Source organism: Tunturibacter psychrotolerans, from assembly GCF_040359615.1.
In the GTDB taxonomy this organism is placed as follows: Bacteria; Acidobacteriota; Terriglobia; order Terriglobales; family Acidobacteriaceae; genus Edaphobacter; species Edaphobacter psychrotolerans.
The window spans coordinates 863,961-921,631 of the sequence record NZ_CP132942.1 but is presented as its reverse complement, the minus strand read 5'-3'; the positions used below and the strand labels follow the sequence as shown (position 1 = coordinate 921,631).

The 57,671-nt window shown below is 57.9% G+C and carries 48 protein-coding genes (2 of these 48 cut by a window edge); 20 read left to right on the top strand and 28 right to left on the bottom strand.

Annotated features, from left to right (window positions below; translation table 11 throughout):
• A protein-coding gene (locus RBB77_RS03705; protein WP_353064834.1) for a hypothetical protein crosses the window boundary here: on the top strand, positions 1–1,427 show its 3' portion. It extends 418 nt beyond the left edge of the window; only the last 1,427 of its 1,845 coding nucleotides appear in the window; its start codon lies off the left edge, out of view; its stop codon occupies positions 1,425–1,427.
• Positions 1,428–1,452: 25 nt separating this feature from the next.
• A complete protein-coding gene (locus RBB77_RS03700; protein WP_353064833.1) occupies positions 1,453–2,604 on the top strand; it encodes a glycosyltransferase family 2 protein in 1,152 nt (383 codons plus the stop codon).
• Positions 2,605–2,685: 81 nt separating this feature from the next.
• On the opposite strand, the gene RBB77_RS03695 is transcribed toward RBB77_RS03700, so the two are convergent.
• Positions 2,686–2,895 carry a hypothetical protein gene (locus tag RBB77_RS03695; RefSeq protein ID WP_353064832.1) on the bottom strand — a complete coding sequence of 70 codons (210 nt, stop codon included), beginning with the start codon at positions 2,893–2,895 and terminating at the stop codon, positions 2,686–2,688.
• A gap of 210 nt (positions 2,896–3,105) precedes the next feature.
• On the opposite strand from RBB77_RS03695, the gene RBB77_RS03690 reads away from it, so the two are divergent.
• Positions 3,106–3,552 (top strand): NINE protein, encoded by a 447-nt coding sequence (locus RBB77_RS03690; protein ID WP_353064831.1) that lies wholly within the window; start codon positions 3,106–3,108, stop codon positions 3,550–3,552.
• A gap of 76 nt (positions 3,553–3,628) precedes the next feature.
• Here RBB77_RS03690 and RBB77_RS03685 read toward each other — a convergent pair whose 3' ends face one another.
• From RBB77_RS03685 to RBB77_RS03670, 4 genes are all read right to left on the bottom strand, one after another.
• Entirely contained in the window at positions 3,629–3,955 is a 327-nt protein-coding gene (locus RBB77_RS03685) for a hypothetical protein (RefSeq protein ID WP_353064830.1), read from the bottom strand.
• A gap of 119 nt (positions 3,956–4,074) precedes the next feature.
• Entirely contained in the window at positions 4,075–5,007 is a 933-nt protein-coding gene (locus tag RBB77_RS03680; RefSeq protein WP_353064829.1) for a hypothetical protein, read from the bottom strand.
• 159 nt (positions 5,008–5,166) lie between these two features.
• Entirely contained in the window at positions 5,167–5,799 is a 633-nt protein-coding gene (locus RBB77_RS03675; RefSeq protein WP_353064828.1) for a hypothetical protein, read from the bottom strand.
• A 114-nt stretch (positions 5,800–5,913) separates the two neighbouring features.
• The gene (locus tag RBB77_RS03670; protein ID WP_353064827.1) at positions 5,914–6,930 is read right to left on the bottom strand and encodes a methyltransferase; all 1,017 of its coding nucleotides are present in this window, start codon (positions 6,928–6,930) and stop codon (positions 5,914–5,916) included.
• Positions 6,931–7,124: 194 nt separating this feature from the next.
• On the opposite strand from RBB77_RS03670, the gene RBB77_RS03665 reads away from it, so the two are divergent.
• Positions 7,125–8,117, top strand: a complete 993-nt coding sequence (locus tag RBB77_RS03665; protein WP_353064826.1) for a zinc-dependent alcohol dehydrogenase family protein — start codon at positions 7,125–7,127, stop codon at positions 8,115–8,117.
• A gap of 68 nt (positions 8,118–8,185) precedes the next feature.
• A complete protein-coding gene (gene murQ / locus RBB77_RS03660; protein ID WP_353064825.1) occupies positions 8,186–9,091 on the top strand; it encodes an N-acetylmuramic acid 6-phosphate etherase in 906 nt (301 codons plus the stop codon).
• 59 nt (positions 9,092–9,150) lie between these two features.
• Here murQ and RBB77_RS03655 read toward each other — a convergent pair whose 3' ends face one another.
• Positions 9,151–10,746 (bottom strand): ArnT family glycosyltransferase, encoded by a 1,596-nt coding sequence (locus RBB77_RS03655; protein ID WP_353064824.1) that lies wholly within the window; start codon positions 10,744–10,746, stop codon positions 9,151–9,153.
• Positions 10,747–10,905: 159 nt separating this feature from the next.
• Here RBB77_RS03655 and RBB77_RS03650 point away from each other — a divergent pair, with 159 nt between their 5' ends.
• Complete coding sequence (locus RBB77_RS03650; RefSeq protein WP_353064823.1) at positions 10,906–12,174, top strand: glycerophosphodiester phosphodiesterase family protein; 1,269 nt, start codon at positions 10,906–10,908, stop codon at positions 12,172–12,174.
• 373 nt (positions 12,175–12,547) lie between these two features.
• Here RBB77_RS03650 and ruvB read toward each other — a convergent pair whose 3' ends face one another.
• A complete protein-coding gene (ruvB, locus tag RBB77_RS03645; protein WP_353064822.1) occupies positions 12,548–13,597 on the bottom strand; it encodes a Holliday junction branch migration DNA helicase RuvB in 1,050 nt (349 codons plus the stop codon).
• A gap of 319 nt (positions 13,598–13,916) precedes the next feature.
• On the opposite strand from ruvB, the gene RBB77_RS03640 reads away from it, so the two are divergent.
• The gene (locus RBB77_RS03640; RefSeq protein ID WP_353064821.1) at positions 13,917–14,786 is read left to right on the top strand and encodes a CPBP family intramembrane glutamic endopeptidase; all 870 of its coding nucleotides are present in this window, start codon (positions 13,917–13,919) and stop codon (positions 14,784–14,786) included.
• A gap of 56 nt (positions 14,787–14,842) precedes the next feature.
• Here the strand turns inward: RBB77_RS03640 and RBB77_RS03635 are convergent, their stop codons facing one another.
• Positions 14,843–16,339, bottom strand: a complete 1,497-nt coding sequence (locus RBB77_RS03635; protein WP_353064820.1) for a glycoside hydrolase family 27 protein — start codon at positions 16,337–16,339, stop codon at positions 14,843–14,845.
• Positions 16,340–16,346: 7 nt separating this feature from the next.
• On the opposite strand from RBB77_RS03635, the gene RBB77_RS03630 reads away from it, so the two are divergent.
• Together RBB77_RS03630 and RBB77_RS03625 are read left to right on the top strand one after the other, a co-directional pair.
• A complete protein-coding gene (locus tag RBB77_RS03630; protein ID WP_353064819.1) occupies positions 16,347–18,032 on the top strand; it encodes a M28 family peptidase in 1,686 nt (561 codons plus the stop codon).
• A 94-nt stretch (positions 18,033–18,126) separates the two neighbouring features.
• A complete protein-coding gene (locus tag RBB77_RS03625) occupies positions 18,127–18,549 on the top strand; it encodes an OsmC family protein (RefSeq protein WP_353064818.1) in 423 nt (140 codons plus the stop codon).
• Positions 18,550–18,628: 79 nt separating this feature from the next.
• Here RBB77_RS03625 and RBB77_RS03620 read toward each other — a convergent pair whose 3' ends face one another.
• The 3 genes from RBB77_RS03620 to RBB77_RS03610 all read right to left on the bottom strand — a co-directional run bounded on the left by RBB77_RS03620 (position 18,629) and on the right by RBB77_RS03610 (position 21,610).
• Positions 18,629–19,846: a DUF1624 domain-containing protein gene (locus RBB77_RS03620; RefSeq protein WP_353064817.1), complete on the bottom strand. Its 1,218-nt coding sequence runs from the start codon at positions 19,844–19,846 to the stop codon at positions 18,629–18,631.
• A gap of 45 nt (positions 19,847–19,891) precedes the next feature.
• Positions 19,892–20,818, bottom strand: a complete 927-nt coding sequence (locus RBB77_RS03615) for a cation diffusion facilitator family transporter (protein ID WP_353064816.1) — start codon at positions 20,816–20,818, stop codon at positions 19,892–19,894.
• Positions 20,819–21,085: 267 nt separating this feature from the next.
• Positions 21,086–21,610 (bottom strand): hypothetical protein, encoded by a 525-nt coding sequence (locus RBB77_RS03610; RefSeq protein WP_353064815.1) that lies wholly within the window; start codon positions 21,608–21,610, stop codon positions 21,086–21,088.
• 140 nt (positions 21,611–21,750) lie between these two features.
• On the opposite strand from RBB77_RS03610, the gene hslV reads away from it, so the two are divergent.
• The 4 genes from hslV to RBB77_RS03590 all read left to right on the top strand — a co-directional run bounded on the left by hslV (position 21,751) and on the right by RBB77_RS03590 (position 27,454).
• Positions 21,751–22,407: an ATP-dependent protease subunit HslV gene (hslV, locus tag RBB77_RS03605; RefSeq protein WP_434557097.1), complete on the top strand. Its 657-nt coding sequence runs from the start codon at positions 21,751–21,753 to the stop codon at positions 22,405–22,407.
• Positions 22,408–22,470: 63 nt separating this feature from the next.
• Positions 22,471–24,069 (top strand): ATP-dependent protease ATPase subunit HslU, encoded by a 1,599-nt coding sequence (gene hslU, locus RBB77_RS03600; protein WP_353064814.1) that lies wholly within the window; start codon positions 22,471–22,473, stop codon positions 24,067–24,069.
• A gap of 312 nt (positions 24,070–24,381) precedes the next feature.
• A complete protein-coding gene (locus tag RBB77_RS03595) occupies positions 24,382–25,374 on the top strand; it encodes a hypothetical protein (protein ID WP_353064813.1) in 993 nt (330 codons plus the stop codon).
• Between the two features lie 751 nt (positions 25,375–26,125).
• Positions 26,126–27,454 (top strand): GGDEF domain-containing protein, encoded by a 1,329-nt coding sequence (locus tag RBB77_RS03590; RefSeq protein ID WP_353064812.1) that lies wholly within the window; start codon positions 26,126–26,128, stop codon positions 27,452–27,454.
• Positions 27,455–27,649: 195 nt separating this feature from the next.
• On the opposite strand, the gene RBB77_RS03585 is transcribed toward RBB77_RS03590, so the two are convergent.
• The 3 genes from RBB77_RS03585 to RBB77_RS03575 form a co-directional block, all read right to left on the bottom strand.
• Positions 27,650–28,648, bottom strand: coding sequence for a transaldolase (locus RBB77_RS03585; RefSeq protein WP_353064811.1), 999 nt, complete (start codon positions 28,646–28,648; stop codon positions 27,650–27,652).
• A gap of 77 nt (positions 28,649–28,725) precedes the next feature.
• Positions 28,726–29,574 (bottom strand): fumarylacetoacetate hydrolase family protein, encoded by an 849-nt coding sequence (locus RBB77_RS03580; RefSeq protein WP_353064810.1) that lies wholly within the window; start codon positions 29,572–29,574, stop codon positions 28,726–28,728.
• 8 nt (positions 29,575–29,582) lie between these two features.
• Positions 29,583–30,845, bottom strand: coding sequence for a fibronectin type III domain-containing protein (locus tag RBB77_RS03575; RefSeq protein ID WP_353064809.1), 1,263 nt, complete (start codon positions 30,843–30,845; stop codon positions 29,583–29,585).
• 147 nt (positions 30,846–30,992) lie between these two features.
• Between RBB77_RS03575 and RBB77_RS03570 the strand changes: the two genes are divergently transcribed.
• Positions 30,993–31,820, top strand: coding sequence for a helix-turn-helix domain-containing protein (locus tag RBB77_RS03570; RefSeq protein ID WP_353064808.1), 828 nt, complete (start codon positions 30,993–30,995; stop codon positions 31,818–31,820).
• A gap of 42 nt (positions 31,821–31,862) precedes the next feature.
• On the opposite strand, the gene RBB77_RS03565 is transcribed toward RBB77_RS03570, so the two are convergent.
• From RBB77_RS03565 to RBB77_RS03550, 4 genes are all read right to left on the bottom strand, one after another.
• The gene (locus tag RBB77_RS03565) at positions 31,863–32,963 is read right to left on the bottom strand and encodes an A/G-specific adenine glycosylase (protein ID WP_353064807.1); all 1,101 of its coding nucleotides are present in this window, start codon (positions 32,961–32,963) and stop codon (positions 31,863–31,865) included.
• A gap of 187 nt (positions 32,964–33,150) precedes the next feature.
• On the bottom strand, positions 33,151–33,822 hold the full coding sequence (locus RBB77_RS03560; RefSeq protein WP_353064806.1) for a YdeI/OmpD-associated family protein: 672 nt from the start codon (positions 33,820–33,822) through the stop codon (positions 33,151–33,153).
• 5 nt (positions 33,823–33,827) lie between these two features.
• Complete coding sequence (locus tag RBB77_RS03555; protein WP_353064805.1) at positions 33,828–35,591, bottom strand: L,D-transpeptidase family protein; 1,764 nt, start codon at positions 35,589–35,591, stop codon at positions 33,828–33,830.
• A 140-nt stretch (positions 35,592–35,731) separates the two neighbouring features.
• Complete coding sequence (locus tag RBB77_RS03550; protein ID WP_353064804.1) at positions 35,732–36,934, bottom strand: hypothetical protein; 1,203 nt, start codon at positions 36,932–36,934, stop codon at positions 35,732–35,734.
• Between the two features lie 147 nt (positions 36,935–37,081).
• On the opposite strand from RBB77_RS03550, the gene RBB77_RS03545 reads away from it, so the two are divergent.
• Positions 37,082–37,519: a DUF2251 domain-containing protein gene (locus tag RBB77_RS03545; RefSeq protein WP_353064803.1), complete on the top strand. Its 438-nt coding sequence runs from the start codon at positions 37,082–37,084 to the stop codon at positions 37,517–37,519.
• 18 nt (positions 37,520–37,537) lie between these two features.
• On the opposite strand, the gene RBB77_RS03540 is transcribed toward RBB77_RS03545, so the two are convergent.
• From RBB77_RS03540 to RBB77_RS03525, 4 genes are all read right to left on the bottom strand, one after another.
• The gene (locus RBB77_RS03540; protein ID WP_353064802.1) at positions 37,538–38,044 is read right to left on the bottom strand and encodes a 5' nucleotidase, NT5C type; all 507 of its coding nucleotides are present in this window, start codon (positions 38,042–38,044) and stop codon (positions 37,538–37,540) included.
• Positions 38,045–38,094: 50 nt separating this feature from the next.
• The gene (locus RBB77_RS03535; RefSeq protein WP_353064801.1) at positions 38,095–38,874 is read right to left on the bottom strand and encodes a zinc ribbon domain-containing protein; all 780 of its coding nucleotides are present in this window, start codon (positions 38,872–38,874) and stop codon (positions 38,095–38,097) included.
• A gap of 99 nt (positions 38,875–38,973) precedes the next feature.
• Complete coding sequence (locus tag RBB77_RS03530; RefSeq protein ID WP_353064800.1) at positions 38,974–40,644, bottom strand: M1 family metallopeptidase; 1,671 nt, start codon at positions 40,642–40,644, stop codon at positions 38,974–38,976.
• Positions 40,645–40,686: 42 nt separating this feature from the next.
• Positions 40,687–41,319: an FMN-binding negative transcriptional regulator gene (locus tag RBB77_RS03525; RefSeq protein WP_353064799.1), complete on the bottom strand. Its 633-nt coding sequence runs from the start codon at positions 41,317–41,319 to the stop codon at positions 40,687–40,689.
• Between the two features lie 135 nt (positions 41,320–41,454).
• Here RBB77_RS03525 and RBB77_RS03520 point away from each other — a divergent pair, with 135 nt between their 5' ends.
• Positions 41,455–43,125, top strand: a complete 1,671-nt coding sequence (locus RBB77_RS03520; RefSeq protein ID WP_353064798.1) for a DHA2 family efflux MFS transporter permease subunit — start codon at positions 41,455–41,457, stop codon at positions 43,123–43,125.
• 493 nt (positions 43,126–43,618) lie between these two features.
• A complete protein-coding gene (locus RBB77_RS03515) occupies positions 43,619–45,226 on the top strand; it encodes an outer membrane beta-barrel protein (RefSeq protein ID WP_353064797.1) in 1,608 nt (535 codons plus the stop codon).
• A gap of 77 nt (positions 45,227–45,303) precedes the next feature.
• On the opposite strand, the gene RBB77_RS03510 is transcribed toward RBB77_RS03515, so the two are convergent.
• The 6 genes from RBB77_RS03510 to RBB77_RS03485 all read right to left on the bottom strand — a co-directional run bounded on the left by RBB77_RS03510 (position 45,304) and on the right by RBB77_RS03485 (position 54,988).
• Positions 45,304–47,154, bottom strand: coding sequence for a glycoside hydrolase family 35 protein (locus RBB77_RS03510; RefSeq protein ID WP_353064796.1), 1,851 nt, complete (start codon positions 47,152–47,154; stop codon positions 45,304–45,306).
• A gap of 77 nt (positions 47,155–47,231) precedes the next feature.
• Complete coding sequence (locus RBB77_RS03505; protein WP_353064795.1) at positions 47,232–48,266, bottom strand: aldo/keto reductase; 1,035 nt, start codon at positions 48,264–48,266, stop codon at positions 47,232–47,234.
• 87 nt (positions 48,267–48,353) lie between these two features.
• On the bottom strand, positions 48,354–50,222 hold the full coding sequence (locus RBB77_RS03500; protein WP_353064794.1) for a beta-L-arabinofuranosidase domain-containing protein: 1,869 nt from the start codon (positions 50,220–50,222) through the stop codon (positions 48,354–48,356).
• Between the two features lie 65 nt (positions 50,223–50,287).
• Positions 50,288–51,859, bottom strand: a complete 1,572-nt coding sequence (locus RBB77_RS03495) for a hypothetical protein (RefSeq protein ID WP_353064793.1) — start codon at positions 51,857–51,859, stop codon at positions 50,288–50,290.
• A 140-nt stretch (positions 51,860–51,999) separates the two neighbouring features.
• Complete coding sequence (locus RBB77_RS03490; protein ID WP_353064792.1) at positions 52,000–54,069, bottom strand: ATP-dependent DNA ligase; 2,070 nt, start codon at positions 54,067–54,069, stop codon at positions 52,000–52,002.
• Positions 54,070–54,094: 25 nt separating this feature from the next.
• The gene (locus RBB77_RS03485; protein ID WP_353064791.1) at positions 54,095–54,988 is read right to left on the bottom strand and encodes an alpha/beta fold hydrolase; all 894 of its coding nucleotides are present in this window, start codon (positions 54,986–54,988) and stop codon (positions 54,095–54,097) included.
• Between the two features lie 246 nt (positions 54,989–55,234).
• Between RBB77_RS03485 and prfA the strand changes: the two genes are divergently transcribed.
• The 3 genes from prfA to RBB77_RS03470 form a co-directional block, all read left to right on the top strand.
• Complete coding sequence (gene prfA / locus RBB77_RS03480) at positions 55,235–56,311, top strand: peptide chain release factor 1 (protein WP_353064790.1); 1,077 nt, start codon at positions 55,235–55,237, stop codon at positions 56,309–56,311.
• Between the two features lie 91 nt (positions 56,312–56,402).
• The gene (locus tag RBB77_RS03475) at positions 56,403–57,260 is read left to right on the top strand and encodes a VOC family protein (protein ID WP_353064789.1); all 858 of its coding nucleotides are present in this window, start codon (positions 56,403–56,405) and stop codon (positions 57,258–57,260) included.
• Positions 57,261–57,295: 35 nt separating this feature from the next.
• On the top strand, positions 57,296–57,671 hold the beginning of the coding sequence (locus RBB77_RS03470; protein ID WP_353064788.1) for a hypothetical protein. 440 nt of this gene lie beyond the right edge of the window; the window shows 376 of its 816 coding nt (coding positions 1–376); its start codon is at positions 57,296–57,298; its stop codon lies beyond the right edge, outside the window.

The following is a 57,671-nucleotide window of genomic DNA, read 5'->3' as shown; positions in this document are numbered from 1 at the left end:
TCCGCTACCTCGGCGTCGCCATTCTCATCATCTCCACCCAGCGCGAACTCAGCATGGGCAAGGTCCGTCCCGACGCGCTCCTTCAAGCCTTCCTGCTTCTCGGTCTCGCCGCGCTCCTAAAGCATCTCGCCACCAGCCATCTCCGTTACGCCGCGCTCATGGGGATCACCCTCGGCCTCGCCTACCTCACCAAATCCTTTGCCTTCCTCTTCACCCTCCTCTGCATTCTGGCCCTTATTCTCTTCCGCGCCTTCTGGCAACGACACGCCCCTGTCCGCATCGCCGCCGCAGCTGCACTCGCTCTTATCTGCTTCTCCCTCGTCGCCGGTCCCTTCATCGCCGCACTCTCCAAACAAAAAGGCCGCTTCGACTTCGGCGACTCCGGCAACCTTAACTATGCCTGGTTTGTCAGCGGCACCGAAAAAATGCACCTCCAGCCCGACCAGACCTCTTCATTCGGCGCCGCCGAAGTTCACCTGACGCATCCCAACAAAGTTCTCCTGAAATCACCAGTCGTTGTCAGCTACAAACAACTGCCCTACGGTACCTATCCCGACTGGTTTGATGCATCGTTCTGGAACGAACACATCAAAGTCCACATGAACCCTCATCTCCAGGTCTCCGTCACGATCGCGTGCCTGGTGCGCATCCTCCGCTACATCGCAAACCATCCGGAAGCCTGGGTGCTACTTGCCGTCCTCTTCGTCATCGGAGCGCGCCTGCGCCTCGATTGGAGACCGCGCGCCAATGCATTCTGGCTTACCCCCATCCTGCTCGGTGCTGGCGTCTTCTGCATCTACAGTATGGTCAACGTAGAAGATCGATACATCGCATTTGGCTTTCTCGCCGTGCTCCTGCCTGCCTTCGCCGCGCTCCGCCATTCTGCCAAGGTGCCAGCCTCCACGGCCCAAAACATGACCTCTGCCATCGTGCTTTTACTTGCGCTCCTGGCAGTAGGCGAATCGGCTCGAATAGTCGGAGAACTGCGACGCAACTTCAAGGTCGCCCAGACTCCCGCTGGATGGTACGACCCTGACACCTACGGAGCAGCGCACGCGCTCAATGCCCTCGGCGTCGGCCCTGGCGATACCGTCGCTTGTATTGGAGACAAGGCGTGCCTCGACACCCACTACTGGGCAAGATTGGCCGGCGTCCGCATCCTCACCGAGATCTACAAGCCGGCCGAGGACCCTGTTTACTCCGCTCTCGCCAATATGCCGAACCGCGACCAGGCCATTGATACCGTGCGCAGCGAGGGTGGCAAGGTCCTCATCGGCTACTTCACCCCCGGCCTCATGACTGGCACCAATCCCATCTCCGCCGGCTGGCGCGAACTGGACAGTTCCCCCTTCTACGCCCTTCCACTCAACCTTCCTGAGACATCATCTTCTACGGAAAACACACACCCTGGTGCCGCAAGCCACTAAGCATCACTTTGGTAGCATGCAAACAATGAGCGATCTGACTGTAACCATCCTTATGCCATGCCTTAACGAGGCAGAGACACTAGCCTTCTGCGTTCGTCAAGCGGTCACCGCTCTCCGAGACAACAACGTCGCAGGCGAGGTCGTCGTTGCCGACAACGGCAGCACCGACGGCTCCCAAAAGATTGCAACCGACGAGGGAGCCCACGTCGTCAACGTTCCCACGCGCGGCTATGGCGCAGCTCTCATCGCCGGAATCGAAGCAGCCCGCGGCAGATACGTCCTGATGGCCGACGCCGACGCCAGCTACCACTTCGAGCATCTCCCTCGCTTTCTCCCAAAGCTCGACGAAGGCTATGACCTGGTCATGGGCAACCGCTTCTCCGGTTCCATCGAGCCCGGAGCGATGCCGCCACTCCATCGTTATCTCGGCAACCCCGTCCTCTCCTCCATCGGCCGCATCTTCTTCCGTATCCCCGTCCGCGACTTCCACTGCGGACTCCGAGCCTTCCGCCGCGATCCCATCCTCGCGCTCAACCTCCGTACCACCGGAATGGAGTTCGCCTCCGAGATGGTCGTAAAGTCCTCGCTCGCGGGCCTCCGCATGACCGAGGTCCCCACCACGCTCTCGCCCGACGGCCGCAGCCGCCCACCCCACCTCCGATCCTGGCGCGACGGCTGGCGTCACCTCCGCTTCCTTCTACTCTTCAGTCCACGCTGGCTCTTTCTAATTCCCGGCGTCGTCACCTTCTTCGTCGGCGTCCTTCTCTCGCTCTGGCTCATCCCCGGTCCACAAACCGTTGGTCGCTGGACCTTCGATGTCGACACGCTAACCTACGCTCTCGGCCTCGTCCTCATCGGAGCCCACATCTCCGTCTTCGCCGTAAGCGCCCGCGTCTTCGGCACACAAGAAGGCTTCCTCCCGCCCAATCCAAAGTTCGAGCGCATCTTCAACTACATCAATCTCGAAGTAGGTTTGCTGTTCGGAACCGCACTTCTTCTGCTTGGTATCGGCATCCTCGGCTACGCCCTTCACATTTGGCACGGTGCCGGATTCGGAAATCTCTCTCCCCAACGCATGCTTCGCCTCACCCTGCCTTCAGCAACCTGCTTCATGTTGGGGGTAGAGGCCATCTTCGGCAGCTTCTTTCTCAGCCTGCTCGGAATGAACCGCCGCTAAGAAAGCGAAGCCGTATACAAACGCAACACGACGCGGCAAGTCTGCCCGACTCAACCGCGTCGCCTTTCTAATTCAGAAAAATTAGGCCTGCGCCGCCGGTACAAACCCATCGCATCCGCTGATGGGCGAAACCTTCAGGTGCAATGCAGCATGCTTCGGATGACCACACTCATCCAACACGGCCGCATCTGCTTTCTTGCTCGTCAAAATCGTGACCAACACCGAACTCTTCGCGTGATGCTCGCCAAAGTGATTGCAAAGTCCGCACTGTCCGTTATGAACTGCCTGCATACAACCTCCTGCTTTCTTCCATCTGACTCACGATCAAGTCATCACGTTGCCCGTGATTTGTCGCAACTCTACGCCCACTGAAATTTCTTGTAAATTGCGACCATTCGAGTCGGCATAGAGTTGTTGATCAGACGCGAAGCATTGAGAATCGGGAACCGCCGCTCATTTCGCAACGTATTTCTCCTTGCATTCATTAAGGTGAGCAAAATCATGCAGATCATCGATCCTCTCTACACCGCCAGCATGACCGACCAGCAGCGCGCCTGGTTCTATGCCGAGTACGAACGCGCCCGCAAAGACGAGACGACTGGCGTCCTGCTCGCGCTCTTCCTTGGCGCATTCGGTATCCACCACTTTTACCTCCGCCGAAACACCGCAGGCATCGTCTACCTCATCTTCTTCTGGACAGGCATCACTGCAATCCTCGGCGTTATCGAATGCTTCTTTATGCCAGATCGCGTTCGCCAGTACAACACGGCTCAGGCAATCTATATCTCCAGTCAGATCCTTGGCAGTTCGATCCACAACAGCGAAGCTGCCGCTGCACTCTCGTACTGCCCGTCTTGCAGCAGCCCCATCGATCCTTCCGCGTCGTTCTGCACACACTGCGGAGTCGCCATTACCCACAACCAACTCAGCGCCCAGACCGCGATTTAGCCACCCGCAAAAGAAAAGGGCCCCATCGGGAGCCCTCTTCTCGACATCTCACAACTTCATCAAAAACTTACGGCAACTACGCGCCTGAGTTGTGCTTCACCGCAGCCTCATATCCAACAGTGAAGTTCGAACGATACTCGTCGCGAGCTGCTCCCTTCACCGGTGGGTGTAGATACAAGTGAGACGACTTCGCCTCGATCTTTCGCTTCGCCGCCATATCCAGCTGTGCCGCTTCAACTCCATCACGGTATGCCGACTGCGCCTGTTCCGTTCCCGGAGGAGGCGTGTTCCAGCTCCGGCTCTCGGTCGTTGGTGCCTGGTTCGCCTGGGCGCCTGCGAAAAGTGTTGCGCCGCCCATAAGTGCCACTGCCATCAGTGGTGTTGCAATTCGAGTTAGCTTCATCGTGTTTCCTCTTTTCCTTGCAGGCTCAATAGATGCTCCTGAAGGCCAAAGGGAACTTACCATACCCCAGTAATTACTGGCAAATTTCGCGGTTGAAACACTGCTGATCGTTGCCAACATTACATATTTGTATGGCCGCCGCGCATCTCCTCATTAAACGTCGGCTTGATGAACGCCAGCGCATGGGCCAATTCCGCTGCATACTGTGCGCGATGGCCCATCAAGGCCTCAGTCGGAGTTGCATATTCGGTATCCGCCGCAAGATGAATCAGTCCCTCGCCTGCCAGCGCCGCAGCCGTCTTCTTTAGCTCCTCCACCGTCGAGTTCAGATACTGCGCATCCCGAGGATCGAGCAACCAAACCGGGTGTCCGCCACCCAGCACTCCCGACAGCCAGAACACCTTCGCTGCCAGATACTCCTGCCGCTTCCCTTCGGTCGTGTCGTTGAAATTAAACCGCTTCTTCCACGGGCTGTAAAAGCGCGTCGTCACAGGAACCGGCTGCCGGTTACCACTCTTCACCAGCTCCAGCTGCCCCTGATCCATCGTCTTGCGCACGGCGTTGTAGATAAACCCTTCCGCAAACGGCTGCTCCGGAGCCTTCACGATCTCCGCAAACGTTACTGTCATCGAAGCCGCCACCTTGGCATGCAGCGGGTTCTCTTCCCCATCCTGCAGGCGAACCTCGCCATGCACCAGAAACGTATCCGCGCCCGAGGTTGACTCATGGAATGGCCAGGTGAACTTCTCGAAGCTCAACGGCAAACCATGCAGCGTCAGGTAGCAGTCCGGTCGCGGATTCTTCAACCGCTTCGCCGCCTCCGCCAGATAAACCCCAACCTCAGCCAGCATATCCGCGCGGCTGAAATCGAACTTGTCGCTCAGCTCCAGCACCTGCGTCTTCGCCCGGTCCGCAACCAACGCCAGCTTGAATCGCGTCGTCGGATTACCCGAGAAATCCTGCCCCACCTCACTCGAAATCACTACCAGCCCGGCAACCTTCGCCGCCGCATCTACCTGTCCAGCCAAAACCTCTTGCGTTCCCATTGCCATCTGCCTCAATCGTCCTTTGCTTTTTACGTATCTCCTCTATTTTACGGGTTTTTGCTTGCTTGCAGGTCCCCATCGGGCATTATCTCTACCTCAGGCTGTCTTCACAGAAAACGACCTTCAGCTCCGCCAAACAACTCAAAAATAAGAGAAAACACCCAACTACGGATGCTTAGCAGCAGCAGCCTTATCCCCCGCTGCCACAGCCTTCTTAAACTCATCCACGGCAGGAACGTTATGCGAATGAAGCCCATTCTTCGCGATATAACTCCACCCGACCGGGCCATCGAGAGGCTGTTTGCCATCGCCGTTGTAGACAATGAACGTATCCTCCGTCGTTCCGACCTCCGACTGCGGATGTGCGGAGTCGCGGTCTGATGCATCGGGCATTCCCGAGCCGGTCCCGTCCGGTTGCCTGCCATGCTGAGCGCCAATCGACACACCATTCGCCGTAGGGTCAATCATCCCCACCCGATTATTCTGCCGGGGATCGCTGACGGTCTGATCCACCACCCGAGCGTGTCCTTTGCGAACCACGATGATCAGGTCCGCCTGCTGGGTGCTGATCATCGGCTGAAACCTTCCCCAATTCAGCAGTGCGGTTTCAACATCCTTTTGCGCAACCTGATTTGCCCGCGGATCTTCAATATCAATTCCCGCGCCCGGATCGACGATCACCGCTACCGTGTGTGCGTGAAGAATGTAATCCGGCACACTCTTCTCCGCCTTATTCTTCGCCAGTACAGGAACCGCAATCAGCAGGCCCACCGTTAACGTGAAAAGACGTCGCAGCATTCCACCCTCCTACATACTCCGCCGGAGGATTTTACGCCTCCTCGCACAAAAGCCACGCATCCCGGCCCAACGACTCCATCGAACGCTGACTGCGCACTCCGGTACTCACCCAAATCACCGGTAAGCAATGATCAGGCGACCGAGGCCAATCGGCGGCGGCGCTAGCTCCGCTCGCACAAAGCCAGCCTCTCTCGAAAGACTCTCGATCTCTTGGAAGGTATACGCATTGCCTGCGGGAGTAGAAGCCAGCATCACCAGGCTGAAGGCTGCCGCAGTCGGCGGCGTTACCCGATCAGCATTGGGAACAAATTCAACAATGGCAGCCCGTCCTCCCGGCCTAAGCGATGCATATACCTTCCGCATGAATGCCGTACATGTAGGCAGATCGAAATGATGCAGGAAGTTTGTCACCAGCGCCAGATCGTAATCGCCGCCAAAATCCACGTCGAAGGCACTCCCCGGAAGCAGATGGTAGCGATCGGCAACCCCCATCGCCTGCGCATTCTCCCGCGCAACTTCGAGCACATTCTTCCAATCCGACGCGTAGATGTGCGCAGCGGCATTCTGTTTCGCAACGGAGATTCCATAGAGGCCATGCGAAGCAGCGATATCCAGCACCTTGTTCACCGCGCCGCCCTTTGCGAGCTCGCCAGCCATAACCTGGGCCGGCATAAACATCAGCGGCATCATCGCCCGCGCAAACCTCACCCAGTCTGGGTTGTCCGGCTCCAGCGCTCCTTCGCCCAGTGCACTTCCTCCCTGACGCACCGCCTCAGTCAGCCTCGCGTGCCCTTCACGTATCCGCGGATTCAGCAGAAATTCAATGGCCCCGCCAAGGTATGCCCGCGAACCTTTGTTCAGAAAAAAAGCTGAGTCAGGTGCGAGACCGTACTCCGCCCCTTCCTTGGTTAAGAAGCCATGAATCGTTAAGTAATCGCAAAGAATCTCCACGCCGCGTTCGGCACCCTGGCAGCGCTTCGCGATCGTCGCAGCGCAGGTATTGCCTTCGGCGATGGCTGTGAAGATCTCAAGCTCAATGGCAGCCTTCATTGCCTCCGTTTGCTCGTAGGCGTTTATAGCGTTGAAAAAACGCTCGGGCGTAGGTGGCTGCGGTGAAGCCGATGTGGCCATGTATCTCTCCTGACTGTTGGAACCTCAACATTCTAGGGCAATTAATACTTCCGGGAAGACTATTTTCTGCAACCTACAACAGACAAAAAATCTCCCCGGAAAACCCATACTCTTCCGCACCAATCCACTGTCGTTTCTAATCAGAGTCATCCCTGGCGGTCGGCGCAAGCCTCTCGTCGCAAGGAGCCTCTCAGATGAAAGCCGCCGTCCTCCGCCGCGCCAACCAGCCACTTCAGCTAGAAGAGCTTCCAATCCCTACCCTCTCCCCTGGCCATCTCCTCCTCCGCGTCCTCGCCTGCGGGGTCTGCCGCACCGACCTCCACATCTTCGAAGGCGACCTCCCTCTCACCCACGAGCCCCTCATCCTCGGCCACCAGATCGTCGGCAGCGTCGTCGACGGCGCCACACCCGATCGTCCCGTCGGCATGCGCGTCGGCGTCTCATGGATCGGCGGCACCGACGGCACCTGTCCCTTCTGTCTTCGTGGCGAAGAAAACATCTGCGACAACCCTACCTTCACCGGCTACACCATCAACGGCGGCTACGCCGAGCACACCCTCGTCCGCGCCGACTTCACCTACCCCCTCCCCGTCGCCCTCGACGACACCCATGTAGCCCCACTCCTCTGCGCCGGCATCATCGGCTTCCGCAGCCTCCGCGTCGCCGGAACCCAGCCCGGAGAACGCGTCGGCCTCTTCGGCTTCGGCGCCTCCGCTAGCCAGGCCATCGAAGTCCTGCGTCACTGGAACTGCGAAGTCTACGTGTCCACTCGCGGCGAAACTCACCGCCAGCAGGCATCATCGGCAGGAGCCACCTGGGTCGGCACCGAAAATGACAAGCCGCCCGTCGAACTCGACCGCGCCATCACCTTCGCGCCCAGCGGAGCCGTCGTCGTCAGCGCCCTATCCAGTCTTCGCAAAGGCGGCATTGTCGCCATCAACGCAATCCACCTCGACCAGATGCCCGCTTTCGACTACGACAAGCTCCTCTGGGGCGAGCGTCAGATCCGCAGCGTCGCCAACATGACCCGGCAGGACGCACTCGACTTCCTCCAGCTCGCAGGCGAGATCGGCATCAAGCCTCAAGTCCAGGTCTACCCACTCGACCGCGCCAACGAAGCCTTGCAAACCGTAAAACACGAGACCGCCCATGGCCCAGTCGTCATCGTTCCAAACACATCCGCTTAACCATCAAAACCCAGCCAGGAGATGGAAGGCTTTGCACACCTATGGCATGCGTGGGAGAGTAGAGGCAGATGGAAAACACGACGAACCTCGCAGCTCTCGCCACAGAAGCCCGCAATCCGCGCACACAGAACATCGACCAGCTCCCAACTCTCGACATGGTCCGCCTGATCAACGACGAGGACGCCAAGGTCGCCGCCGCCGTTGCCGCCGTCCTTCCCCAAATCGCACAGGCCATCGACGCAATCGCGGAGCGCTTCCAGCGAGGTGGGCGCCTCTTCTACACCGGAGCAGGCACCAGCGGCCGCCTTGGCGTGCTCGATGCCAGCGAGTGCCCTCCAACCTTCTCTGTCTCCCCCGATCTCTTCCATGCCATCATCGCTGGCGGCGACACCGCCCTCCGCAAATCCAGCGAACAATCAGAGGACTCCCCCGAGCAAGGCGCAGCCGACCTCGCCACCGCAGGTATCACGGCACACGACGCGCTCATCGGCATCGCCGCCAGCGGCCGCACCCCTTACGTCCTCGGAGCTCTCGCCCATGCCCGCAAGCAAGGCGCACTCACCATCGCGCTCGCCTGCGTCCCCGACTCCCCAATCGCCGCAGCCTCCGACATCTCCATCGCCGCGGTCACAGGTCCCGAGATCCTCACCGGCAGCACACGCATGAAGGCCGGCACCGCCACCAAGCTCGTCCTCAACATGATCTCTACCGGCGTCATGATCAAAACAGGAGCCGTCTACGGCAACCTCATGGTCAACATGCAAACCACCAACGTCAAACTAGTCGACCGTGCTCAACGCATCATCATGGCCGCCACGGGTGTCGACCAGCTCACCGCAGCAAAGCTGCTCACCGAAGCCGGCAGCATAAAGACCGCAATCGTCATGCAAAAACTCTCGCTCGACCGTTCCACCGCCGAGGCAAAACTAGCCGCCAATAAAGGCAATCTGTCCGCCCTCCTCCGGACATCCTAAGCTACTACTTCGTTGCCGATTTATGAGGACCAGGCGCGTGATTTCGAGCGCATTGCTTGCTAGTCGTAATGCTTTTCGTCGGACCATAGGAACGGAGCATCGGTGCGGCGGTTGCGAAGAAGGTAGATGTTCTTGTGTTCGTAGGGCATCGCGTAAGGATGATTGAGGTGGCCAACCACCGTGACACTGAAGTACTTCAAGCCGATTTCCGAAGGAGTGTCGCCTATGACGGCGATGCTTACGTTGGGGTCGCAATCATGGGGTCCCCATAGATAGTAGGTATTGTGGCCGCTGATCGCCGACGGAAGACCGGCACCCTGCAGACGATTGAAGAAATCGAGGGAGGCAGCCTCGCCGTAGTTGTTGCCGAAGATGCAGACGCGCTGCTGTTCCTGAGGAGAGAGGGAACGGTAGGCGGCAATCACGATACTGGCCTCCTGCTGCCAACCGAAGCGATCGGCAAAGAACTGAGGCAAAGGGCCGGTTGCGGTCGTTTCCGTGTTGTCGTGCGGCAAATGCAGGGCCGTGGTGTAGCGCACCCAGGTTTGCGGTTTCAGCACAGGCGAGGCCATGGGTAAAACAACGGCTGTCGTGACAATCAGTACTGCTTCAAGCACAGGAAACGCAAAAATACTCGAGCGCTGCACGAGCCGAGAGGCTGCAAAGCGGTGTTCCCAGGCAATGGAACCGGCAGCAAAGAACGCGGGATATACCGGGGCGAGATAGTAGTCTTTCGCATGGCTGAGGAAGGCCATCGCGAAGAAGAACAGGAACGCGAGCCCAAGCCAGCGACCACGTTGGATGGCCTTGCCGCGCAGAAGCGCGATGACGCCGGTGACCCACAGCAGCGCGTTCACCGGTTGCATGTTGGCAAACTGCGCAAGAAAGAATGCCAGCGGCCCCAGCTTGATGTTCTTGTGGTAGACCGCGCCGTTGTGCAGGAACTCAGCCATGGGCCAGTGATTTTCGTATTGCCACGCGACATAAGGCAGTGGGATGACAAGCACCAGGAGTATGCCAACCAAGGCCCAGCGCGAGAACAACACTCGACGTTCCGGCGTGCATAACAGCCCCAACAGCAGCGCAATAAGAAACATCGGCATGGAAGGCTTGTTGAGGATCCCGATGCCGGCGACGATGCCAAATATGGGCCACCAGAAGCGTCCTGGGCGCCCGTTCAGCATCAGAACGATTGCCAGCACGCAAAACGTCCAGAACATTGGCTCGAATGAGTTCATTGAGAGAAAACCATCGATGCCGATGTACTGCGGGCAGCAGATCAGCCCAAGCATAGCCAGCGCCTGCGCAGGCCGGTGGCCACCAAGAGCCCAGGCGACCAGGCCGCCGAGGAACACCATGACCGCGCCCGCGATTGCGGAAAGAATGCGAATGCCAAACAGCGAATCACCGAACAGTATCTCGCCCAACCTCGCCTGCACCGCGACCACCGGACCGTGGTCAACATAACCCCAGGCAAGGTGCCGTCCGCAGGCGATGTAGTAGAACTCGTCCCGAAAGTAACTGTAGCCAATCTTCTGCGTGTACAGAGTGAGTCCGAACGTGAGCAGTAATTTGGCGCTCGCAAATATGACCGCAAGCCACAGAGCGGATTTGACGGTCGGATCACCGGGATATGCGTCGCTTGTGCTGGTCATAAGTTTATTACGTGTTTCGGCCTTGCCCGGTTCCGAACTTAGTATGCCATCCTCAGGGGCCTTATTTATTTCTACTAATCACTACGCATAATGAGAGATTTTCGGATGCAGAAAGGTTGATCCCTATTAACGCGCTTGTCGTCAGTTTCAGACACGTGAATGCGTTATTCGTCCAGTCTGGGGCCCTACGTCTATTTCCATTCACGCTCCATCAACTTCGATCCACTATCATCACTCGTCATGCTACCCTCCATTCGAACTCAGCTCCTTACCACTATTCTGATCACGACCGCATCTGTCTCCGCACAGCAGACCCCTATGACGAATCCCTTCCCCGGACTCATGACCGCCGCCGACAAGCACGCTAAGGCGCACAACGCGCAGACGCCGGTGCTCTCCCCAGTCGACGCGACCGTCCTCGGCTCCAATCCTCCCGTCAACGTGGCCGAGCTTCACAAGGCAGGCATCAGAGTCATTCCGTGGACCACGAATGACCCGGTAAAGATGCGCGCGCTCATTGATCTTCGCGTCGACGGCATCATCTCCGACTACCCGAACATCCTCCAGCAGGTCGTCGCCGAGCAGAAGGCCGCTCACCCTCAGGATGCGGAATACTTCAAAACCTTCGTCGTCTCCGCCCATCGCGGAGGGCGCGGTCTACGGCCGGAAAACACACTCCCATCCTTCGAGTCTGGCCTCGACCATCTTGCTACCGAACTCGAAACCGACACCGGCGTCACCGGCGATCACGTCTCCCTCATCTGGCACGATCAGTTCCTCAACCCCGAGTCCTGCCGCCGCGTCGACGGCAAGCCTTACACACGCGAAGAGCGCATCTACACTCGCGACATCACACTCGCCGAAGCCCAGAGCACCTTCATCTGCGACAAGCTTCACCACGGCCCCGCATACGGGAACGCGAAGTTCGACGACCAGCAGAACGATCTTGCACTTTCGCCTGTCGCCGTAGCCTTTGCGAAGCACGAGCATCTCATCAGCCCCTACGTCCCCACCTATGCTGAGCAGCTCTTCCGCTTCACCCGCTTCTACGCCGACTACTACAGCACTGGCGCAGGCAAATCGCATCCCGATGCCGCAGCGCGCGCCGCAAACGCGCGTACCGTGCGGTTCAATCTCGAGACGAAGATCACGCCGTTTCCTGAAGATGCAGCGGGACAGCCTCCTCCTGCGCTACCAGAGCACACAGAACCCAAGACGAACCACACATTCGACCCGCAGACCTTTGTAACCGCCCTCTGCGGCGCCATCACCCGCAACCACATGGAGTCTCGCGCCGAAGTTCAGAGCTTCGACTTCCGCACCCTCATCCTCGTCGAAGAGCAGTTCCCGAAGATCCCAACTTACTACCTGACCGGACCGCCAAACATGCTGAGCTCGGATTTCGTTCCGGCAGCTTTGAGGCAGTAAATTTTGGCCACCACGTCAGGATTTTTTCTGGCGTGGTGGTTGTGGTGTTTTACAGGGGTTTTTGGGAAATTATGGTTGCGTAACGTGGTGTTTCGGATGGTAAAACGTGGTGTGATCGTGGTGAATGTGTGGCTGGAAACACCACAAATTTTCACGACGAAAAATACGCCACGTTTTTCAACTTTATTTTTGGCTGTGTCCTGCCGGACGGCTCCCTGCGCGGGAGCCGGTCACTTCGTGACTCGTATACCGGCTTCGCCGTGGGCCTTCCGTTAGTCGGCACAAGATTTTTGATCGCGACCAACGGGAGCGCCAACCGTAGGGGTATGCAAGTCACGAAGTGACCGCCCCGCGCGCAGCGGGCTTTCAACGCTTAGAAAAGGCTAAGCTTGCGGGGCATTTCGATGCCTAGATGCTCGTAGGCGAGACGCGTGGCAACCCGGCCGCGCGGAGTGCGGTCGAGGAAGCCTATCTGGATGAGGAAGGGTTCGTAGACCTCTTCGAGGGCGTCCTGCTCTTCGGCGAGGGCAGCGGCTAGTGTGTTGAGGCCTACGGGGCCACCGTCGTACTTTTCGATGATCGTGCGGAGGAGACGGCGGTCCAACTCGTCGAAGCCGTGGGCGTCTACTTCGAGTAGGGATAAGGCGGCCTGTGCTGTGGGACGATCGATGACGCCCTGGGCTCGCACCTGTGCGTAGTCTCGGACGCGGCGTAGGAGGCGGTTGGCTATGCGTGGCGTACCGCGGGAGCGCATGGCTATTTCGGCAGCACCGTCGTGGTCGATGGGGACGCCGAGGACTTCGGCCGAACGCTCGACTACGAAGCGGAGTTGGTCGTCGGTGTAGAACTCGAGACGGAGGAGGATGCCGAAGCGGCTGCGCAGAGGCGAGGAGAGCAGGCCCGGGCGTGTGGTTGCGGCCACGAAGGTGAAAGGCCGAATCTCCATGACGTGGGTGCGGGCGGCGGGCCCCTGGCCGATGATGATGTCGAGCTTGTAGTCCTCGAGCGCGGTGTAGAGCTTTTCTTCGAGCACAGGCTGAAGGCGGTGGATCTCGTCGAGGAACAGAACCTGTTTTTCTCGCAGGTTGGTGAGGATGGCGGTCAGGTCGCCTTGAATTTGAAGGGCGGGACCGGAGGTTTGCTGGTAGCCGACGGCCAACTCGTTCGCGATGATAGTCGCCAGAGTGGTCTTGCCGAGGCCGGGAGGGCCGAAGAGGAGGACGTGGTCGAGTGCTTCGCCGCGTGACTTCGCCGCTTCGAGAGCGATCGCGAGTTGTTCTTTGGCCTTTTCCTGACCGATGAACTCGGCGAGACGGGTGGGGCGGAGCTTTAGCTCGAAAGCGTCGTCGTCCTCGGCTTTGCCGGCAGAGACAAGCCGTTCGGCTTCGGTCGATCGTGCGTGAGTGAGATCTATCTTCGGCATGCCCTGAGGGCGATACTAAGGCGAAGGGCGGCGGGAAGCAACTTTATGTGAGCGGCGTGCTTGAATGTCCGGTGCCGATGAAGGTTTGAGAATGGAACGGACGGGTAGATCACTTACCACAAGCCGACTTACGGGGACTAACTTACCGAAATAGCAAGGTCGAGGGAGTAAGCTAGGGTCCAAAACGAGCGTATCTGCGGCTCAACGGAGCTACTACTTCATTGGCCAGCACGATGTCGTAAACTCCATCGAAATATTGGAAGGCCTCGCCCATGCAGGCCCGTGGAGCACAAAGGACAGCCGGGAGAGGAGAGTGCTTATGAGAGTCTCTCAACAGCGACCGTTATCGATCTTCCTGTTTTTGCTTGCCGTTTTTAGCGGGTGCACCTATGTTCTTGACGTTCACAGCCATCACCTATCCGAAACACTTGCCCAGTTCATCGTGTGGTGTCCGGGGTTCGCGGCGCTGTGCACCTGCCTGCTGCTCCGCATCCCGCTTGGAACCTTGGGCTGGAGTTGGCCGGCACGACGCTTTCTAAAGCTCGCGTATGTTCTGCCGCTGCTCTATGCCACGCCGGTGTACCTGCTCACCTGGCTCGTCATCCGCGGCTCATTCTCCCTCAAGAGCTTCGAAGCAGGGATGATAGCTCCCTATGGATTGGGACGCTGGCCCGCTTTGGAGACGTTAGTCGTGGCTCTGCCGCTATTGTTCACCGTCTCAGTCATCTTCGAAGCGGGGTGGGCGCTGGGCGAGGAACTAGGATGGCGCGGGTTTCTGTTTCCCAGGCTTCAGCAGCGGTTCGGCTTCCACGGAGCCTGTCTTATCTCAGGCTTGATCTGGGCAGTGTGGCACGTTCCGGAGATCGTCTGGACGGACTTCAACCCGGGCACGAACATCGTCTTTGCCCTCGCCTGCTTCACGGTAATGGTCGTCGCGCTGGCCTACATCATGGGCTACCTCAGAGTGCGCTCGGGCAGTCTATGGCCTTGTGTTCTACTGCACGCCGCCCACAATAATTTTATTCAGGGCCTATTGGATCCACTAACGGCACCTGTCGGTTGGGCAAAGTACATCACCACAGAATTTGGGGCTGGATTAGCAGTCACCATGGTCGTAACAGCAACAATCGTTGTTTCGACGAGCCATCGTGAAAGCTTTTCCGTCACCTCAAACGATGAGCCCCGATAGATAAATGGAAGTGCAGGGTAGATCAGTCCTGAGAAACGCCGTTCTCGGAGTTTCGGCTAGTCGTGGAGGGAGAAGACTACTGAACCGTGCGGGGGGAGATCGACCTGAAAGGAGTTCAGGACGCCGAGCTCATTTCTTTGCCAGAGGTCGCGGACCTTGTATTGGGCACGGTCGATGTAGCCGTATTCGGCGAAGGTCTTGTCGACGTGCATGGGTGTGTCGCCGAGGTTGAAGACAGCGAGATAGCGTTTGTCCGCTTTGATGGATTGTGAGGTCCAGGTGACGAGGTCTCCGTCGGCGGTGCTCATGGTGGAGTTGGTGGAGTAGCGGGCCATATCGATGACGGCCTGGTTGGTGAGGAGCGACTTCAGCGCGTCGTCCATCTGGGTGAGATTTCCGCCGATGAACAGAGGTGAACGCGCGATGGCCCAGAGGGTGATCAAGGTGCGCTGCTCATCTTCGGTGAGTCGTGAGGCTCGCGGTTTGCCCTCGCCGGGGTTTGGGCGAAGCTGGCCGAGGGGAAGCATGTCCGCGTCCGGCCAGCTTCCCGGCCTTACGTGCTCAGCCCACTGGGCGAGGATGGGAAACTGACCTTTGATGCTCTGAGACCATGGCATCTCGGGGTCCTTATCCCAGTGGTCCCAGACGTCGTCCGATATGCGCCACATCTGTGCGTTCTTGGCGACCTCAGTGGCATGGTCGAGCGGCGTTGGCCCGGGAGAGAGACTGAGGACCATGGGACGGCCGGATTGCTCGATCGCCCTGTGAATCATGCGAATCTCGGCGCTCTTGTAGGGATGGCCGATGCAGTCGACCTTGATGTAGTCGACACCCCAGGAGGCGTATTGCTTCATGAGCGCGTCGTACCAGGCTTGTCCGGCGAGGTTGGCCTTGACGCCGAAGTTGTCCGGGTTCCACGAACAGGTATCGGTTGTGTCCGCGGCCATGCTGGCGCGGTAGTGAGTGATGCCGATATGCGTGTTGGCCAGCACGGCCTTTTTCGGGATGCCGCGAAGAATGTGAATTCCGAACTTGAGGCCCTCCTGATGCACGGCATCGCTGAGTGGTTTGAAGCCCTTGCTGACGGCGGAGGGGAATCGGTTGGGCGCGGGCTCATATTGCCCTTGCGGATTGAGGGTGTAGCGCAGTGTCTCGGGCATGGAGACGCTTTCGGGGTTCTGCAGATACCAGCCTTCATCGACGACGACATACTGCCAGCCGAACTCCTTCAACTGCGCTGAAAGAACAACCATGTTGGCGCGGAATTCAGCTTCGTTGACGGCGGGGCCGTAGGCGTCCCAGCTGTTCCATCCCATCGGCGGAGTTGGAGCGAGCGACTTGTCCTGTGCACCGACCGGGGAGACCATCAACAGGAATGCAAGAACTACACTGAAACGCTTCATCACCATGCGAATAAACATATCAAAATAAAAGTACTTCCGACGGCTGAGACGCGGGGAGGGAGAGGTGCGCTGTTGGAGTGGATGACCGCGTGGCGCCGGGAAGATGCGATTAGACTGATCGTGTCGAAGAATGTCGTACTCAAGGAGCATGAGTTTGATGAAGATTCGTTTTGGTGTCGCTGTGGTTGCCTCGGTTTTCTGCCTTTCTGGAGCGCTGATGGCGCAGTCGATTCCGCCTGCGGTGAAGGCGGCGGAGGCGTCGATTGACGGCGAGAAGATTCGTGCGCAGGTGAGATTTCTTGCGGATGATCTACTGGAGGGTCGCGGCCCTGGGCTGCGGGGGAGCGAGATTGCGGCGAAGTACCTTGCGACGCAGTTTGCGCTGTATGGGCTGAAGCCGGGCGGAGACAACGGAACGTATCTGCAGCAGATCAACTTTGTCGGTACGAAGGTGATTGCGGAGAAGACGACGATGTCGCTGATTCCGAAGAAGCCTGCGGGGAATTCGATTGATCTGTATTCGATCGACCTGAAGTATGCGGACGACTACACGGTGAGCAATCGTGTATTGACGCCGAGTGTGGATGTTGACGCTCCGATTGTGTTTGTTGGGTACGGCGTGGATGCGCCGGAGTTTCAGTGGAACGACTATGCGGGCGTGGATGTGAAGGGGAAGGTGATTCTGTGCATCGTGGGCGATCCACCTTCGACTGATCCGAATTTCTTTGGCGGCGACGCGCTGACCTACTACGGGCGCTGGACGTACAAGTTTGAAGAGGCGGCGCGGAAAGGTGCGGTGGGCGCGCTGATTATTCATCGCACGGACCTGGCGAGCTATGGCTGGGATGTGGTGAAGAATTCGAATACGAGTGAGAAGACTTATCTGCGGGATGATAAGAATCCGCAGCTTGAGGCGGCTAGCTGGATTCAGTTGGATGTGGCGAAGAAGATCTTTGCGTCGAGTGGACTGGATGCGGACGCGGAGATAATTGCGGCTGGGAAGCGCGGGTTCAAGGCGGTGGAGTTGCCGGTGCGGTTGAAAGCGCATATTGAGAGCACGGTGCGGTCGTTCCAGTCGCCGAATGTGGTGGGAATTTTGCCGGGGGCGAACGCAGGTGGCAAAGATCAGGCTGTGATGTATACGGCTCACTACGATCATCTGGGATTTGTGCCGGGGATGGCTGGGGACAATATTTATAACGGCGCTGCGGATAACGGCACCGGCTGCGGAATGTTGTTGGAGATGGCGCGAGCGTGGGCACAGTCGGGCGTGAAGCTGCCGCACTCGATCATCTTTGCTTCGGTGACGGCGGAGGAGCAGGGGCTGTTGGGGTCGGAATATTTGGGGCAGCATCCGCCGATTCCTGCGGGGCAGATTGCGCTGGATATTAATTACGACATGATTCTGCCCATTGGCGTTCCTCTGGAGACAAATGTGAACGGCGCGCAGAGGACTACGTTCTATCCGACGGTGGAGGCTACGGCGAAGAGATTTAATCTTGCGATTGTGCCGGACCCGCGGCCTTCGGCGGGGAGCTACTACCGGTCAGATCACTTCAGCTTGTCGCGCGTCGGGATTCCGGCGTTCTCGATTGAGACGGGGAATCTTTATGAAGGGCATGATGCAGCGTGGGGACACAAGCAGCATGAGGATTTCACGGAGCATGACTATCACAACTTCAGCGACAACTTCCATGAGGATTGGGACTTCAGCGGGAACGCGAAGCTCGATCGCTTTGGGATGGAGCTGGGCTGGGAGGCTTTGAGCGCGCCGACGATTATCCAGTGGAAGGCTAAGGATGAGTTCGAAGCGGCTCGGAAGGCTAGCCAGGGAACCAGATAAGAGCGGCCGATATTTTCAAGGTCCTTTGGTGTGGGCGCCGCATCGAAGGAGGTACTGTTGATAGGCAACAGCTAAGAACAAAAGGAGAAATACGATGGATCGCACTGGCAGCGCAGTATGGCACGGCAAGATTATGGATGGCACTGGCACGATTTCAACCCAGAGCGGCACGCTGAAGGAGACCCAGTACAGCTTCAAGACGCGCTTCGCCGACGGTGTGGGTACGAATCCCGAAGAGCTGATCGCGGCGGCGCACGCGGGGTGCTTCACGATGGCGCTCAGCGGACAGCTTACTGAGGCCGGATTTACTCCCGACACGATTGAGACGACTGCGGTGCTGACCCTCGATGTTCATGGCGCGCCTACGATCACCAAGATTCACCTGACCACGAAGGCGAAGATTCCTGGCATCGATAAGGCGAAGTTCGATGAGCTGGCGCACAATGCTGAGGTTGGCTGCCCGGTGTCGAAGGTGCTGAAGGCTGCGACGATTACGTTGGACGCGACTTTGGTCTAATCGGCGACACGGTTCTGAGTTTCCAAAGAAAGGCACGGGCGATTGTCTCGTGCCTTTTTCTTGCGGAGCTGACGGTGGCTTACAGGTAGCTGAGCCACCAGTCGCGACGGCGGTCTTTGAGTCTGGCGAACCATGCGCACGCCGGGTAGAGCACCAGGACGACGCTGATCCATACAGCGTAGACGACGGGTAGAGAGTAGCCCCAGTTCTTGAAGTGGCTGGTGAAGATGACATAGGGCGCGGTCCAAAACTGCCAGTCCGGTCGAATGGAGGCAGCTACGGCGAGCGCCAGCGAGTGCAACAGGAAGATATGCACGATGTAGAAGAAGAATGGAACTCGGCCGTAGACGTCGAGGAACGCGCGGATACGTTCTGCTCGAGCGTGCTCGACGGCATAATCGGCGAGGGAGAATAACAGGAAGACCACGCCGAGAGTGGAGAGCAGATAGTGAAGCGACGGTGGATATTTTTCTACCGAGAAGAAGGACATCAAGGTATTGGTTGGGGTGTCGAGGTGCTGCCACCCGAGGCCCGGGTCGCCGTAACTGTGGGTAAGACGCAGCACTGCAAATAAGCCGAGAAGAGCCATGCCTAAGAGAGCGGAGAGTCGCTGGCGGCGTTCCGGAGTCTGCACGAAGAGAGGGCCGAGACAGAAGCCAAGAGCCATGACTCCTACCCAGGGCAGGATCGGATAACCATACAGGATGATGGGGTGGCCGTTCAGCGTAAGAAACCCGCGCTGATGGAGGATGTACCAGGCGTCCGCCCAGTTTCCGAGTGCCTGGGCGTGGATGCCGTCGAGCAGGTTGTGGCCGAAGATAACGACGGCAGCGAAGACACCGACGATTGAGAGAGGCAGCCACTGCAGACCGGCGAGGACGATCATCGCGACACCGATAACCCAGATGACCTGGAGGATGGGCGCGCCGAAGTGGAACGACCAGCCCACGCTGACGACAGTGGCCTCAAGAAAGATGAGCCATAAACCGCGAGTGATCAGAAAGCGTGTGAGTGTAGCGGCGCTTTTGCGCTGGCGCTGCAAGTACACGCTGGTGCCCGCTAGAAGAAGGAACCCAGGTGCGCAGATATGGGTGATCCAACGAGTGATGAAGAGGGCCGGCCAGGAATGAACGGGATCAGTTGGATCGATGGCAACGCTTGAGAAGTAGTCTCGCGCATGGTCGAGCGCCATAATGACCATCAGTAAACCGCGCAGGATATCGATCGACTCTATGCGGTAGCTGCGACCCGTGAGCTGACGACGTAAAGGTGTTTCAGTAGCAACAACTGCCTGCACTGACTGCCTCCAAAATGATGTGTCATACCATCACCGCGTCTAGAGCTAGTGGGTGTGGTCGTGGTCGTGCCCGTGGCTATGTCCGTGTGCCCCAACTTCTTCGAGCTCCGGCGGGGCTGCGCAACCATGGGTGGTCTCGCAGTCGGTGATCTCAAATTGGATGGTGGTGTGAGTGATTTGGAAGCGGTCACGCAAGGCACATTTGATATCCGACAAGATATTGCCGCACTCGGACATCGGCATTTCGGCGATTGTGACGTGGCTGGCGAGCGCATGAGACTTCGAGCCGAGACTCCAGACGTGGAGATCGTGCACGTTGAGAACGCCATTGACGGAGGCCATGGCCTGACGAATCTCGCCGAGTTGCAGGTTGCGCGGCGTGCCTTCCAGCAGGATATTCAGCGTCTCGCGAATGATGCCGACCGAACTCCAGAGAATCATTGCGGCGATGAGGATGGAGAGAACGGGATCGATCCATGACATGCCGGTGAAGAAGATGGCTGCGCCGCCTGCGATGACCGCAGCGGTGGAGAGCGTGTCTCCGAGCATGTGGAGGAAGACGCTGCGGATGTTGACGTCGCCGGACGATTTCCAGAGCAGCGCGGCGACCGTGCCGTTCATCAAAACGCCCGCCGCGGCGACGTACATCATCAGCTTGGGCTGCACTGCGACCGGCTCGCTGAAGCGATGGATCGCGGAGATCGCAATCCATACCGCGAGCACGATGAGGGTGGCGGCGTTGACGAATGCGGCCAGCACGCCGGCTCGCTGGTAGCCGAAGGTCTTCTGGTCGGTGGCCGGGCGAGCTTGAAAGTAGACGGCTACAAACGAGAGCACGATGGCAAGCAGGTCGCTGACGTTATGGCCGGCTTCAGAGATCAGGGCCAGGGAATGAGCGCGCAGACCGAAGTAGAAGGTCGCTCCGACATACGCCAGCGTGAGCACCATCGAGAGCTGCAAAACACGCTGCATCTTGCTATTCGGAGTGGCGACCATGTGCATGAGATTAAGTGTAGTCTGCGCGGGGGTTAGGTTCAATCGACAAGAGTTACGCCACTATTGCGGACAGATACCCGCTACGCGCGGAGCGGTCACTTCGTGACTTGTATACCCCTTCGGTTGGCGCTCCCTTTGGTCGGGATCAAGAATCTTTTGCCGACCATCGGGAGGCCCGGGCGAAGCCGGTATACACGTCACGAAGTGACCGCCGCCCTCGCAGGGCAAATAAGCCGGTACAGCCTAAATCGGGTCGCGGAGCTCGTCTTCGTCCGAGGGATAGGGCACGGGGGCGCGTGCTCCGAGGCGCAGACCGCTCCAAGTCTCTGCTACGACGATGCTGTTCGCAGGATTTTGCGGGGCATAGCGGACCTGGATAGGGAGATCGGTGCGTACGCCATGCACCAGTTCAGGAAGCATGGTGACGTCCTGGGCGCACTCGTACGTTACACCGGCGATGCGGTAGACGTAGACGATCATCTCCGGCGTCATAGGACCCTGGCGGACTGGCTCCGGATCGTCTGCGAGGTCAAGCGCGGGTTTCCGAACCTCGGCGATCATCGTGTCCATGATGGTTCCGTCTGTGATGCGCCCGGTTCGTGCCAGCAGCTCACGACGCTCTCGCTCCAGCTCTTCGGCCGAGGGTTTGCGACGGGTGAGAGCGTAGGTGGTCACACCGATTGCTGCCGCCGTCGTTGCACCAATGGCGATGAGGACTCGCGGCGAACGGAGGGTGAGCGGCAGATGGGTTGTAATCAGCGAAAACACAGTCTCTGCCAAAAAGCATAGACCATGGCAAGACGATCGTCAGCGAGAAGGTGCTGTATCAGTACACAACTTTCCGGGTATGGAACGGGAAGCGACTTTGAAGGGACCGGGTCGCTTGCACGATATACTGGGGGTTGCCCATGAAGCCAGCCTCTTCTTCCAGCTCCAAGTCGCCTGTTGTCGTGAAACAAGCCTCCACTCTTCCGTCCGGCCTTGCCCATCCTCTGGATCTGGGCGAAGGGCGACGAATTCGCTCGACTACCGTGATCTGCGTGCGCCGGGGCGACTCTGTCGTGATGGCGGCTGACGGACAGGTGTCGCTGGGAGCCACGATTATGAAGGGAACGGCGAAGAAGATACGCCGTCTCTATCAGGATAAGGTTCTTGCGGGATTTGCGGGATCGACGGCGGATGCGTTTTCGCTGTTTGCGCGGTTCGAGGGGAAGCTGGAGCAGTATGCCGGCAACCTGGGACGCGCGGCGGTGGAGTTAGCCAAGGACTGGCGTACCGATAAGATGCTGCGGCAGTTAGAGGCGCTTTTGATTGTGGCGGATCCGAAGTACACGTTTCTGATCTCGGGTACCGGCGACGTGATCGATCCGGACGAGGGGATTGCGACGATCGGGTCGGGCGGCAGCTTTGCGCTGGCCAGCGCCAGGGCTCTGATGGAAAACACAGATTTAAGCGCCCGTGAGATTGCGGTGAAGAGTCTAAAGATCGCGGGCCAGATCTGCGTTTACACCAACGACCAGATGACCGTGGAAGAGCTGAAGACCGAACCACCAGCGAACCAGTAGCGTCGATCGTTCGTAGAACCCTAAAGTTTCGTCGCAGCGATATGCGACCAGGAGTACGGCAACATGGCAATTTTTTTACCCGGAGCAGCAGAAGATCAGGCGCTTGCGCTCGATGAGATGACGCCGCGAGAGATTGTCGCGGAGCTTGATAAATACGTGGTTGGACAACATGCGGCCAAGCGGGCGGTGGCGATTGCGCTGCGCAACCGTATGCGAAGGCAGAAGCTTTCGCCTGAGCTGGCTGACGAGATCATGCCGAAGAACATCATCATGATCGGGCCGACGGGCGTAGGTAAGACGGAGATTGCGCGGCGACTGGCGAAGCTGACGAACTCGCCGTTTCTGAAGGTTGAAGCCTCGAAGTTTACCGAGGTGGGTTATGTAGGGCGCGATGTGGAGTCGATTGTGCGAGACCTGGTGGAGATCGCGATCGACATGGTTCGCGAAGAGAAGATGGAAGAGGTGGAGGACAAGGCAGAGCTTGCGGCTGAGGATCGGCTGATCGATCTACTGCTGCCTCCGACGCCGTCTGCGACGCCTGCAACCGCTGCAACTGCGGCGGCAGCCACGCACGAGCCTGGGAGCAACGTGATTCAGCTTCCTACTGCTGCTTCGGTGGATGACAACGAGGAGAAGCCGGGAGACCGCGAGCACAGGACGAGGGAGAAGCTGCGGCAGCAGTTTCGCGAGGGCAAGCTGGATGAGCGCACGGTGGAGCTGGATGTGCGCGACCGCAATCAGCCTAGTTTTGAGGTCATCTCCAACCAGGGTTCGGAGGAGATGGATATCAACCTGAAGGACATGCTGCCGGGCCTGTTTGGACAGCGCACGAAGAAGCGCAAGATGAAGGTTGTCGAGGCGTTCGACTACCTGGTGCAGGAGGAGGAGAACAGGCTGATCGATATGGATCAGGTGACTCGGCTTGCGGTGGAGCGCGTGGAAGATTCGGGGATTGTGTTTCTGGATGAGATCGACAAGATTGCTGGTCGTGAAGGTGGCCATGGGCCGGATGTTTCGCGCGAGGGTGTGCAGCGAGATATTCTGCCGATCGTTGAAGGGACTACGGTTAACACCAAATACGGGATGGTTTCGACCGATCACATTCTGTTTATTGCGGCTGGAGCTTTTCATGTTTCGAAGCCGAGCGATCTGATTCCGGAGTTGCAGGGGCGTTTTCCGATTCGCGTTGAGCTGAATTCGTTGACGGTGAATGACTTTATTCGCATTTTGACGGAGCCGAAGTCGTCGTTGGTGAAGCAATCTGTGGCGCTGTTGGAGACGGAAGGCCTGAAGCTGGAGTTTACGAAAGAAGCGATTGCAGAGATGGCGCAGTTCGCCTTCAAAGTGAACGAAACCACGGAGAATATTGGCGCTCGCAGGCTGCATACGATTCTTGAACGCGTTCTGGACGAGATCAGCTTCCAGGCGCCTGATCTGTTTAAGAGTCCCAGAGCGGAGATTACGGAAGAGGGTGTCGTGGGCGAGGTTCCTGTCTCGGCTTCTCTCACGTCAGAGGCGCAGGTGCCATCGCCTCCACTGCCCGTGATTGAAAGGCAGACCGCGACAGGCGTGGAGAAGGTCGTCGTGGTGGACCCTGAGTATGTGCGGCAGCAGGTCGCTTCGATCGTGAAGGATCAGGACCTTTCGCGGTATATTTTGTAGCTCTCTCGTCCTGGCGAGTGAGCGAAGAGGCTGGCGTGAATGTGCGCCAGCTTTTTCATTTAATCTTTGTTTGTCGTGGGCGCATCGAGACAACAAAACTTTTACAAATGTTTTTTGGATTCGCTTTTGGTGGGTTTTCAACGATGAGAGCGGATTTTCCGCTGTTTTGAGAGCGTTGTGTCTCGGTCTGGTCATACGTGGGTCATCGACAGCAACTTATTGAACCACATGGGGTTCAATGGTCTGACACACTTCAAGACCTCTGTGACGTTTACTGTTCTGTCACATCTAATTGGACAGAGGTTTTATGAAATGCCAAGGCTAACTTCACTTCTCTCCCTTGCCCTGGCGACTCTGTTTGTGCCGGCTTTTGGACAGCAGCCCGGCGCGAACCCAGCCCGCCCAGGAACTCTCAATTATGTAGAAGGTCAGGCTTCGATTGATGGCCAACAGGTTACGGCGCGCTCCGTAGGTCGGGCCGAGGTGGAACCGGGACAGTATTTGGCGACCGCGGACGGTAAAGCGGAGATGTTGTTGACGCCGGGCATCTTTCTGAGACTGGATAAGAACAGCACGGTGAAGATGATACGGCCAGACCTGACTCACACCGAGGTTTCGGTTGAGCGCGGACGTGCAGAGGTAGAGGCCGACCAGCTCTACCCACAGAACAGGATCCTGATCGATCAGAAGGGCGGTCAGACGCAGATTCTGAAGAATGGCCTGTACGAATTCAATGCAGATGCGAATACGGTGCGGGCCTTCGACGGCAAGGCTGCGGTTTATACCGGCAATGATCTCCAAAGCAATGTGAAGCCGATCGAAGTGAAGGGCGGACACCAGCTTGCACTGACGGGCGAGCGCGTAAAGCCTGTTGGCTTTGACAAGGACCGCACGCAGGATGATCTCTATCGCTGGAGTCAACTGCGCTCGCAGTACCTTGGCGAGGCGAATGTCGATCTGGCAGCGGAGTATGCGGGATATGGGCCTGCCTATGGCTACGGCGGATTCGCGCCGGGCTGGGCATGGGATCCCTATCTGTATGGATACGACTGGCTGCCTGTTGGCGGACCGTTCTTCAGTCCTTTCGGCTTCGGCTTTTACTCTCCCTATTACCTTTATGGCGGCGGCTTCGTCTATGGCCGAGGCTTCTATGGGCGTGGCTATGGGTATCGCGGAGGGTATGGATTCCACGGCGCTACCGGCGGCTACCGTGCGGCGTCATTTGCAGGCGCGGGCTCTCATGGAGGCGGCTTTCAAGGTGGCGGCGGCTTTCACGGTGGTGGAGGAGGCGGAGGTCACCGGTAATGCAGGGTAGCGAATAGAGCGCAAAAGGCTGGCGGTCGTAACGATCACCAGCCTTTTTCTGTACCTCACACCAGCAATCGGGAGTGCGCGAAAAAATAGCCGTGCAAGGAAACGCAACATTTCGCAGTTTTGGGCGTCGATATCGGCAAACGAATTTGTCGTGTAACGGTTTACTCGCGATGTTCACTAACCATTGGGCATTACAACCCTTCACCCGATTTCGCTGTCCTATTCGGGCGTCCATGAAAATTGCGTGTTTGATTGAAGCGTTTGAATGAGTGAAGTGCATGCTGGAGTTGGTTTGAGATAGCGGTGTAGTGTATTTTTATGTTTGATTTCCTCTGAAATACCGGATAATTGTGCAGCAAACGACGTCTGAATGCTGTTGGACCGACAAGCTAACACGGGCCCCGCGCAACAAGTTCAGCTAGTTTGAAATACCCGGCGGGCGGGTTGAGGTATGTGAGTCTGTAGATTTTTCTGCCGTCTTCAGAAACTTCGAAGCAGCAGTTGCCCATCGCAGCAGAGCGCTGCAGAGTTCTCATTGTGGGTTGTACTTCGTCATAATTTTCTCAGTTCATAAAAAAGTTAATTTTGCCATCGCGCTGATGGTGCCTGGTGGGCTATGGTTCAGATTCAGGTTTCAGGACTTTAAGGTGATGGCACTCGTTCTGTCACAGAGTGGTAACAAACGCATCCCGCGAGGCCTCGGGTTGAGGTCAAATCCAAGTGCGACGATGCCTGGGTCCCGATGAACTTTTCGTTTCTTCCCGATCTTCTGGCGTTGATGATCCTGATCTTTATTCTGGTGTTGCTGCGGCGACGGCATCCCCAGGAGCGCGCAGACCTGTGGCTGCTGGGCCTGTTTTTTACGCTGGTGGAAGCGGTTGCGCATACGTTTTATGCACAGAACGGACCGCCGCAGAAGATTCTGCACATGATCGTGATGGACTGTTACCTGCTGACGGGAATGATCTTCGTGTGGGCTGCGGGAGTTCACCCTGTCTCGAAGGCTTCGCGGCTGTTGTATCTTTCGCTGAACGGCCTGCCGCTGCTAGCGCTATGCACGGTGTATGGTTTGCATCAGAACCGGGGGATCGTTTTCTTCCCGTGCATGGCTGCGGGAATGGTAATTGGCGTTTCGACGTCGCTCTATCTGCGCCGCAGCTGGATATCTGCTGTGTTGCATGTGTGCGGGTGGATGGCGATGGGGTATTTGATCCATATCTCCGACTACAGGGCGGCAGTGTATTGGAGCCTGTGCTGTGTGTATGCGACTGCGGCGGTGAACTTTCAGAGGCGGCTGCCGGCAGGAAGCACGGGCAGGATGGCAATTGTGACGGGCTTCACGATCTGGTCGTTGTGCCTGCTGCTGCATCCGTGGATCGTGCAATATCGCGAGTACGCGGATATCGCGTCACACATTTGGAATATGCAGAAGTCGCTGATCTCGATCGGCATGATTCTGGTGATGCTGGAAGAGCAGGTATCGAGCAATGAGTGGCTGGCGCTACATGACGAGTTGACCGGATTACCGAACCGGCGTCTGTTTGCAGACCGGCTGACCACGGCGATGGAACGCGCGAACCGAACACGCACGCGGCTGGCGCTGATTATCCTAGACCTGAACGGCTTCAAAAAGATCAACGACACGATGGGACACCAGGCGGGTGATCAGGTGCTGCGTGAGGTTTCGATGCATCTGCGCAAGGGAGTGCGGGCGTCCGATACGTTGGCGCGGCTGGGTGGGGATGAGTTCGTAATCGTGGCGGCAGATGTAGAACGAGAGCAGTCTCTCGATCACTTTATGGAGGCCGTGCAGCGAGCGCTGGACCGCTCAATATTGGTAGAAGGCAGGCCGATGGTGGTGACCGCGAGCATGGGCATGGCTATGTACCCGGAGGACGCGCAGGACGCGATTAGGCTGCTGCGTGTGGCGGACCAGAGGATGTATGCGCTGAAGCAGAGGTCAGGGGTTCAGTCGGTGAAGAGTGCGCAGGGGCTGACGGCCGCGGCCGTCGATTCGCAGATGGCAGCGGTTGCGAGCGGCAGCGATAGGGTGCTAGGTGTGGCGAGGTGAAAAAAGGGCGGAGACTTGAAGGTCTCTGCCCTTTTTGTAACTGACTTTGTGACGATTTGATTCGTGGTGTTCGCCAACGAGATGGGCTACGGCCACGCCACGTAGAGTTGGCCGACAATAAATTTCGTTGCAACGCAACTCGGCGGCCTTTTCTTAGCAGGCCGCCGAGTGGAAAAGCATTGGTTTTGCTGAAGACTAGCGTGCTGCTGTGGCAGGTTCGCCGATTTCGCTGAGACGCTTTTCGAGAAGCACTTCGAGGTCGACGATGGCCTTGGAGAAGCCGTCGATGCCTTCCTTCAGCTTGTCGGTGGCCATGCGGTCTTCTGCATGCATCTTGTCGAAGGTGGCTTTGTCCATGGGGATCTTCTTGATGTCCAGGCTCTGCGCTTTGGCGGGATCGAGCTTGCGTGGCAGCGTACCCTCGGTCTTTGCAAGCTCGTCAAGCAGCTTCGGTGCGATGGTGAGAAGGTCGCAGCCGGCGAGCTCAGTGATCTCACCGATGTTGCGGAAGCTCGCGCCCATGACGACAGTCTTGTAGCCAAATTTCTTGTAGTAGTTGTAGACGGTGGTGACGGAGTGAACGCCGGGGTCGTCGGCAGGAGCGTAGTCCTTGCCGGTGTCTTTCTTGTACCAGTCGAGAATGCGTCCGACGAAGGGCGAGATAAGGGTGGCCTTGGCTTCTGCCGCAGCGACGGCCTGATGAAGACCGAAGAGCAACGTCATGTTGCAGTGGATGCCTTCCTTCTCGAGGATCTCAGCAGCACGGATTCCCTCCCAGGTGGAGGCAAGCTTGATCAGGACACGGTCGCGCGAGATGCCGGCCTTGTCATAGAGAGCGATGATGGCGTGGGCCTCGTCAATGGACTTCTGAGTGTCGTAGGAGAGGCGGGCGTCGACCTCAGTGGAGACGCGGCCGGGGACGATGTCGAGAATCTTGAGACCGAAGGCGACTTCGAGAGGGCGGAAGGAGGCTGCAGCGACTTCTTTGTCCGAGACGTTGGCGCCTGCTTCTTTGCGCACCTTCTTGAGCACGTCATCGACGACGGCCTGGTATTCCGCTTTCTCGGCGGCTGCGGCGATCAGCGATGGGTTCGTGGTCGCATCCTGTGGGCGGAACTGCTGGATGGCGTTAAAGTCTCCGCTGTCGGAGACGACGGTGGTGTAACCACGAAGCTGTTCTAGTAACGATGCCATAGTGTTCTCCTTCGCTGTTCTTCATGATTTTATCAAGCTCTTAGGTATTGCGCTGTTTCCTAGATGCGCGGCGGATGTTAACTGGCGGCAAATTGATTTTCGAGCACGCCCAAGCTGTCTATTTCCACTTGGATGCGATCACCCGGCTGAACGGCTCCTACTCCCGCGGGAGTTCCTGTGGGGATGAGGTCGCCCGGCTCGAGAGTCATCGTGGCAGTGATGTAGCGGAGGAGCTCGGCGATGGGGAAGATGAGGTCGCGGGTGGAACCCTGCTGTTTGACGACGCCATTAAGTCGCGTGGTGACCGTGACGGGAGAGCCGGCTGTGTCTCCGAATCCGCAAGGATCGATCTCGTCTGAGACGATGGGGCCGACGGGGCAGAAGGTGTCAAAGCCCTTACCACGGGTCCATTGGCCGTCGGACTTTTGGATGTCACGGGCGGTAACGTCGTTGACGCAGACGTAGCCGCGAATATAGGGGCGGACGTCTTCGTCGGGGCCGATCCTGTAACAGCGGCGGCCGATGACGATGCCGAGTTCCCCTTCGTAATCAACACGGTTGGAGATGGCAGGCATGCGGATGGTGCCTTTGGGGCCGAGCAGCGACGAGGGTGGTTTGAGAAAGAGGAGGGGTTCGGAGGGGACCTCGTTGCCCAGCTCGGCGGCGTGATCGCGGTAGTTGCGGCCGACACAGAGGATCTTGGAAGGCGTGACCGGAGGGAGGAGGTGCAGGTCATCGAGTGGCGTTGGCTCGAACTCGACCGCCAGAGTGGGGATGGGGACACCGCCAAGGATACGGGAGTTCAGATCTTCCTGCGGGGCCTGCATGGGAAGTGTGGCCCAGAGGGCTCCGTTGCGCTTTTCCACCAGGGCATAACGAGGGAGAAAGGTTCCGTTTTCAGACGACAGATACTTGCAGTAACGCATGTGTTTTTTTATTGCTCCCTTAATGTTTCCTGCACGTCGGCGCTTGGAGCGCTCTCGTTCCCTGAGGCATCGACCGCGGTGACGCGATAGGCGTAGCGATGACCGGGAACGGCTGTTTGATCGCGGTAGGCAGGACCGACGATCGGGGTTGAGTTCAGGCGTGTCGCTGATCCCGCAACTTGGCCCGCTGAAGTAACTTCCTGACGATACACACTATATCCTGCGAGGTCCGCATCAATGTCAGGGGTCCATGAAAGATCGATGGAGCGATCAGACGGCGTCGCACCACCGGGTACGGCCTCAAGCCCGGTGGGAACTCCGGGCGGGAAGGTGTCGAGCATGGTGACGGTCACCGGCGAGGAGAGGTCGCTACGGAGTTCGAGCTTATGGCCCTCAAGGGAGATATCGCGAAGCCGCCGGGCGGTGTAGCGGTAGCTTTCGCCCTTCTGTGCGGTCCGGTCGACGGTACCACCTGCATCGACCACCTCTTTCGGCGTCTCAAGTTTCACCTCGTCGGGAGTCTTCGACGACGTCATTGCCACCGCTTGTGATTTTGCCGGGGTGGCCTTTGCGGAGGTAGACGTCGAAGGAGGCGAGGCTTTTCTGAGTTTGCTTCGAGACGTGGGCTTCGATGCGGTGGAAGAGGCGGCATTGACGGGACCGGGAGCTACAGCAGTACTGGCCGACGTGGCCAAAAAGCGGTCAAGTTGCACCGGCGAGGTGGTGTCTTTCTGCTGCCACTCGAGCTGAACACCTTCGCGGGTTGAGGTCGCGTGGAGCTGCTCGACGGAGGGAGGGGCCGCGCCCGCGGCAGCGAAGGCTTCTGCGGAAGGGCCCGCCGTCCGGCCGTGCGCGTTGAAGAGCTGGACCCGGTAAGCCAGAAGGGAGGCAGGATCCAAGGTCAGGGAGGAAGGAAGGGTCTCTTCCGCATGGCTCGGTCCGCTCGAGACCGGGAGGCGCGTAACTTCAGTGCAGGCTGGGGTTGAGGCCGCCGGTTGCGAGATTGGAGTAGTGACTCGGCAGATCTCTGCCGTCATTGCACCCTTGATCGCGAGGTGATCGGTGGTCTTCTCCGGGGTCGTCCAATGAAGCGTGACCTGGTTCCCGGTGCGGTCCGCGGTGAGGTCGCGTACGACCTCAGGCAGATTGAGCGAGGGAGCGTGCGGCGGTCCGGGGCTGGCACAGCCTGCAAGAAATGCAATTGGTAGCGCTCCGGCACCTAAGGTTAGCCATCGACGGGTCCGGGGATGGCAAATGGGCAAAAACTTCATTGGTCTGTGACCATCATAGGGCAGAGATCAGTTCGGAGAGAGATCAGACCACCGCTGGGAAAAAAATCGGCATCCAATCCAAAAAGTAAGGTCACCCGTACATCTTTTGATCGGATTTCAACGTCTGTTGGCCTAGCGAATAAACCTATGAACAAAACTTCCTCATCCTCGATTTTGACAACTGCTGAGACCTCCGCTCCGCCCGATACGTTTATTCCTGGGGGGAGAGCGAACTCCGCAGTCGACGTTCGACATCTTCAAGTAGATGGAGAGGCCGCTGAGTCCTTCATCGCTGAAAAGAGAATCGGCGAACGCATCAAATACCTGCGACTGAAGAAGTCGATGGGGCTGGTGGAACTGGGTCGCCATACCGGCCTCTCGGCCAGTTTTCTGTCGCAGCTGGAGACCGGTCGCGTGGTGCCGACGCTGCGTAACCTTGCGCGTATCGCGATGGTCTTCTCCAAGGACCTCAGTTATTTTTTCGACCCGGAGCCGCAGACTCTGTTCCGCGTGCATCGCCGCGACGAGCGGGTACGCCTGCCGCAGACCGGCGCAGACGACCCCGCCTATTTCTTCGAGAGCCTGGGGTATCTGGTTCCCGACCGTCAGCTCGATCCTTATTTTGCGGAGTTCCTACCCGAAAAGGAGGGCCGTTCACCGCGAGCTCACCAGCATGTCGGCTGCGAGTTTCTCTATCTGCTCTCGGGGTCGCTCGACGTTCGGCACGGCGAGATGACGCATCACGTAGAGGCTGGGGATGCGGTTTACTTCGACGCGAACACGATCCACAGCTACCTGTGCACCGGCAAGACACCTGCCACGGCGGTGATCGTGACACTGCAGCATCCGCTGTTGATGCAGCTAGGCAGCGGAAGCAAGCAAGTGAATGGGACTAATGGAAAAGTTCGCAGTGTTCCGGCTGCGATCCTGCCACAGGCAACCGCCGCGAAAAAGCTGTCTTCGCAGATGCACTGAGTCCGTCGCGATTCTCGAAGTTTTGAGCGAGTCCTGCTCGCGCTATGGTTGGTGTGCAGGCAGCTTCGGCAGGTCTACCTTCATGACGTCAAGGCGCTGAAGCGCTTTACGTGCCAATCCCGTAAGAGGCAACGAACCGAGCCGGTGGGTGAGCACCCAGTGAAGGTCGCTCTTTGAAGCAGGAACAGCGCGACGAAGACCACGGTCCTGGGGTCCGCTGGCGGCGTAGACTTGCACGTAATAGTTCGTATTCGTGATGGCATGGCGGAGGCGCAACAGCGGCTCTCGTCCTTGAACGGCGTCCTGCGGCAGTGGGGGCAGCTCGTACATGCCCGGCATCAGGCTGATATCGTCGGCGCGAAGCTGCAACAGAACCTCGGTGAGGGTGCCGCGCTTGCGCAGGCTGAGCAGATAGGCCGCAGGGCGACTAAGCTGCGCTGATCGTGGCAGAGTGAGATGCTCGCCTCGTGTCTTGCACATTCCATACACAGGGCATTGCAAACAGAGTGGCGCATGCGGGAGACAGATCGTCGCGCCAAGTTCCATCATGGCCTGATTGTGGTCGCCGGCAGCGTTGGTCTTGTCACCCTTGCGCCGGTTGGGCACAAGTGCGGACGCCTGCTTCTGAACGAAGGCCCGGCCGGCTGCATCCTTTTGTTCCGGACGCCCCGTAAGACGCAACAACACCCGCTCCACGTTGCCGTCGACTACGGCGATGCTCTCTCCGAAAGCGATGCTGGCAATGGCCGCGCTGGTGTACTCGCCGATGCCGGGTAGGGTACGCAACTCCGCGGCTGTGCTGGGCAGAACACCGCCGCGCTCCTGGGTGAGGAACTGCGCAGCCTTGTGGAGCATACGCGCCCGGCGATAGTAGCCAAGGCCTGACCACATGGCGAGAACTTCGGCCTCGGGTGCGAGGGCCAGAGCAAGAATCGTGGGGAAGCGCCGGAGGAAGCCATTGTAGTGTGTGACGACAGCGGCGACGCGGGTCTGCTGCAGCATAACCTCAGAGAGCCACGTGCGATAGGGATCACTGACGTTCCGCCAGGGGAGCTCCCGTGCGTGGCTGCGGTACCAGGTGATCAATCTTCGCCGGAAGAGAGGAGCGTCGAGTGTTGCACTTCTCGGAGCAGCGCGCTCCATTCGATCTTCGTTGGGTGTTACTGGCCTGGGTAGGGAAGACATCGCAGCAAGTCTATAGCCTCGCGAATCGGTAGACAGTGAAAAATTGCAAAGCGGACGTTACGGTCGATAGGGCGCTGCGGGGTGCGAGAGCGCAAACGCGCAAACGCGAATTTCCGGCGACGGGAGACGCGACCGGCGTTCGTCTTCAACAGTTCTGATACTTCCAGTTACGTTGCTTCCCCTCGGCGATCCATTCAACCGCAGTCGCTATGCGCTTTTCGCGTGTCTCCTGGCGTTTTGCGTCGGCGATCCAATCGACATATTCGCGTTTGGCGCTTGGGCTGAACGCGGCAAAGACTTTCGCAGCTCTTTTGTCTTTCTTGAGAGCAGCGAGGAGCTCCGAGGGTGGTTCGACGACAGCCTTCGGAGCCTTTACCACCTTGTGCCTGGCTGCGATGGGGCTGGTGTATTCGCCATGATCGATGAAGGCTGCGGCCTGGCGGATCAGGCTGAGCATCTGCTTGTTGGAGGGCAAATCCTTGATGTTGGTGATGCGGCCGAGCGAACCCATGCCGCCCTCCTGAACTACGCCAGCCTCGCGCAGCACCGCGCCGATCTCTTCGCCCCAGAAGCCGAAGCTGCAATGCTCGTTGAAGGCCGATATATTGCACAGAATCGCGCCGCGGTATTCGAAGAAGGGGCGGCTCCATTTAATAGTTTCTTCGACTTCGGGGCAGCCTTTGTGAACAAGCTCGCGTAGATACTCCATGATCGGCAGCGCGAAGGGGCGCATTCTCGCGAAATACGCGTCAACTTTGGGATTGAAGTTTGCAGCTGGCATCCGCTTGAACTCCTGTATCAGGACAGCAGTGTACATTGCTTCTAAACCGTGTCGCCCTCCTTGGTCTTCGGCACGATGGGCTGGGGCTTGATCGGGTAGGGTGGGCCTTTGGAGAAGACCTTCTGCATCTCGGAGTCGTAGCCGTAGATGTCGTCGAAGAAGTGGACCTCTGCGCCGTCCTCAACGATAGCCGTCAAGTAGAAGATCACGATCGGCAGTGGAGTTTTGAGGCTGACGGTCTTGTTGTCCGGGCCGCTGTTCATCGCCTCCTGCACCTTTTCGAGATCCCAGTCGCCCTGTCCCTGCAACACCCACGCGGCGAGGTCGGCGGGCTTCTGCACTCGGATGCAACCATGGCTGAAGTCGCGTCGAGTCTGATCGAAAAGAGAGACAGCCGGCGTGGAGTGCAGATAGATGTCGTACTGATTGGGGAAGATGAATTTAACCAGGCCGAGTGAGTTCTTCGGGCCAGGCTTCTCGCGCACCATCACAGCACCTTGTGCGACCTGTTTGGCGGTGTAGTCGGTTTGGAGAATGCCCTTGTTGTTGGTCACCTCGAAGTTCTTGCTCGCAAGATAGCCGTGGCTGGCCTCCATGTGCGGCACCAGTTCTTTGCGCGCGATGTCGACCGGAACACTCCAGTAAGGCCGGAAGACAAGGTACTTCATCATGTGCGTGAATACGGGCGTTTCGTGCTGCCCCATCACCTTGCCTACGACAACGCGCATGGTGAAGTCGAGCTTGTGATCGGGATCAAAGCCGCGTAGCACGAACTCAGGAAGATTCACCATCAACCGCGCATGCAGGTATGGCTCGGGGAGCCAGCGCCAGCGTTCGAGCGAATCCTGCAATTGCGCCACGCGAAAGTCCATCGGTACGTTAAGCGATTGGATCGTCTGCGGCGTAAGCTTGCCATCTTCGGTGAAGCCGTGGCGATGCTGATAGTGCTTTACCGCATCAGACAACGAGGAGTCGAACGTCGTCGTGTTCGGAGAAGACAGTGTGGCGCCGGCCTCCGCATCGCCTTCGAGTTGGAGTCTCGCGAGAAGAGCAGGCAGCGCCGCGTAACTCCCACCCACCGAGATTGCCTTCGGAACTGTTGGCAGTGGGTCAGCATGCGCTTCGCCCTGCTGCTTGGCGAGATCCATGTAGTGTGCCAGCGCGGCTTCGGTCTGGCGGTACTGATCAGAGTCAGGCTCGACGCCGGCTATGAGTTTCGGCACATCGGTAGCGTCGACGGCGTTGTCAGAGACGAACTCCGCAAGGTCGTACTTCTTGTCTTGAACGGGAATCTCGAAGTTGAAACGCGACGGATTGACGCGGCCGATGCGCAGATCGGAGATATAACGCATGACGTTCACCGTCATGGCTACGTCGAAGAGCGAGATCGCGTCGTCGGACTTGCTGTTGAGCGCCTGAACGCGATCAGCCCAGCGTGGGGCGTCGTAGTCTTCAGGAATCAGGCCCTTCGATGCGGCGTCCTGAAAGGCCTGAATAAAGCCCTTCGCGGAGGCGGTTGGTGCGCCGTCACGGGTCCATGCCACCTCGTAGTTACGATCGTCGTAGAAGGTAGCCACGATGGTTTGGTAGTCGGAGAAGTTGGGCCAACGCAGATTTGGGACCTTGGTGGTATCGACCTTCTCGGGCGGCAGTACTTTTTTCTCGACCATCTCATGCAGCTTGTCCGCGTACGCCGTCGTATTGGGCTGAGACTTGGACTTGCGATGGCGGTGGCATCCGCTCACAAGCAGCAAAACGATAAGGGCAGACATGGTACCGGCGGAGCGAAGAGAGACTTTGATCATTACGGACGGGACCATCCTTCAGGACACAACAATTTTATGAGCGTGCCGACCTATTATGCGGTATTTCTTGAAAATTCGGCGTAAATCTCCGCGACTAGGACATTGGCAACCCAGATACAGTTGCCCGTACGCGTATGAACCTACCGCGCAATCTCCGGCAGCAATGACAGGCAAAGAACGGCCTGCAGGAGAAGGATCGTGCCTGACAGTGCGAGGAACATCTTGCGTTGACGCATCTCGAGCACGTCTGCGAAGACCCCGCCTACAAAAGTGAATAGGAACGGAAGTGCCCAAACCCACGGCTGTGATACCGTCTGCGTGGTTAGCAGCGGGAAGAGCAGCAGAACCATGATCAGCGGTGCGGTGTTGCCGAAGTAGCGACAGCGCCGGGTGAAAACATAGAGCAGCAACGCTACAAGCGTCGCAACAACGATGGGTGCATTCGTTGTATTGAGAAAAAATCTCCGTGTGCCATCAAGCGCGAACCAGAAACGCGCTCCGCCGCCAGTGAAGACATAGCTGAAGGGCGCCACGCGGAAAGCATAAGAGGCAAAAAGAATGGCCAGAGCTCCGATAGCGGAGAAGACGAGGATCTGCATGACGTAGCTGCGCCGGCGCTGCGCCAGGTACATCATCCACACCACCGCCATCACAAAGCCGATAATTGCCGCAAGCAGATGTGCCGCCGCAGTAAGCCCCAGCGAAAGAGTAAGCAGCGCGATTCGTGGCCGCCATTTGCGTCGTGGCCCCTGCATAGCGTGAGCGACGCCCATGGCGGTGTACACCAACCCGTAGAGCCCCCACATCGCTAGGACCTCATTGTTGGGCGTGACCGCGGATCGAACAATGGCAGGGCAAAAACAGTAGAGCCCCAGGGCGAAGAATCCACCTTCATTTCCGAAAAGCCGCCGACAGACCCACCACAGGCCGCCCCCGAGCCAGATCGCAAAGAAGATGAACGGGAGATGTAGAAGGTATTTCACGCTGAAGAGTTCGTGGCGCGCCTCCCACGTCGAACCGTTGAGCGAACCCTGCGCATAGAGCCGGTTCTCAGGTTTGCGAAGTTTGTCCGCACCGAGCATCACCAGGCGCTGCACAGTCAGGGGTAACCCTGCAACGCGATAGGCAAAGGTTCCGTCGCCGTTGAGATTGCCGCAAGTGGTGAAGTAACCGGCCAGCGGCGAAGGCCGCTCCCACATCTCGCGCCCACACTCGGCATAGCGATAGTCCTGCTGCGACAGATGCTGCCGGCTCACGACCCAGAGGCACTCCGCTAGAAAAACCAGCAGGAGCAGCCCAGCCATCTGCTGCGGTCGTCCGAACTTAATGCGGGGGAGCTTCATTCCCATCGTGAGGTAGGCCGGCCTTTATCTTTCCTTTAATCTGATCTCGCATCCGGCTTTCCGGCTGCAACTGGAGTCCACTTTGTCGCTCAACTTACACGGCCGAAGACATTCAGTGGCCGCCTCTTCGAGTGTATCGTGAGAGATATGCAGTCGCTTTCTTTCACCCCTGGCCTTGCTTTTCTCTCCGTCAACTCGCCCATCGTTCCCTGGACCGTGGTCTTTGAAGATGAAGGCGTCGCTGGATATTTCTATGCGTGCGACCGATCGCAAGAGCTGCATGAACACAGCATTATGGACGCGATGCTGATCTACAACGTGGCCGCCCTGGCCAAGAGCGACGCCGAGTTGAAGCGTCCTGAGCCACAGCGTATCGCCTCGGTGGAGTGGTCACGCGACGGGCTGCAGGCGGCGCTGTATCTCGACGGAACCGCGCAGGCGCTCTTCGACTTTGAAGCCCGTTGCGGCTACTGCCGCATGGATTTTCCCAACTTCATGCCGGAGGAAGGCGATACCTGGCGCAAGTCGAGCCACGCGTGGTCCGATGCCGCCTTCCAGCGTTTTGAATCGAATCTCTACGCTTAAAAAGAGCACTCTCGACGCTCAGCCCAGAAACAGCTTCTCCACATCGAGCCAATCGTTGACGCGTTTGTAGCCCGTCACCCCGGCATTGTGGGGCGAGCTGTAGAGGATGCCTTCGCCCTGAAAGCGCCGCAGCTGCCGCGGGTTGTCGTCAATCAAATAGTCAGCGCGGAGGATGCTTTTGTCGCCGCAATAGACGATGTGCGATGCTGGGATAAACGGAAAATGCTTCGCCAGCCAGCGATACTTGGCCTGAAACGAGGTTGGAACCTCCATCGCTGCGGTCGCGATAAAGACCTCATAGTTCATGTGTAGTCGTTGCAGGACGCGCTGAGACTCAGGCATCACAGCCAGCACCTCGAAGAAGTCTTCCGAACGCAGGTACGCGTCGAGCACATCGTGACGATCGGTGGAGACTACATCCCATAGCCACTTGCCCTGAAGATCCTTGAGTGTGACATTTTCGCCGAAGTGCTTGTTGTAACGCAGCAGATGCTCGCCGAGCGCATCCGCCATCACCTCGTCCATGTCTATGCAAATTCTTTTCACCGAACCTCGAATGCTCCTTCTTCTACTTGCTAAAGAGACCGAATAATAGATGCTGCGATGCTTTCCACCGGAACCGTCTTCCGTTGCGGAGCGTCTCGCGCCGGATCGTAGTAGAGCAACCGGCCACAACTCTCGCAGGTCATCATGGTGTCGTCGTTGCTGCGGTCGCGAAGGTCGTTCCAGCGCTGCGGCCGCACCATCATCTGGCAGGCCATGCACTTCTGGTTGAGCGCCTCTGCGACTGCCGTCCCCTTCGCCTTTGCGATGCGATCATAAGTCGAGAGGGCGGTCTCGCCGACCTCCGCGCGAACCACCGTGCGCTTCTCTTCCACCGTCGCCAACAGGGTTTTGTCGAGCGCAACCGTCTCTGCCGCTCGAACACGCTCGCGCTCCAGAGTTGCCGTCGCATCAGTAACAGCTTCATCCGCGAGTTTTTTCTGCGCGTCCAAGCCCTCGCTGCGCTCCATACTCTCGATCTCAGCGTCTTCGAGCTTATTGATCTCTACCTGGGAGAAGGCAATTTCATGTTCGAACGCTGTTACCTGCACGGTCGTCGTGGCCAGATCCATATGTTTGCGCGTGCGTTCGATCTTTGCCTTTTGGTCCTTGACGTCAGATTCCTGCCGCCGCCGCAACGCCTCTTCTTTTGCGATGAGATCGACGATGACGGCACGCTGCCCCTGCGTCGCCTTCGCTTTGGTCTCGAGCGCCGTCACATGCTTCGGCAGCGCAACCATCTCGTCGCGCAGCCGCTTGGCCTCGACGTCGTGTGCCTGCAATACGATTAGCTTCTCAAGATCCGGATGCATCCCGCGGCTCCTTTCTACTCGATTCGATCACTGAGGCAAATTGCCAACAGCGGAAGACTCGAAGTCTAGCACTGCAGCCTCCACTTGTTAAGTATGCGCTCACTGCTTGTCGACGTTGATGTAGTACAAGTCGGTCGCCACGTCGAACTGATCCTTCGTAAGCTCCGTCTTCATGGTCTCCCATTCCGTAGTTGGACGAATCGTCTCCCAATTCTCCTTTAAGCCTACGCGCAGCGGCATGGCAAAGTCTTTTTCATCAGCCCGCCAGCGATACTCAACGCTGCCAGCTGACTCGTCGAACTTCAGTTCAAGCGTAGGAATCGCTGTGTGCCGCAGATATTGATCGAAGACTGGGGTCAGGTTCATCCCTGTCTGCTGGTTGAAGTACTGCTCGACGTCCTCGGTCATGATGTTCTGATATTTGAAGTGTTGATAGAAGTCGTGGATCAGCGCAAACCAGCGGGTGTCGTCATTGACGATGTTGCGTAAAGTGTTGATGAAGAGAGCGCCCTTGAAGTACTGATCCTGCGGCGGCTCGGCGTTTGTGCCACGCGCGGTGATGATGGGCCGATCGTTTTTTACTTTTTTCTTCAGCGCGTTGACGTACTTTACCTCGTCTTCGTGGCCGTAGTTGTACTCGACGTAGAGACACTCGAGATAGGTCGTCCAACCCTCGTGAATCCACATGTCGGACTTGTCGGCGGCTGTAATCGCATTACCGAACCACTCGTGCCCACTCTCGTGAATGATGATGAAGTCAAAGCGTGGACTGATCCCGACGCCGGTCCAGTCGCGATCGAGATAGCCATTGTGGAAGTGATTGCCGTAGGCGACGGCACTCTGGTGCTCCATGCCGGCGTAGGGAACTTCGATGAGTTTGTAGCCGTCTTTTTTGAAGGGGTACTCGCCGAAGTAGTGGTAGTAGGCCTTCATCATGCCTGGAACCTGCGCAAACTGGCGCTTCGCTCCGTCGAGATCCTCAGGCAGAACGTAATAGTCGAGCGCAAGGTCGCCGAACTTGTCGTCGAAGTGAACGTAGTTGCCGATGTTCAACGCGACATCATAGTTATTGATGGGATAGTGCACCTTCCAATCCCAACGCGTGTACCCATCGCCGAGATCCTTCTTGCCCATGAACCTTCCATTTGAAACATCCATCAGGCCATTCGGAACGGCAACGCTGATCTCCATGCCCTCCTGTGGCTCGTCGCGCCATTGGTCTTTGTTAGGCCACCAGACGCTGGCCCCAGTCTCCTCGCAGGCGGTGTTGATCCACGGGTGTCCGGCAGTGTCCTGCTTGAAAGTGAAGCAGCCGAACCGGCCCGTCTCCATCGGGCTGCCCGAGTAATGAACTTTGATGGAGTAAGTATGAGCAGCCCGCAAAGTCTTCGGAAAATCGACGAAGAACGTGCCCCCGTCGCGCTCATACTTCAACGGATCTTTGCCCATCTCAACGCTGTCAATCTGGAGGGTAGGGAAGAGCTCGAGTTGGATGCGGGCGCCATCCGTCAGCATCTTGAAGCGGATCTCATTGCTGCCGTTGATGAGCTTCTTCTCGGGGTCGACGCGGAGATCGAGGTGGTAGAAGAGAAGATCATTATTTGCACGATACGGACCGTAAGATCCGCGTAAGAGATCAGCGTGGGTGGGCTCCTTGACCGCAGGGGGAGTGGTCGCGCTGGCAGCAGGTTTCTCCGTCTGGGCCAAGACGGGCGAGATAAAACTGAACAAAAACAGAATGTTGAGAGACCGACGCGCGTGCGAAGACATTGATTTAGCCTATCGCGATTCGCTTCGGAATTGCGTGGCAGGTCAATTTCTCTGATCCACGAGAGCTTTCATCGCCAGGCTCTCCGTCGTGTCCAATTCCGCCAGGCCTTTTGCAACTCCGGCGCGGTCCTGCTCCGAGCGGTTCTGACTCACCTTCCATTTGCCTTCGAGTCGCTCGATAACCATCTCGAGTCCGACGATGCCCTTAATCTGCGACGCGACATAATCCGCTGGAGCATCTTCGATCTTCCAAGGAGCCGGGAACTCGGCTTCGTGAATCGTCACAAGACTTTCGAGATGAGCCATGAGCCACGCGCTCTCTTCGATCACCTTGAGATGTCCGTAGGCGTGAACAACCGCATAGTTCCAGGTCGGCACCACTTTTCCGCTCTCTTGTTTTTCCGGATACCACGAGGGCGTGATGTAGTGCTGTGGGCCGGAGAAGATCGCAAGCGCCTCAACGTCCGGTGTGAAGTCGCGCCACTGCCGGTTCGCTCGCGAGAGATGGCACTTGAGACGTCCGAACTCCGTTCCATCCCGTTCGATCACCATGGGAATGTGAGACGCGAAGAGGCCAGTCGCGCCCATGGTGATGAAAGAGGCAAATGGCTGCTCTTCCATCAGTTTATGGATGACGGGAATGCGGGTCTCCTGATTTGCCCGTGGAATATACATAGCCGCTCCTCAAAAATAGCTCTGGCTAGAACCTATCACCACCCGGCGAGATGGTAAGTTCCCGCTGAATCCTGCAACTTTCGTATACAACTCTCTGAATCCCGGCCGATATCAATACAATCGAATAAACCACACATGGCAGCTACAGTAGTCGAACTCCCCGAGGCGCAGCTCTCTGAAGCGCATAAACCCGAGCACCATCCGACGGTCGACCAGCCGTGGCGGCCGCGAATCAATCCGTGGATCGTTGCCATGACGGTGACCCTGGCAACCTTTATGGAGGTGCTCGACTCCTCCATCGCCAATGTCGCCTTGCCGCACATTGCAGGCGGTCTGGGGGCTACGCAGGATGAGGCAACCTGGGTGCTGACCGCGTACCTGGTCGCCAACGCCATCATTCTTCCTGCCGGCGCCTACATGACGACCTTCATTGGGCGCAAGAAGTTTTACATGATCTGCGTCGCGCTGTTCGGCATCAGCTCCGCGCTCTGCGGCTTTGCTCCCTCGCTGCCGATTCTGATCTTCTGCCGCATCCTGCAGGGAGTAGGCGGCGGCGGCCTCGCACCTTCGGAGCAGGCGATTCTCGCCGACACCTTCCCACCGGAAAAACGAGGCCAGGCTTTTGCGATGTACGGTCTCGCCGTGGTCTGCGCGCCTGCTATCGGTCCCACACTCGGTGGTTACATTACGGATAACTTCGATTGGCGATGGATCTTCTTCCTCAACGTGCCCATCTGTCTGATCTCACTCTTCCTCACCTCGCGCATCGTCGAAGATCCGCCCTGGGTGAAGAAGCAGGTCGAACAGTCGCAGAAGGGTGGCATCAAACTCGACTTTCTCGGCTTCGGTCTGCTTGGCCTCACCTTTGGCTCGCTCGAGTTCATCCTCGACAAGGGCCAGGAGGACGACTGGTTTTCGTCAGGCCTCATCACGTTCTTTACCGTCGCAATGGTCGTTGCATTCGTATCGATGATCTGGTGGGAGCTCAAGCAGCTTCGCGACGGTCATCGCCCCATCCTGAATCTAACGCTCTTCAAACGCCGAAATTTTTCCATCAGCTTCCTGCTGATGTTCGTGCTCGGTTTTTCGCTCTACGGCACCACCATCCTGATCCCACAGTTTGTGCAGACGCTGCTCGGCTACACCGCCGAACTCGCCGGGCTAGTGCTTTCGCCCGCGGGCCTCATGATGATGTGCATGATGCCTGTTGTCGGCATTCTGGTCGGCAAGGTCGATCCACGCAAGCTGATCGGTTACGGCTTCGTCATGCTGACGCTCTCGTTAATCACGATGCATACGCTGAACCTCGGCGTGAGCTACGGGTACCTGGTCTTCGTGCGCTGCTTTCAGGCATCCGGCCTCGCCTTCCTGTTCATCCCGATCAACACTATCGCGTACATTGGCGTGAAGCAGTCCGAGAATAACGACGTGTCGGGACTGACGAATCTGGCGCGTAACATCGGTGGATCCGTTGGAACGGCATTCGTCGCAACCATGCTGACTCGCCGAACTGCGAATCATGAGACCCACATGGTCCGCAACCTGACCTCAGGGAATCAAGCCTTCATGAATCGGGTTGCAAAGCTCAAAGGCATGTTCGGTGGCCACACCAGCGGCAACCCCATGACCGGCACCGGCTCCCATACTGCGCAGGCCTATCTCTACAACGAGCTTCACCGTCAGGCGGCCATGCTCGCCTATCTCGACATCATCCAATACATGGCTGTCTTCTGTGCCTGCATGCTGCCGCTTCTCTTCTTCATCCCGCGCCCGCCAAAACACGCCAGCCCCTCCGCCGGCCACTAACGATTAACAAGATCAGTTGGCGCTGCATCGTAGTGAAAGCATCGGAGGCATAGCTCCGGATGCAACCACGTAGGCGGTACCTCAACGAGGCGCTGTCACCCTCCCTTTGATACCCGTTTGACATTCGACTTCCCCGGGACGCAATCTCTTTGCGTTATTGGAATCGGTGCATTTGCACCATGGAAGCACGCCGGAACTCCGGCTCGTCCCGGCAGTGATTCCCGGGTCATATAGACCAGGTTCACCCCTCAATCCGGCCCCTGCCTACGAATGCCTGGGCGCCATCCCCTCGATTCCGCCCAGCTCACGAGAGGAACGCATCCGGGCTGATGCACACTCTCGTATTCCCCCGTCTCAGCAGGCCTTTATGGATTCGTTATGACTTAATAACGAATTCATTACGGTCCGCTCTTTACGCTCTGGATATCAGAGTCCAGTGGCCCGGTAGGTTCCTTAAATTGGCCACTCCGGCTGTAAGGAATGGAGAGCAGCAGTGAAAAACAGAAAAATAGCACGTGGTCAGCGATTTTGTCTGACAGCGTTCAGCGTTGCGGCAGGGCTGACGCTTTTTGGAGGAAACCTTCAGGCTCAGGCACCAGGACCGAATCTACAGACAGCAGTAGAGAATACCCAGGTCACTCCAGATCATCAAACAGCTCAGGACCGGAAGATTCAACAACTGCAGGACCAGTTGGAGGAGATCCAGAAGCAGCTCATAGAGCTCAAGCAGGCCAACGCCATTGAGCCCGAGACTCATCACGTCACGACAGCCAAGGCTTCTGCCTCTTCTTCCGTCATGACAGAAGCAGAGCCGGAGGTCACCGATCCCAAAAACCCGCACTCGGAGCCGTTCGCCTTTGCCGACTTCACCTGGCTCACCGGCAACGCACGCACCAAGGACACTCCGTATGCGACCAAATTCTTTACCCCGGAGATACGATCGGATGTGAGCTACACCTACGACTTCCGCCATCCTCAGGACGACACCATCGTCGGATCGAGCGAAGTCTTCCGGTCCAATGAGGTGACACTCACGGACCTTGGAATCGGGGGCGATTTCCACTGGGACAATGTACGAGCCCGCGTTTTGACCCAGATCGGTCTTTACGCCACGGCTACGCCGCGCAACGATGCCAGCCCCGCGCGCGGCCAATGGGACCTTGCCGACGCCTATCGCTATGTAGGCGAAGCCAACGCCGGCTACCACTTCAACGTGCAACACGGCCTGAACGTAGATGCCGGCATCTTCCTCTCTTACATTGGCCTGTTTTCGTTTTACCAGTTCGATAACTGGGCCTATCAGCCGTCCTATGTGTCTTCAAACACGCCTTGGTTCTTCAACGGCGTGCGCGTGCAATGGTTTCCCACTGCCAAGCTGAAGATCGAACCCTGGTTCATCAACGGCTGGCAGTCCTACGGCCGCTTCAACAACCGGCCCGGACTGGGCGGATCGATCCTTTATCGGCCAAACGGAAATTGGTCGATCGTCGGCAACCAGTACGGCTTTGGAGAAGATGCGCTGGGCATAACGTCACGGACCCGCTACCACACCGACGATAGTGTTCAGTACAAGTACTATGAGCGGCACGATTCCTTCCTCAGCAAGGCAGCCGCAACTCTGACCGGCGATGCTGGTTGTGAGAGCGGCGGCGGCGTGAGCTGCTTTGGCAACGGGAAGACTGGGCCGAAGCAGAGCTTTCTCGGCTTCATGGCCTACAACCGCTTCTGGTTCGACCATGATCTTTTCGGCCTGACAGTTGGCGGAGGACGCATCAACAACCCCGGTCGTTACCTGGTCTTGCTGCCACCGATCAATGGAGCGACGGCGGCTTCGGGCACCCCTTATTTCACGGAGAATCCCGGTGATAAGTTCAAGGCGTGGGACACCTCGGTTACGGCAGACTACATGCCGAGCCAGTACTTCACCTATCGGCTTGAGTACAACCATCGCGCGGCGAACGTGCCTTACTTCGCGGGACCCGGAGGAGTAACGCCGCCGGGCGGAAATACCGGGGCGCTTGGATCCGTTGTCCCTGGCTGGAGTCCGGACCTTCGCAACAGCGAAAACCGAATAACAGGTGCCCTCTTGGTCAAGTTCTAACCGCCGCCACAACACGTCATGCAGTCTACGAGAGCCTTAGGCAACCCGCCTGAGGCTCTCATTCTTTCTGGACCGCCTCACTGCGCTACCGGTGACTTTTTCGACGGTGTTCCGAGCACCGGCTTATCTAACCCGCGTACAGCCGCGCCCATCTTACCCTGCAGGTCGAACACGATCACGTCATTGCTTCCCTTCACCATCCACGGGGCCGGAGCATAAAGCGTCTTCTGCGGACCAATATTCCAGATGCGGCCCAGAGCATGACCGTTGAGCCACAGCTGGCCCTTGGTAAAGTCGCTCGTATCGAGGAAAGTATCGCCCACGGTGGTGAGATCGAAGCTGGTGCGGTAGAAGCATGCACCCTCGCACGGCTCTTGCGAGAACTTCAGGCCGGTCATGTTGTTCATGGGCAACGGATAGATATCCCAACCTGTAAGCTCATTGCCTTTAAGCGTCACCTGCTTTGTGATACCGGCACGTTCGCCGCCGATAGCTTTACCGAAGTTGATGCGGCCCGTGTTCTCCACCAGAATATCGAGACGCGCATTGCTGCCCGTTGCAGGGATTGTAAGACGATCCTGCTTCAATCGCCGATCCAGCGTTCCGATCAATCTGCCATCCAGATAGACCTGTGCATAGCTGTGAAGTTCATCCACAACTAGCTCCCCCTGCGGCACTCCCTTCAACGTGGTGCGATACAGTATGTAGCCATAGGCCTGGTCAACATCCTCCATGCTCAAGGGATGTTCCGATCGAATTGGCGCAGGCAGATTCTTCCACAACGAAGCAGCCTCAATCACTTTCGCTTCCGGGGTTCCAACTGCCGGCGCGACATCAGGCACAGGCGGCGGAGTCACGCCCGTGGATTTTGCGATGATGTCGCGAAACACAAAGTACTTCGGTGTTGGCCGTCCACCCTCGTCAAGAGCGGCGTCGTAGTCGTAACTGGTGACATCCGGTTCATAAGTGCCAGCAACATCTCCGTTGGCTCCATTCATGCCTCCGAAGCTCGTGCCACCGTGGAACATATAAAAGCTCACAGAATAGCCATGAGCCAGCATCCATCGCAGATTATCCGCCTGCTTGTCGGCATGCGTCATTGCGTGGTCCGCACCCCAATGATCAAACCAACCAGCCCAATACTCACTGTTTATAGACGGCCCGTTAGGACGGACTTCTTTCAGCTTCGCAAACCCCCGCTCCGCCGCACCATCTTCCTCTCCACCAAAATTAATTCCGACAGGAAGCTCCGGCAGCGAGCCGTCTCTCACTTTATCCGGTCCGTCCGCGGTGTAGAGCTGCGACTGAGTGAATCCTGCATCAACCAGAAGCTTGTGAATCTGCTCCATGTAGGCACGGTCATTACCGAACGAGCCATATTCGTTCTCTACCTGCGTCAGAATGATCGGTCCACCATTGCCTATCTGCAACGGCGCGAGCTCCTTGCCCAGCCGCTCAATCCATCGCGCAGCGGGCACCATGAACTTCGGATCGCTGGTGCGAACCAAGGTCTCGTGATCCTTCAGCAGCCACGACGGATACCCGCCAAACTCCCACTCCGCGCACACGTACGGGCCCGGCCGAAGAATCACATAGAGACCTTCCTGCTGGGCCTCACGCACAAACTCGGCGACATCATTGTTCCCGGAAAAGTCGTATACACCCGGCTTCGGTTCATGCACGTTCCAGAAGACGTACGTGGTGATTGTGTTCAACCCCATCGCTTTGGCCATTCGGAATCGCTGACGCCAATAGGCTCGCGGAATTCGCGGATAGTGCATCTCTCCCGAGATGACTTGAAACGGTTTGCCATCAAGCGCAAAGTGGTCGCCTTCAACCGTGAATCGATGCGCCTTGGGAGCCTGGGCAAATCCACTAGCGCTAAGCAGAAGAACCGCCAACAACAAAACCGGAACTCGAAATCGCACTCAAACCTCACACCTGCAAAATGGGCTGAGGCCCGCAGGACTCCGCGGGCCTCGAAATCATCGCCAATTCTACGCGCTTATACCGGGAACGGATTTCGCTCACTGAACTGGACCTGGTGCCAGTAGGGGTAGGCCTTTGGCAACTCACTCGCCTTATCCAGTCTGGCAACCTGCTCCTTCGTAAGTTCCCAACCGATGGCCCCGAGGTTTTGCTTCAACTGCTCCTCGTTTCTCGCGCCAACAATCAAAGTCGAAACCGTAGGCCTACGCAGCAGCCAGTTCAGCGCGATCTGTGGGACCGTCTTGCCGGTCTCTTTCGCAATCTCATCGATAGCGTCTACAACTGTGTAGAGATATTCCTCCGGAACTTGCGGGCCCGCATCGTTTGACAGCTTGGAGTTCAATCGACTTTCCTTAGGCAGACCGGTGTTGCGACGGATCTTGCCAGTCAAACGTCCCCACCCAAGCGGCGACCACACCAGTGCGCCCACACCTTGATCGGCTGCCAGCGGCATCAACTCCCACTCGTAGTCGCGGCCCACCAGCGAGTAATACACCTGATGGCCAACATACCGAGACCAGCCATATCGCTCACTCACGCTCAACGACTTCATCAAGTGCCACCCTGAAAAGTTCGAACATGCGATGTAACGAATCTTTCCCTCACGCACCAGGTCGTCGAGAGCACGCAACGTCTCTTCCACCGGAGAGGTCGCGTCAAACGCATGCAAGTGATAGATATCGATATAGTCTGTGCCGAGTCGCTTCAACGAGCGTTCTGCCGACTGAATCAAATGGTAGCGCGACGAGCCGACATCGTTCGGCCCTTTGCCGAACCGAAAAGTCGCCTTAGTCGAGATCATCAAATCATCTCGATTGTGCTTTGCCAGCGCCTTACCGAGTGCCTTCTCGCTCTCCCCATCCGAATAAATGTCCGCGGTATCGAACAGATTCATCCCCGCATCCATACAGATATCGACGATCCGATTAGCTTCCTCCTGCGTCGTCTCCGACCACGCCTTAAAAAACTCGTTGGCAGCGCCGAACGTCCCTGCACCGAAGCAAAGCTCCGGCACCTTCAAACCCGATTTACCAAGCTGTCTGTATTCCATGGAAATCAGATGCAGCGGGCGATAGCTCCGCTGTAAATTTTTAGGCAGCTATTACTCCGCGTCGCGACCGATGTTGTATTTGATCAATCACCCAGATACTTGAATATAGGTCAGATAAGGCTCGCCCCCGACCGAAGTAAACGGCACCATCTTTACTGGCCCATTCGAACTTTGCAACGTCCACTCGTCGGTGCCTGCCTGTTGTATCTCCAGCACACACGCTTTGCTCGCAACCACCGGCTCCGAAGCGAGCGCAAACAACGCTCTCGGTCCAAACAGCACCCCGACCGTCTCGGGATGCGCCTCGTCCAACGCCTCGAACCGCGGTTTCATCGGCAGTTGCAGCTCGACCGTATCGCCGGTCCGCCACTTCCTTCGCACGGTGGCAAATCCCGCCACCACGGCCAACCTGACAGTCTTTCTATTCACCTCCAGCGAAGCCCCCGCCGCCCACGCAGGAATCCGCAGCTTCAGCGCGAACGAGACCGGGTGCGACGTCTTCATCCGCAGCCGCACCTCCGGCGTCTCAGGATACGTGCCCTCCAACTCCATCTCAACCTTTGTCTCGCCCTCATTCCACCGCAAAATAGAAGGCAGGTAAAGATTCACCCACACCGCGCCCGGCTCGTGAAAATACCCGTTGATCCAGTAGTCCGCGACAACCTGCGGCAGCGTTCCCGAACAACACGGCCACCCATGAGTCGAATAAACTCGTTTTCCTGCCGCTCCCAACGCTGCCTTGGCCGAGTCTGACGCAGCATTTGCTGGAGGACTTGAGTGATAGTCGGAATAGTAGAAAGCATGTCCATCCGGCTGCAGCGGCAAAGCTCCGAGGACAGTGTTGTACATTACCCGCTCCATGCTGTCGCCATAACGCCCATCGCGCGTGCAGCGCAGCAAATATCGCGTCAACTTCATATGGGCGTAACTGCCACACGGTGTTTCGAAGCTGTTGTGGCTTCGCGCGAGGCTCGTATAAACTGTGCCCGATCCCGGCGCCTGCAGCAGCTCATCCGGCCCCCATCCTCCGGTCACAAAACTCTGGGCAAGCAGCATGTCGAAGCCATTCTTCGCCGCCTGCAGATGCTTCTCGCTCCCCCCAACCATGTATGCCTGCATCGCCGAACACATCGCATTCACGTAGCTGTACGCGTGCTTGCCGCCGAGCACATTCTTCCCGCGGGCGAGCGGATCGAAATAGGTCGTGTCATCCAGATAACGCTCTGCCATCTCGCGATAGGCAGCACCCTCCGATCCCATTTGTGCCGATAGAAGATACAAATTTTCGGGCAGGGTATAGCTCTCGTCCCATGTCCAGGACGCATCCTTTCCCTCCCGCCAGACCACCTCTCGATCAACGGCATGCCCCGGCAACTCCGGCAGGGCGGCCTTTCGGGTACGTTCGAGGATCGCCAGAGCATCGCTGTCCCCCGCAAGCCTATGGGCATCCATGAGGCCGCACACAAGTTTGTCGAAGCAATAGGCTGGAAAGCGGTTGTTTGCGTAGTACTCCGTCGCAATCGTCTGCGCGTACAGACTGTTCAACCGCATAGCGCGTTCCCGCAGCTCCTGCTCGCCACTGATTGCATACATCCGAGACAGGGCTGAAACCCACTGCCCAAATGTCGCGCTTGGAGCGAGCCCCGCGTCATCCTTTGTGTAGTTGTAGTCCGCCCGATATTGGTACCATCCGCCAAGATCTTCGCCGGGCGCATCCTGCCCCACCATCTTTCGAAAGGGCAACAACAAACTGTCGTCGCTGAGCCCCATCAGCACTGTGCGCACGTTCTCCATTTGAGCGAGATGCAGCGGGCTTTTAAGCGTTACCTGTCCATAACCCACCTCTTCAAGCGGTCGCCCCACAATCGCTGCGAACCCCACCCGCTGCATTACTCCACCTGCGACTACAGTGGCCGCACCCTGCAAGAGGTCTCGTCTGTTTATCCCGGTGCTCACACCTGCATTCTCCGCCTATGGGGATAGCTCTGTCAGCACGCAATCGCATTAGAAGGCTGGAGGAGCTATCTTTTCGAGGTGGCGGAGAGAGTGCTCGTCGTCTGACGCTGGTTGATCTTGCACTCCACCGAACTGGGCGGATGCCGCCACCATATTTGAAAGTTACGTGTCACCTCTGTCAGGCACATAGAGCGGAGTTGGCTCTGGACCTCCGGATCGCGGTCGGTGAAGTACGGAACGTGCGCCGTATCCTCGACTACCACATCGGCATCTCGTATGTTGGCAAGTACTCGCTCATGGTCTGCAGGAAACATCTGCGTTTCCACCAGAAACCAGGTATCGGCGGAACGAAGGCGGGGGTAGTAGTGGTGCACTCCCGTCGCGTTCGACATCATGAGAACCTTCTGCGTGTCTGCAATCTTCAAAATATGCGCAAGCTGCGGAGCGTACTCCGGTTCGGCGTAAAGATTCGCAGTGAGCGCAGAGGGGTGGGTATTCCTCCATGCCCATACCGTCTGCCGAGCCTGCGCGGCCTGAGCACTCAATCCAATCAGGGTAAAAAGGATCAGAAGAGAACTCCGCCATCGCGGAGCGGGAACAAGCCACAACCCCAGAAGCATGCCGGCAGCAGTGATGGGATCGTAAATCGTATGCTGCCCATCCCCCCTGTAAGCGAAGACAGCAAAAAAGACCTGCACAACCGCACAGATGATCACGGCTCCATATTTGGGGTCCACTCTCCGGTTGCGGATCATCGCCATCAACGCAAAAACTGCCAGAATCACCAGACCAACTGTACTGAGCATCCACCAAGTCGCCGGCGTTACAACGTAGTACCCCACGTAGTACAGCGAGCTGTGGCCACGAGGATGCAGAAAGGTGATCAGGTCATCGTAGTCAAACTTCCCCCCGCCATAGTAGAACTTCGTCCCGAGGAGCGGGAGGGCAGTCGCGAGAACTGATCTGACCCCAAAAAATAGACTCAAGCCGACTGCGAGCAAAACATAAGTCAGTACGCCAGGAGCGAGCTTTCGGGCCAGCATCGAGATCGACCGCTCACTGTTGATCCACCACTCTGCCCCTACGTAGATCGCCAATAGCCCGGTCAGAAGCAACGGCAGTGACGGAACACAGAACGTGCCAATCACCGCTACAGCCAGAGCAATGTCCGCACGTCCCTCCACTAGAAAGAGCAGTGCAAACAACATCGAGAGCTGGACGAGCGAATAGGGGAGATTCGGGTTGACTATCAAAAGAACAGGACTGATCGCGATGACGGCCACGATAGACAGCCATCGATTGGAGACGCACCAGACAAGACGAGCCCAGAACATTGCCATCAGGATCAGCACAGCGATGGTGCAACCAATCAGCGGCCAATAGCCGCCTCCGAATATGACAAACAGAACATGCTGGAGAAAGACCGGAATCAGCCCGTACTGATAAAACGTGTCAACTCCCAGGCGAAGGTGTTGATCCAGCAGGTAGTCGAGATTGAGAAAGTTGCTTCTGTCAGCAAAGACAAAAAGATAGTAAGAAAAAAAGATCGGCCACGACAGAAGATCGAGCGCGATGAAGCTGGCTAGTATGAGCAAAAACCCGGTACTCTTGCGCGGTGCGTGGCCCAGTTCGATCATCTTTCCCTCGACAAGAAAAGATTGAACGCACTCTAGCAGGGTGCATCATGCAAGATCAACCAGTAAATACGAAGACTCGCAGCAGTGGGTCGCGAGGACTGAAAAATATAGCTCCTGTCTGTTCGTCTACCACTTTCGAGTTACTCCTCCGGCTTATCCACCTGCGACTGATACACCTCTTCCACCCGTTCGACCGTATCGATTTCGCTTACCGGTTTGTCCGTCCTGATCTTCAAAATCCGTGGAAAGCGCAGCGCAAAGCCGCTCGCATGACGCCCGCTGCGCATGATGTTGTTGAACGCAACCTCCAGCACCATTAGCGGTTCGACCGTCCGAAAGAACCCCTGGTCTTCGAGCGTGTGCTCCATCATCCACGTGCTCATCTCGCCGATCTCGATATCGGTCAAACCCGAGTAGGCCTTACCCACATTGAACAACTCGCCGTTATCTCCGCGCACCGCAAACGTATAGTCACTCAGGATCCCCGCGCGCCTGCCATGTCCAAACTCCGCTCCCGTCACCACAACGTCAAGCGTCGCCAACTCACGCTTCAACTTCACCCACGCAAGACCGCGCCGTCCAGGCTGATAGACCGACCCCGCCGCCTTCAACATCACACCCTCGTTGGCCCGCGCCCGCGCATCGGCATAGGCACGATCGATGTCCTCGGCCGACTCTACCAGCCGCGAAGGCGAGATCATCAGCCTCTCCATGCTTGGGCCCTCTTCGCCTGCAAACAATACTGCCTGCGAATCCCGTGCTCGCTCGTCCACCAACAGCGGTGACACCACCCGCCCCACCAGACTCTCCACCGCCGCCTCCAACCGAGTGCGCCGTTCCCGCAGCGGCAACTCCAACAGCAATCCTCCGCTGGCGCACATCAGGTCGAACGCCATGAACACAACCGGAACCTGCTGACGCCATTCGTTCGAGACGCGCTTCCGCCCGATCCTCTGTCCCAGTACCGCGAACGGCAGCGCGCGCCCTTGTTCAAAGTCCCAACCCAGAATTTCACCGTCAAAGATCAACGAATTCTCAACTTCGCCTGCCCCTGGCCGAATCCGGGCAAAAGCCTCTTCCAACTCAGGAAAGCTCTCTGTCACGTCCTCCTTATTTCGTGAGTAGATCGCCACCCGCCCTGGCTGCGCCGCATCTCCGCAGTGCACCTGTGCTCGCATTCCGTCGTACTTGTCCTCTAGAAATGCCTCGACCCCTTTCACCTCCAGGGCATTTGATATCGGCCCGTGAGACTCCATGGCGGGATCTCTCGCAATCACATCTGCGTGCCCAGCATCGGCAAACTCTTCGGCATCGAGGTCGAGTTTTTGCGGCCCAACAACCTCACCCACCACGTCACCGTCAGCCTCCACAGCAACCGAAACTTCAGCCTCGCGATCAGGATCGAGCTTCATCGCTCGACGCAGCGCCTCCTCGGCCTTCTTACTCTTGCCCGGTTTCTTGATCTTCGCCGCTGGCACCTTCACCGGTTTTTCCGTAAACCGTTCCACAGCCTCCTTCGGAGTCTCTACCGGCGATGCCAGCATGAATCCGAGTGGATGAAACAGCCGCATCCTCGCCTCACTCAATGTCCCGGCGAAAGCTCGCTGCGTTGCGCCACCTAGATCCGCCTCCAACATCACCGCCCGTCGCACAGTCTCCACCGTAGCGCCAGCCGCCGCAGCGATCGCCTCTTCCACAAGGCTCTGCTTCACTCCAATCCTCATATCCCCAAGCATCAGCTTCAGCAGATACTTGGCCTCAAGCGGGGTCGCGCGCCGCAACAGGCCCTCGACCAACGCAGCTCGAATCGCCGTCGTCTTCGCCACCGCCATCCCTGCAAACGCCTCCGACACCTCGGCCAATGTCAGCTTCGGCGTCTTTTCGCCATTCGCCTCAATCAGCAGATCGAAGGCCGCCGCGCCCATATCTCCATGCCGTCTGTAGGCCACCGCCAGGGCCTGATCTCTGGCCCCACTCACCGCCAACAAAGCCTTCGACAACAACGCTCCACCTGCATTCAGCTTCCGCGAATCCGCTTCCGCGAACGGAGTACCTGCAACATAGAGCGCAAAAAGCCCAGCATCTTCGCTCTGCGGCGCAGTTACATGTACTGCAGAGATGGCTTCCGCGATCGCCGCACGCTTCTTCAGCTTTCCGGCCTCCTTCGCCAAGCCCTCCGCCAACTCAGCGAGCGTTGCAAACAGCGCCATAGATCCACTCCTCACACGGCCGTCTTTACCGCGATCCTTTATCCCGCAGATGATTCACAATCACATCCGCCACAATACCGGGCGCCTCTCGATGAGGAAAATGGCCCACACCCTCCAGCAATAAACGACGATAGCCACCCGCGAAATATCGTTCCAGCCCCTCCGATTCGGTCGGAGGATCGCAACGATCATCCATCCCCTGGATCATCAGGGTCGGTGTCGATATCAGCTCCACTTTTTCCAGCCTTTGTTGACCATCCTCATACCGCGAGTCCCGCGCCTCACCGTCCCGCCAACGCGAGCGGTAGGCATTCAACGTAGTCGAGACCCAGTCGGGATTCGAAAAGCTCTCAGCAGTCCTCGCGAACTCGTCTTCATCAAACCAATCGGCCGGACTCCACGTCTCCCACTGGATTCGCGCAAAACCAGCCGGATCGGCCCGCACCTTTTCCGCTCCACCGTCCACACACATAAACCACTGGTACCAAAACTTTCTTGCCTGCTCGAAGGAGGGTACCTCGAAGCGGCCTCCTGGCTGATACCCCAGCGCAAGGGCAGACACTGTCGAAATCCGATCCGGAAAAAGCGCGGCCAATGTGTACGCCGCCCTGGCACCCCAGTCATGGCCGACGACGGCAAACTGGCCAAGCCCCAGCGCATCGGCCAGATCGATCGCATCCTGTGCGAGCGCAACGCCAGAACCAACTCTCGGCGTCTCCTTGGACAAAAATCTCGTCGGACCCGAGCCTCGCAGATAGGGAATGACCGTCCGCCAACCCTCCGCCTGCAGCCTCGATGCGATGGAATCCCACCCGCAAGGTGCATCAGGCCACCCGTGCAGAATGACCACCGCTGGTCCGTCTTTTGGACCACCCTCCTCGAAGGCGATCTCCAACAACTCAGTCTGAATCTTCCTCATCACCCCTCACTGTCCAGTTCCCGTTTGGAATCAACTGACTCCCTGCCCAATAAAGATGCCAAAAAGACGCTAGCTGCACCTTGGGCGCAAGGAGTAACATCTAAATAGACATGAACGCAGCCGCAAATCCGGTGTTTATCCCCCGCGTGACCGAGTCTCCCGACCGTCACGACTTTGCCTAGCTGCGCCTTCCTCTAGCTTTCACTCGACTAATCCCCCAATCATCTTTCACCCAATGGAGTAGCTATGTTCGACCGCCTCGACCAACTCGAAGCCCGTTACGAAGATCTCGGCAAGCAGATGTCCGACCCCACTCTGGTCAACGATCAGAAGAAGTTTCAGGCCATCGCGAAGCAGCACCGCGACATGGAGCCCACTGTCGAAAAGTTCCGCGAGTACCGCAAGATCAAGGACGGCATCGCCGAAGCCAAAGCCATGCTCACCGATCCTGATCCCGACGTAAAAGAGATGGCTCAGGCTGAGCTCGACACTCTCGAACCGCGTCTCGAGCCCGTGGAAGAACAGCTCAAGGTTCTCCTCCTCCCGAAGGATCCTAACGACGAAAAGAACGTCATCCTCGAACTCCGCGCAGGCACCGGAGGAGACGAAGCCGCGCTCTTCGTCGCCGAAGTCTTCCGCATGTACATGCGCTTTGCCGAACAGCACAGGTGGAAGGTAGAAATCCTCTCTCAAACCGAGTCCGGCATCGGCCACGGCCTCAAGGACATCACCGCCATCATCGAAGGCGAGAACGTCTACTCGCAGCTCAAGTACGAGTCCGGCGTCCACCGCGTGCAACGAGTCCCGGCGACCGAAACCCAGGGCCGCGTCCACACCTCCGCCATCACCGTAGCCGTCCTGCCCGAAGCCGAAGAAGTTGACATCAAGATCGAAGCGAAGGACTTGCGCATCGACACCTTTTGCTCCTCAGGACCTGGCGGCCAGTCCGTCAACACGACGTACTCGGCTGTCCGCATCACGCACATCCCAACCAACACCGTTGTCAGCTGCCAGGACGAAAAGTCGCAGATCAAAAACCGCGAGAAGGGGATGCGCGTCCTCCGTGCTCGCCTCTACGAAGTGGAAGCCGAGCGCATCCACCAGCTCCAGGCCAAGGATCGCAAACAGCAGATCGGCTCCGGAGACCGCAGCGAGAAGATCCGCACCTACAACTTCCCGCAGAACCGCCTCACCGATCACCGCATCGGCCTCACCAACCATCAGCTCGCCATGGTGATGGAGGGTCAGATCCAACCGACGATCGACGCACTCATCGCGCACTACACCGCAGAAAAACTAAAGGCCGAAGCAGAAGCCGCCTGACCTGCTAACGCAAACAACGACGAGAAAGCTGACCTGGTTCCTCACGCAACACAACGAGAATCCAGGCCAGCCTCTCCAAAAGGAACGACCTATGATCAGGCAACACCGGAGCGGATCTCGCTCTGCCCGTCCCGCGACATGCCTCGTCATACTTGCTCTCGCTTCAATCTTCCTCGCGCCCCTGCTTCACGCGCAGCCTGACACCAAAACCCCACCCTTCAACGGCATCGCCCACGTAGCCCTTCGCGTCCACGATCTCGCCGCCTCCGTCGCTTTCTACGAGAAGCTCGGCTTCGAACAAGCCTTCGACCTCCGCAAGGACAACATCCCCTACGAGTCCTTCATCAAGATCAACGACACCCAGTTCATCGAGCTCCACGCCGCCACACCCGCCGACACCACCGTGGGCTTCCTGAGTCTTTGCTTCGAAGGTGCCGACCTTCAGGCCATTTACAACGACTACCTTGGTCATGGCCTCACCCCAACCGACATCCGCAAAACCGCAGCCGGCAATCTCCGCTTCATCCTGGGTGGTCCCACTCAAACCTTCGGCCCGCAGCTCATCGAGTACACCCAATATCTTCCCGGCTCCCTTCATACCGAAGACGAAGGCAAGCACCTCGGCCCCGACCGCATCGCCGAAAAACTCGTCGCCGTCTCCCTTCCCATGGCCGACCCCACCTCCGCCCGCGACTTCTACATAAACCAGCTCAACTTCAAGCCCATCGCCAACGATCCCATGTCCATGCACATGCCCGGCGAAAGCGGCCAGGAAGTCGAAATCCTACCTGCCACTGCCGGCACCCACACCCGCATCACCCTTGAATCGAGCAACCTCGGCAAAGCCGCACGCCACCTCCACAAGGAGGGCATCTTCGCCGTCAAGAACGGAGCAACCCTCACCATCATCGACCCCGACGGTAACGTCCTCCTCCTCGAAACTCGCTAGCGAACCATCTGCCCTCTGCTACCGTAAAGTCACGCATGCGCCTCTCTTCAGCCTTCGCACGCACATCTCCAGCTTGCCTCATCGGCTGCTTCGCCACGGCTCTGGCCCAGCAGCCCACCCCCGCGCTGGACCAAATTCTCTCCCGCGTCGAAGCCAACACCGACCAATACAAAGCCACTGTCCCAAGCTTCCTATGCGACGAGCGCATCACCTCGCAAGAACTCCGCGACGGAAAGCTCAAGCACGAGATCACCATCGACGCCCTCTTCCGTGTCACCCGATCCGGCTCTCCGAGCGACGCCCTCGAAGAATCCCGCGAGGTCAGAGCGATCAACGGCGAGCCATCCAGCGCTAAAAAGTTGAACATGCCAATCTCGTTCAGCGGAGGCTTCAGCGGCGCACTTGCCAAGT

Bases quoted from the DNA above. Each gene is read 5' to 3' on its own strand.
- RBB77_RS03680 (WP_353064829.1), bottom strand. From the start codon at position 5,007: ATGGCAATGGGAACGCAAGAGGTTTTGGCTGGACAGGTAGATGCGGCG.
- RBB77_RS03535 (WP_353064801.1), bottom strand. From the start codon at position 38,874: ATGCATCCGGATCTTGAGAAGCTAATCGTATTGCAGGCACACGACGTC.
- RBB77_RS03565 (WP_353064807.1), bottom strand. From the start codon at position 32,963: ATGGAGCGCGCTGCTCCGAGAAGTGCAACACTCGACGCTCCTCTCTTC.
- RBB77_RS03520 (WP_353064798.1), top strand. From the start codon at position 41,455: ATGGCAGCTACAGTAGTCGAACTCCCCGAGGCGCAGCTCTCTGAAGCG.
- RBB77_RS03505 (WP_353064795.1), bottom strand. From the start codon at position 48,266: ATGGAATACAGACAGCTTGGTAAATCGGGTTTGAAGGTGCCGGAGCTT.
- RBB77_RS03485 (WP_353064791.1), bottom strand. From the start codon at position 54,988: ATGAGGAAGATTCAGACTGAGTTGTTGGAGATCGCCTTCGAGGAGGGT.
- RBB77_RS03670 (WP_353064827.1), bottom strand. From the start codon at position 6,930: ATGGCCACATCGGCTTCACCGCAGCCACCTACGCCCGAGCGTTTTTTC.
- RBB77_RS03615 (WP_353064816.1), bottom strand. From the start codon at position 20,818: ATGCAGCGTGTTTTGCAGCTCTCGATGGTGCTCACGCTGGCGTATGTC.
- RBB77_RS03540 (WP_353064802.1), bottom strand. From the start codon at position 38,044: ATGGACGAGGTGATGGCGGATGCGCTCGGCGAGCATCTGCTGCGTTAC.
- RBB77_RS03555 (WP_353064805.1), bottom strand. From the start codon at position 35,591: ATGATCAAAGTCTCTCTTCGCTCCGCCGGTACCATGTCTGCCCTTATC.
- RBB77_RS03495 (WP_353064793.1), bottom strand. From the start codon at position 51,859: ATGATCGAACTGGGCCACGCACCGCGCAAGAGTACCGGGTTTTTGCTC.
- RBB77_RS03685 (WP_353064830.1), bottom strand. From the start codon at position 3,955: ATGAAGCTAACTCGAATTGCAACACCACTGATGGCAGTGGCACTTATG.
- RBB77_RS03570 (WP_353064808.1), top strand. From the start codon at position 30,993: ATGAACAAAACTTCCTCATCCTCGATTTTGACAACTGCTGAGACCTCC.
- RBB77_RS03640 (WP_353064821.1), top strand. From the start codon at position 13,917: ATGAGAGTCTCTCAACAGCGACCGTTATCGATCTTCCTGTTTTTGCTT.
- RBB77_RS03625 (WP_353064818.1), top strand. From the start codon at position 18,127: ATGGATCGCACTGGCAGCGCAGTATGGCACGGCAAGATTATGGATGGC.
- RBB77_RS03575 (WP_353064809.1), bottom strand. From the start codon at position 30,845: ATGAAGTTTTTGCCCATTTGCCATCCCCGGACCCGTCGATGGCTAACC.
- murQ (WP_353064825.1), top strand. From the start codon at position 8,186: ATGGAAAACACGACGAACCTCGCAGCTCTCGCCACAGAAGCCCGCAAT.
- RBB77_RS03530 (WP_353064800.1), bottom strand. From the start codon at position 40,644: ATGTCTTCGCACGCGCGTCGGTCTCTCAACATTCTGTTTTTGTTCAGT.
- RBB77_RS03580 (WP_353064810.1), bottom strand. From the start codon at position 29,574: ATGCGTTACTGCAAGTATCTGTCGTCTGAAAACGGAACCTTTCTCCCT.
- RBB77_RS03545 (WP_353064803.1), top strand. From the start codon at position 37,082: ATGCAGTCGCTTTCTTTCACCCCTGGCCTTGCTTTTCTCTCCGTCAAC.
- hslV (WP_434557097.1), top strand. From the start codon at position 21,751: ATGAAGCCAGCCTCTTCTTCCAGCTCCAAGTCGCCTGTTGTCGTGAAA.
- RBB77_RS03595 (WP_353064813.1), top strand. From the start codon at position 24,382: ATGCCAAGGCTAACTTCACTTCTCTCCCTTGCCCTGGCGACTCTGTTT.
- RBB77_RS03490 (WP_353064792.1), bottom strand. From the start codon at position 54,069: ATGGCGCTGTTTGCAACGCTCGCTGAGTTGGCGGAGGGCTTGGCGAAG.
- RBB77_RS03650 (WP_353064823.1), top strand. From the start codon at position 10,906: ATGCGTTATTCGTCCAGTCTGGGGCCCTACGTCTATTTCCATTCACGC.
- RBB77_RS03475 (WP_353064789.1), top strand. From the start codon at position 56,403: ATGATCAGGCAACACCGGAGCGGATCTCGCTCTGCCCGTCCCGCGACA.
- ruvB (WP_353064822.1), bottom strand. From the start codon at position 13,597: ATGCCGAAGATAGATCTCACTCACGCACGATCGACCGAAGCCGAACGG.
- hslU (WP_353064814.1), top strand. From the start codon at position 22,471: ATGGCAATTTTTTTACCCGGAGCAGCAGAAGATCAGGCGCTTGCGCTC.
- RBB77_RS03630 (WP_353064819.1), top strand. From the start codon at position 16,347: ATGAAGATTCGTTTTGGTGTCGCTGTGGTTGCCTCGGTTTTCTGCCTT.
- RBB77_RS03700 (WP_353064833.1), top strand. From the start codon at position 1,453: ATGAGCGATCTGACTGTAACCATCCTTATGCCATGCCTTAACGAGGCA.
- RBB77_RS03635 (WP_353064820.1), bottom strand. From the start codon at position 16,339: ATGCTCCTTGAGTACGACATTCTTCGACACGATCAGTCTAATCGCATC.
- RBB77_RS03590 (WP_353064812.1), top strand. From the start codon at position 26,126: ATGAACTTTTCGTTTCTTCCCGATCTTCTGGCGTTGATGATCCTGATC.
- prfA (WP_353064790.1), top strand. From the start codon at position 55,235: ATGTTCGACCGCCTCGACCAACTCGAAGCCCGTTACGAAGATCTCGGC.
- RBB77_RS03690 (WP_353064831.1), top strand. From the start codon at position 3,106: ATGCAGATCATCGATCCTCTCTACACCGCCAGCATGACCGACCAGCAG.
- RBB77_RS03585 (WP_353064811.1), bottom strand. From the start codon at position 28,648: ATGGCATCGTTACTAGAACAGCTTCGTGGTTACACCACCGTCGTCTCC.
- RBB77_RS03655 (WP_353064824.1), bottom strand. From the start codon at position 10,746: ATGACCAGCACAAGCGACGCATATCCCGGTGATCCGACCGTCAAATCC.
- RBB77_RS03560 (WP_353064806.1), bottom strand. From the start codon at position 33,822: ATGTACACTGCTGTCCTGATACAGGAGTTCAAGCGGATGCCAGCTGCA.
- RBB77_RS03525 (WP_353064799.1), bottom strand. From the start codon at position 41,319: ATGTATATTCCACGGGCAAATCAGGAGACCCGCATTCCCGTCATCCAT.
- RBB77_RS03665 (WP_353064826.1), top strand. From the start codon at position 7,125: ATGAAAGCCGCCGTCCTCCGCCGCGCCAACCAGCCACTTCAGCTAGAA.
- RBB77_RS03550 (WP_353064804.1), bottom strand. From the start codon at position 36,934: ATGAAGCTCCCCCGCATTAAGTTCGGACGACCGCAGCAGATGGCTGGG.
- RBB77_RS03675 (WP_353064828.1), bottom strand. From the start codon at position 5,799: ATGCTGCGACGTCTTTTCACGTTAACGGTGGGCCTGCTGATTGCGGTT.
- RBB77_RS03695 (WP_353064832.1), bottom strand. From the start codon at position 2,895: ATGCAGGCAGTTCATAACGGACAGTGCGGACTTTGCAATCACTTTGGC.